Source organism: Azospirillum sp. A1-3, assembly GCF_023806445.1.
Lineage (GTDB): Bacteria > Pseudomonadota > Alphaproteobacteria > Azospirillales > Azospirillaceae > Azospirillum.
The window spans coordinates 228946-286616 of sequence record NZ_JAMSLU010000003.1 but is presented as its reverse complement, the minus strand read 5'-3'; the positions used below and the strand labels follow the sequence as shown (position 1 = coordinate 286616).

Below are 57671 nucleotides of genomic sequence, written 5' to 3'. Positions count from 1 at the left end.
GTTTTCGGGTTGGGGGTGATGACCTGGACGCCCGGCTTCACCAGATCGTTCCAGTCCTTGATCCCCTTCGGATTGCCCTTCTTCACCAGGAACACGATGGTCGAGGTATAGGGGGCGCTGTTGTTCGGCAGGCGACCCTGCCAGTCCTTCGCCAGGAGACCGGCGTCGGCGATGGCATCGATGTCGTAGCCGAGCGCCAGGGTCACGATGTCCGCGTCCAGCCCGTCGATGACCGAGCGGGCCTGCTTGCCCGATCCGCCATGCGACTGACGGACCGTCAGGTCACGTCCGGTCTCCGCATGCCATGCCTTGGCGAAGGCCTTGTTGAACTCGACATAGAATTCCCTGGTGGGATCGTAGGACACGTTCAGCAGCGTATCCTTGGAGTCCGCGACGGCTACACCAAACCAAGCCAGCGTCAGGCCGGCGGCGAGGAGAGTCAGGCGACGAAGCGACATGGCAAAGGCCTCCTTGGGTAGCTGCCGATTTTACCAATTCTCTTTCGTGGTATCCGCGGCGCTTTTTCTATTGGCTTCGTAGAGTTTGCATGCCGGCGGGATGCTTGGAAAGCAGTTTTTCGTGTCCGTCCGCGGGAAAACCGTGATTGGTCGTCAACCCGTTGGCATTACAGCGGAAAGTGCTCAAGCGGCTTCGTTCGGTATGGCACGGCCATCCCTCCACCGGACGGGGGATCATGATCGGAACCGGCAACTTTGCCGGTCTTGCCCTGTTGAGTACCGACAGATCGACATTGTCAGGAGCAAACACGATGGCTGGCCCTTTCCGGAAAGTGGGCACTGAACTCCCGAAGGCCGGCACCTCGCGGGGCATGGGTCGCCCCGCCATGTGGGGCATTCTGGGCATTCTTGCGGTTCTGGCCCTGCTGCTGCTGTTCTTCCCGACTTGGTAACGGTGGCCGGCGGCGATGCTGGTCTATGGCGATCAGGAGGTTTGCGAGGACCCGCGTCGCCGGATCGCGAGGCTGCGGTGCGGCCTTGCCGGCGGCGCCATGGCCGCTCCCGGTCCGGAGCGGCACGGCGCCCTGGTGACGCTATTCATCGAAGCCGCCGAACTGGCACAGGGCCTGGCCGATTGGGAATTCCACGCCGCAGGCATGGATGACCGCACGCCCGTGCAGGATGCGGCCATGGCCGTGGTGATGGAGCTTGCCGCCGGCGTCGCCGCATCCTGGCTGTTAGGCGGGCGGTCGGCCGATCCACCGGATACCGCCGATACTCTCGACGCGCTCGACCGGCTGTCCGCCCTGCCGCTGCCCGAGGCGGTCGGCATGCGCAGGGCCGAAGGCTATGCCTTCTACAGCCTCTACCCGGAAGCCTATCTGGAGGCGGCGGCGCGTCTGCCGCCGCGCTTTGCCGAATCGCCGGTGGTGATCGGACTGCGCAGCATCGGTACCGGGCTGGCGGCAATGGCGGCGGTTGCGCTGAAGGCGCCGCAGCCGGTGACGCTGCGACCGGTCGGCCATCCCTTCCGGCGGGAGCTGCGGCTGTCGGAGAGAGTGCGCGCCGCCTTGCTGGCGGATCCCGAGGCCGCCTATGTCATCGTGGACGAGGGGCCGGGGCTGTCGGGCAGTTCCTTTGGCGCCGTGGCCGACTGGCTGGAGGCGCAGGGGGTGGTGGCGAATCGGATCGCCTTCCTGCCCGGCCATGGCGGAGAACTTGGCCCGCAATCCTCCGACTGCCACCGGCGGCGATGGGCCGAAGCGGTGCGACCGGTGGTCGGCTTCGACGACCTGTTCCGGTCCATGGATAGGCCGTTCCCGCCGCTGGAGCGATGGTTCATGGACAGTCTCGGCCAGCCCGTCGCACCGCTGGAGGATCTGTCGGGAGGCGGGTGGCGGCGGCTGTACGGCAATTCCGACAGACTGCCGGCCAATCCGCAACAGGAGCGTCGCAAATTCCTGCTGCGCACCGCCACAGGATCATGGCTGCTGAAATTCGCCGGGCTGGGCAGTGCGGGGGAACAGGCGCTGGAGCGTGCCCGCGCCCTTCACGCCGTCGGCTTCACCGCGGAGCCGTCGACCCTGCGCCACGGCTTCCTTGCGGAACGCTGGCTGGAGAACGCATGCCCGCTGACGGAGGGGGCACCGGATGCCGTGGAGCGCCTCGCCGGCTATCTGGCCTTCCGCGCCGAACGATTCCCCGCTCCGTCCGGGCCGGGCGCCGCCCTGACGGAACTGCTGACCATGGCGCGCACCAACATCGGCGAAGCGTTGGGCGACGGCGCCGCAAAGGCGCTGGAATGCTGGACGGCCGACCGGCTGGCCGAACTGGAAGCGGGCCTGCGCCGGGTCGTCACCGACAATCGCCTGCACCGCTGGGAATGGCTGCGGCTGCCCGACGGACGCCTGATGAAAAGCGATGCGCTGGACCACTCAGCCGCCCATGACCTGATCGGCTGCCAGGACATCGCCTGGGACGTGGCCGGCGGCATCGTGGAGTTCGACCTGTCGGACCCGCAGGCCGAGGCGCTGAGCCGAGCCGTCGAAAGGGCGGTACCGCTCGATCGCAGGCTGCTGGCCTTCTGCATTCCCTGCTACATTGCCTTCCAGATCGGTTATTGGACCTTCGCCACCGGCAGCGACCCGTCCGCAGCCGACGAACGCCACCGGTACGAGGAGCGGTGGCTGCAAATCCGCTCGCCGTTCGAGGACGCGGGATGATGACGTTGACACCCGGGGGCGTCACTCCTATGGGTGGAAACGGATGCTGACCGAGTCCCGCCCGTCGAGGCGCCGCCGGCGGTCGTCGTGCCAACCGGGACCGTTCGAACGATGCATGCCTCCAACGTCCACGCCACCACGCTCACCGACCTGATCGCCCGGCTGCACGGTCCGGCCGGCACCGGGGAGGCCTTGAAGGCGATTTCGGAAAGCTGCGAAGCCGCGAGGGTGACAGGGCTGGGCGGCGATGCCGGGGCGATGGAGGCGCTGGACGCCGCGACCGCCAGCCTGGACCCGATCCTGCGGGAATCGGCCCTGGCTGCCGTGTCCGGCGACCTGCGGCGATACCTGCGCATCCTGGACATGCTGGACAATGTGCTGGATCTGGCGTCGCTGGAGGGGATCAACCAGATCTACTGGTCCATGCAGCGCCAGCTTTTCCTGATGCGCATGGACATGGCGTCCGTCCCCGATTTCGTCACGGAGCACCTGTTCGCCTTCTACGAGCGCTTCCTGCGGCAGATCGCGTTGCGTCTGCGGCTGAGCCCGGCGGCGAGGCAGGCGGGGATGCCCGATACCGGCCGGGTCGTCATCGTGACGAACCAGTTCCTGTCAGCCGAACACCAGCCGTCGCGCGACCTGCTGCTGCTGGCGGTGCGGTTGCAGCGCGACCTTGGCCGCACGGTTCTGGTGCTCAACACCAACATGATGCCGGACCGCTATTACAGCCCCTTCGTCCCGCCCTTCGCCGCCGCGCTGGAAGAGAGGCTGTCGGGGGAGCAGACGATCCGCTGCGGCGGCGAGCGGATCCGCATGCTGTCGTCCACCGCGCCCGGCCTCACCGCGGAAAAGCTGGGCGGTTTCCTGTCGGCGGTGGAGGCGTTCGATCCCGATCTGGCGATCGCCTTCGGCGGCTCGGTGATCGTCGCCGACCTGCTGGAATGCGCGCGTCCGCTGATGTGCATCCCGACGACCAGCGGGCGGATCGTTTCGCTTGCCGACATCGTGCTTGATTTCGGCGGCCATGCGCCGCCGGCCGGCCATGGGCGGCTCGCCCGGTCCTGGCGCCCGTCGCGCTTCGGCCTGTCGCTGCGCCGCACCGGGGATACCGCGACGCGCGCCGAATTCTCTCTGCCGGACTCGGCGTTCGTCTGTGTCGTGGTCGGCAACCGCCTGGATGCCGAGGCCGACGGCGCGTTCCTGGATCTGTTGGGGCGAATTCTGGACGCCGTGCCGCAGGCGCTGGTGCTGTTCGCCGGCGGGGTGGAGAGTTTGCCCGGACGGCTGGCCGTGGACGGGCATGCCGGGCAGCTGCGCAGCCTCGGCCATGTCGAGCGGATGGAGGCGCTGATGTCGGTCTGCGACCTGTTCGTCAATCCGCGCCGCACCGGCGGCGGAGCGGGGGCGGCGCAGGCGATGGCGGGCGGCGTGCCGGTGCTGTCCTTCGACGGCGGCGACGTCGCCAGCGTGGCCGGCCCCTCCTTCCTGGTCGCCGATGATGCGGCCTTCGTCGCCCGTGCCGCCGCCCTGGCCGGCGATCCGGCGCTGCTGGAAGAAGCGCGGCAGCAGGCCCGCGCCCGCATCGCCGCGGTGGAGCGGGAGGGCGCCGACAACGCACAGCTTTCCGCCTACATGGCCGAGGCGGCCGGCCTGTTCGCGGCGCGGAGATAGCGCATGCGCTTCCTGCTTTGCGGACAGGGCACGTCGGAAATCCTGTGGTCGATCCATGCGGCCCTGGTCGATCTGGGACACGAGTCCGTGCTGGCGCTGCCCGACATCTCGCAGGAGGTGATCGACCGCCGCATCGACGTCCTGTTCGTGCTGAACCTGTTCGAGATTCCCAGGCCGACGGTGGAGATGCTGCGCGCCTACATCGCGCAGTTCGGCGGCCAGCCGGGCAAGGGGCCAGCCGTCGTCCATATCTGCCTGAAGCACCCGCTGGAGGAGATCGGCGCCGGCACGGCGGAGGAGATCCGCGAGGCCGACCGCTGGATGGCCGACAACGACGTGTCCATGTGGTGCATGTGCCAGGGTTCGGCGGAGCAGGCCGTCCGCCTGGGGCTGAGCCGGGTCTTTTACCAGCCGCTGGGGGTTCATCGCTTGATCTGCACCGCTCCGGCAGCGGACGGGACGGTTGACCTGTACAAGCGCTGGATGGCGCAGGACACGCCCGGCCTGCGGCGTCACCCCTATGCCGCGATGAAGGGTCACTCAGATGCCGGGGCCGACACCGAAGCGAAGGTGAGCGACCGCTTCCTCTATCTGGGGCAGGGTTGGCCGGAGCATCTGGAGTCCGGACGCGACCCGGTTTCCCCGGCGATCCGGCGCGATGCCGAGGCGGTGGCCGTGGCGATGATGGAACGGCCGATGCTGCACCGGCTGCAGGCCATGGATAGCTGCGGGTTGACCGACCGGTCGGCGGATCCGGCCTGGACCCTGGAGTTCAACCGGACCTTCACCATCGCCTTCGCGGTGGAGAACCGGCGCCGCTTCGCCAGCGCCCTGCGCCGTGGATTCGGCGACGGATTCTCGCTGTGGGGCAATGGTTGGGAGCGGTTCGGCATCAAAGCCGATCCGGTGTCGGCGGCACCGCGCAACGCCTACCCCACCGCAGCGGCCTGCCTGGATTTCGGCAGTCTCGCCTACGACACGGCGATCTTTCCGAGGACGCTGGAGATCATCAAACGGAACGGGCTGCTGGTGAGCTGGCGCCACGCCGACACCGCCCTGCTGTTCGGTCCATATGAGGATGAGCTGACCTTCACCGGCGAGGACGACGCCGTGCGCCTCCTCTCCGCATTGGCCGGCGACGCCGACCGCCGCGCGAGGCTGCGGTCGGCGTATCTGGAGCATTGCTTCGACGCCCTGGCATTGACCGCCATCCTGCCGCGGGTGATTGGACGCACCTGCAACTGACCGGGCCTATCCCCGCTTTCGCCGCTGCGCCTTGCGGACGATCGCCTCGATGCAGTCGAGCACGCGGACCGCGTTGGCGAGGCGCCCATCGGCGTCCGGCGCCTCCAGCGCGGCGGACAGCCGGTCGTCCTGGGCGCGCAGGAAGCCCTTGGAGCGTTTCGCCAGCGTCGCCGCCTTGGCTGCGGCGCGCTCGCCCCGCAGAGTGACGGCGACGCCCGCCGGGCCGCAGCCGAGCGACGCGACGCCCAATGCCCGGCAACGGCAACGCAGGTCGGCGATGGCCAGCAGCCGCTCCACCGGGTCCGGCAGCGGGCCGAAGCGGTCCTCCATCTCCTCGCGCAGGGCGTCCAGTTCGCCCGCCTCGCGGGTGCGGGCGATGCGGCGGTGCAGGCCGATGCGCAGCTCCTCCTCCGGGATGTAGGCGGAGGGGATGCAATGCGGCATCGCGACCGTCACCTCCGGGTCCCAGCGATCGTCGGGCTGGCGGCGCAGCGTCCGCAGGGCGTCGGCCAGGATGCGCTGGTAGAGTTCGGTCCCCACCGCACGCAGGTGGCCGCTCTGATCCTCACCCAGCAGGTCGCCCGCCCCACGCTGGTCGAGGTCGAGCATGCTCAGGACGAAGCCGCCGCCCAGGCTTTCGATCACCTCCAGCGAGCCGAGCCGGCGGGCCGCCCGCTCCTCCAGCGGGTGGTCGGGATCGGTCAGCAGATAGGCATAGCCCTGAACCGCACCCCGCCCGACCCGGCCGCGCAGCTGGTGCAGCTGGCCCAGCCCGAACAGGTCGGGACGGAACAGCAGCAGCGTGTTGGCGCGCGGGATGTCGATGCCGGATTCGACGATCGGCGTCGCCAGCAGAATGTCGCTCTCGCCGTCGACGAAGCCCATCACCGCATCGTCCAGCGCCGCCGCACCCAGCCGGCCATGCGCCACCGCGATGCGGGCCGACGGCGCCAGTTCGCGGAGCCATGCCTCCAGCTCGCCGAGGTCGGCGATGCGCGGAGCGACGCAGAAGGCCTGCCCGCCGCGCCCCAGTTCACGCAGCAGGGCGGCGCGGGCGGTGGCCGGGTCGCGCGGTGTCACGGCGGTGCGCACCGGCCGCCGGCGGGCCGGCGGGGTGTCGATGATGCTGAGCCCGCGCAGGCCTGCCAAGGCGCCCTGCAGGGTGCGCGGGATCGGCGTGGCGCTGAGCGCCAGGCTGTGGACGCCCTTGGTCCGCTGCTTCAGCGTCTGCTTCTGGGCGGCACCGAAGCGCTGTTCCTCATCCACCACCATCAGGCCGAGCCGGCCGAACCGGACGTCCTTGGACAGCAGCGCATGGGTGCCGATGACGATGTCGACCGACCCGTCGGCCAGCCCGGCGCGCACCCGGTCGGCTTCGGCCTTCGTCATGGCGCCGGTCAACGGCTCCACCGTCACGCCGAAGCCGGCGAAGCGGCGGCGGAACACGTCCAGATGCTGGCGGGCGAGGACGGAGGTCGGGGCCATCACCGCCACCTGATGGCCGGCAAAGGCCACCGCCGCCGCCGCGCGCAACGCCACCTCAGTCTTGCCGTACCCGACATCGGCGCAGACCAGATGGTCCATCGGGTGACCCTGCCGCATGGCGTCGAGCACAGCCTGGACGGCGCGCCGCTGCCCCTCGGTGGGGTCGAAGCCGAAACGGGCGCCGAAGCGGCGCATGCGGTCGGCCGGCGGGTCGATGACCGGAGCCACTTCGCGGGCGCGGCGGCGGGCCTCGCGCAGGATGCCCTTGGCGGTCTCGGCGATCTCCGTTTCCAGCACGGCGCGGCGTTCCAGCCAGTGAGCGTTCTTCAGGCTGTCGAGCTTGGCGCCGGTGTCGGCGGAGCCATGGCGCCACAGCCGGTCGAAGTCGGCGGTCGGCACCAGCAGCCGGTCGTCATGGGCGTAATCCAGCACCAGGAAATCGGCGGCCGAGCCCTCGCCGTCGCCATCGGCGGAGGCGATGGTTTCCAGCCCGATCAGCCGGCCGATGCCATAGTCGAGATGCACGACGAAGTCGCCGGTCGCCAGTTCCGACGGGGCCAGCGGCGGCCGGGTCGCCGTCGCGCCACCGCGATCCTCGCCATGGCGCGGCGCCACCAGCACCGTCATGCCGTCGCAGACGAAGCCATCGGCCGTTCGCAACGGCAGCACGGCACACTCGCCCGCCGCCAAGGGCGGGTCGGGCCAGCGGTCCAGACGCGGAACCGGACGCCCCAACACCGAAGAGGCGCGCTCCGCCAATCTGTCGGCCTCGCCGGAACCCGTGCCGGATCGGGCGGCGAGCAGCACGGCCCTGCCCTCGCCGGCCAAGGCTGCAGCGCGCCGCAGCAGCGTGCGCTCGGTTCGCGCTGCTTCCACGGCATGGCCTGCCGTCATGTCCACCGGCAGCACGGAGCGGGCGGAAAGTTTTTCTTCCAGGGCATCGGCGTCAATCAGCCGGCGTTCGAGCGCCGGGATCGGCAGCAGACAGGGATCGTCACGGCGGATGCGCCGGTCCAGCCCGGCTTCTGCCAGATCGTCGGCCCTCGCCTCGATGCGGTCGCGCGCGCCGGCATCCAGCACGATCAGCGCATCCGGCAGCAGATCCAGCAGCAGCGGACAGTTGTCGAAAACGTTGGGAAGCTGGAGGTCGAAGCCGTAGGGTCGCCGGCCTTCCTCCAGTTGCCGCCGCAGTTCGCCCGGCAGAGCCGATCCCAGACCGGCGAGGCTGGCGGCCAGCCTGTCGAGCATCTCGGGCCCGACGATCAGGTCGGTGACCGGGCTCAGCGTAAGATCGTCGATCGATTCAACCGACCGCTGGGACACCGGGTCGTAGAGGCGCAGGTCACGCACGATGCCATCGGCGATGTCGCAGCGGATCGGGCGGTCGCAGTCGCCAGGGAAGACCTCCACCACCGCACCGCGGATCGCCACCTCGCCGGGCTCGTCCACCCGGTCGTCCAGCACATAGCCGGTGCGGGCGAACCAGCCGCGCCACGCCGTCTCGTCATAGGCCATGCCCCGCGTCAGGCAGAAGCGTCCGCCCGCCCAAGCCTGTGGCGGCGGCAAGCGTTGCAGTGCCAGATCGGCCGAAGCCACCACCAGTCGCCCGGACGCTGGAGCTTCCCCTTCCGCCAGTCGCATCAGGCCGGCGGCACGGCGGCCCAGCACGGCCCGCGATGGCGCGGCACGGTCACCGGCGGCGGTTTCGTCGATCGGGAGCAGGACGGTGTCAAGATCGGGGAACAGGTCACCCACCAACCGCGCCAGCCGGGTGGCGCGCGCGTCGCTGCGGGCGAGCAGCAGGACACCGCCGGGCCGGCGGGCGAGCGCGGCCAGCCGAATGGCCAGCTCGCCTTCGCTCTGCACGGATAATGTGGCGGGAGACGACGCCGGAACTGGGGGCGGCGTGTCGGGCGACGGGTCGGCGACGGGGACTCCGTCAAGCATGATGGGCGTACATGGTAGGCAGGCTCCGGTTTATGGCTCCGCGCACCCCTCGGGAGGAGGGACGGCGGGGCTGCGGAGGTTCAACACCGCCGGGTCCCCCGCGGTTGCCTACCCTTCAGTCTAGCGGAACTTTCCGGTTCAGTGCAGCACCAGCCAGCCGACCAGAACCGCCAGAAAGGCACCGGCCGTCGACCCCAGCACGGTCAGCAGCGGCGACCAGCCCGCTCCGCCCGTCATTTCCGCCGATGCGCTGTCCAGGCCGCGCAGGCTCTGGTCCATCCGCATCAGGAACACTTCCAGCCCGCTGACCCGCTCCGTCAGTTCGCGCAAGGACCCGGCCAGGGAATCGGTTCGCTCGCCCTGGGCCTTTTCCAGACGGGAGGCGTCGGCGCGCAGGGCCGTCACCCCCTCGCCCGCATCGCGCAGCAGGCGGCCGATGGCCTGCTGGGCGGCGGCAAGCTGGCGCTGGTCGCGGCGGACCGCGTCGATCCGCTCGCCGATGCGCTGCAGATGCGGCGCCAGCAGCCGGTCGAGCCGCTGGTCCTCCGGGTTCGGCTGGGCGAAGGTCGCGGTCTCGCCGGTGGAGGGCGAGCACACCACCGCTACCACCCGCGAGGGGTCCGCCCCCTCCGGCAAGGTCACCTCCGCCTCGAAGGCATGGGCACCGTCGCCGATGCCGCCGCCGGCCAGATCGGGCCGCGGCCGGTCGGCCGTCACCCGCGCCAGCGTTTCCGGCGGACCGCCGTCCCGCTCCAGCCGCAGTTCGACCTCCAGCCGGTCGGCCGGATGGTTGCCGTCCCAGGCCCAGCCGAACACCCGGCCACCCTGCAGGGCGTCGATGTGGCCGACGATGGCCGCCGCTTGAGGTGCGTCGATGGGATCGGCCACGGGGGTGGTCTCGCGAAGCTCGACGATCTTGGCGGTGGCGGACATGGGACCGGCTTCCGGTTGTTGGGCTGGAGAGTGCGTTTTCGCTTACGCCGCCTTGCGGTCGGTGGCGCGGCGCAGGGTGTGGCTGGGCATGCGGTGGGGGACGTAGTTCTCGTCCAAGAACTCCCGCATGTCGCGATAGCGCTGGTAGTAGGTGCGGTTGAACTTCTCGAACAGGCTCTGGTCCCAATATTCTTCGAGGACGAAGGGCTTGTCCGAATAGACGTTGTAGCAGGGGATCGCGAAGGTCTCCGCGAACTCCGCCGTTCGGCTGTCATAGCTGAAGTAGACCGACGGCGTGGCGTTCGACAGCGCCATCAGGTTGCCGTGCAGGCGATAGCCCAGCACGAGATCCTTCGACCTCACAAGGTTCTCATAGTCGGCGACGACGTCCGAATACCACAGGCGCTCGCGGTACAGCGCGTCCATCTCGTCATCGAAATACCATTGCTTCAGCCAGGCGCTGTCATGCAGGTGCGTCCAGGCCTCCGCCTTCTGCTCCTCGGTGCCCCACAGCAGCTTCTTCTCTTCCACCTCTCCCTGCATCATCAGGACGGTGTCAAAGCGGCTGGAAATGTCCTTTACGAAGTCGCGGTGGCGTTCCAGATACTTGCGGACGTCCGGTGAATAATGCTTGGAGACCTCGCGGCGCATGGTGATGCCGACCTTGCGCACGCTGTCGAGCGCCGGCAGGTCGATGCGCAGTTCCGGGTCGCGGTTGCGGAAGGCGGTCGGGCAGCCGACAATGCGGGTGTTCTTGATGCCCAGGTCCCACAGCACTTCGGCGGTGTAGGTGCCGCGCACGCCCAGCGTCGTCGATTTGTCGGCGATCATCCGCCAGATGCGCTTGCTTTCCTCGGTCAGCGTCAGCTTGCCGGTGGCCGGCGCCTGGGCGCCGACGCCAAAGGCGATGACGGGAATGCGCAGCTTCGCCAGCACCTGGATGGTCGCCGCCGGCCAGTCCATCGAATCATGGATGTAGTTGCTGCCGCGCAGGAAGACGTAGTCGTATTCCGCATTGATCCGGTCGACGACCTCCTGCCGGAACTCGCGGATCTCCAGAACATCCAGCTTGTCGTAGGTCAGCAGCTTCAACGAGGAGTCGAAGACGAACGCGTCACCGATGTTGTGATAGTGGTCGATGCTGCGCTGAATGTCCTGGTAGCTGTACCAACGCACGCAGTCGTGATCGTAGACTTCGCCCGACGGAATCATGACGAGGATGTTGGCCACGGCGGCTCTCCCTGGGTTGGGCGACAATAGGGGCGGATATTGCCCGGATTACCGCCGGGCTAAATCGAATCTTCACACTGGACCTATGCTAGAGGTCCTGTGATTTTCGATCCAACATTACCAATATGTTCGGCGACATGCGGAATGAAATCTTCCTGATATTCGAAAATATCACAGCGCATTCCAACATTCCCTTATCACGACCGCTGCGCCACCGCCCGCTCCGGCATCGAGGGCGCCGCGCCGCCGGCGGCCAGCAACGCGTCGAACACTTCAGAGTGCTGGCGCGCGCATTCGGCGCGGTCGATGGGGCGACGGATGCGCAGGCGCAAGCGGTCCCACAGGTCCGGCGAGGTCAGCGCCTCCGTCATCCGGTCCACCAGATCCTCGACGCTGCCGTTGCGGAAATGCAGGCCGTCGACGCCGTGGGTCACCTTCTCCGCCATGCCGCCGATGTTGCTGGCGATGATCGGGCGGCCGTGCAGGAAGGCCTCCTGGATGACGACGGGGGAGTTCTCCCACCAGATCGACGGGATGATCATCCAATCGACGTCCTTCATCAGGCCCGGCAGTTCGGCCGAGCGGTAGCTGCCGTAGAAGCGCACCCGGTCGCCGGCCTTCTCCACCGCGTCGTTGAAGCGCTTCTGATAGGCCTCCGGCTGGCGTTCCAGGTTGCCGCCGAAGATCATCAGCGCGCCGTCCTCGCCCCAGGCCTTGTCGGAGATGCGCGACACCGCCTCCACCAGCAGGTGGGCGCCCTTGAACTCGGTCAGCTGGCCGAAGAAGGCGAAGCGGTTGCGTTTGCCGGCGCGGGTGACCGGACGCGGCGGAGCGATGCCCTCGATGGTCAGGCCGTTCTCGATCATGCGGAACTTCTCGCGCGGCAGCCCCCAGTCGACATAGCGGTCGATCAGGAAGTTCGACGGGCTGATGTAGAAGTCCGCCTGTTCGAGGAAGGTCTTCAGGAACAGCTCGCGCTTGAAGAACTCCGCCTCGCCGATGTGGGGAAAGCAGCCGGCGCAGTCGGCCGGGCTGGCGCGATAGCACAGCGCGTTGCGGCTAGTCTTCACCATCTGGCCATGATGGTGGCAGATCGACAGGTACTCATGCAGCGTCACCACGATGGGCACGCGCGGCAGCGCCTGACGCACTGCCTGGATGGTCTCGATCCCCAGCCCGAGGAAATGGTGGAAGTTCACCACATCCGGCTGGAGGTCGCGGACATAGCGGACGAAGTCCTTCTCCAGCCCCGGCAGATTGCGGTTGGACAGGCGGAAATGGTCGTAGTCGTTGGCGTAGTAAAGCACCTCCCGCTCCTTCTGGCGCAGAGCCATCAGGGCGGAGCCGCGATGCTGGGCGATGGGCGGCGCCACGCGGGCGAGATAATGGCTTTCCCAGCCCGGCAGGTCGTGCAGGCCGTTGTGCAGGTTGTAGGAGGCGACCTCACCCCCGCCCAGCGAGAAGGAGGGGTGGCCATGGCTGATGATCAGCGCGCGCTTGGTCTTGCTCATCGGGTGACCGTCTGTCCTAAGCGGGGGTGGTGAGGTGGTTGTGTCGCTTGCCCCCACCCCGACCCTCCCCCGCTGGGCGGGGGGGGGTTTAGTGCAAGGGCGGCGGAGTTCCCTCCCCTGCGAAGCGGGGGAGGGTTAGGGTGGGGGCAATAACTCAGGCCGCGATCGACGCCTTCCAGCGCTCGGCAAAGCTCCATTCGTCGACCAGTACGCTCATGCGCTCCAGCCGGGGGTCGCGGGCGTGGCGGGGCTGTTCGTCTACCGCCACCAGTCGGACCTTCGGCAGCCACAGGCAAGAGCCGCCGGCCGCCCGAACCCGCAGGCACAGGTCCAGTCCCTTCGGCTCCGAGCCGAGATAGCGGCCGCCATCGGCCATCGCCCGCACCAGCAGTTCGCGCGGCAGCAGTGCGCAGTCGGCCGAGGCGGCATCGACCGCCGACGCCTCCTGCTCCTTCAACCAGTCGCGCGGGTAGCCGGCGAAGCGGCGCTCGTAGGTGACCACACCGCCCGGCCCGTCCACCGCGACGATGCCGGCGAAGCGGACCGAATGATCCTCGTACAGCAGGGTCGGGCTGGCCATCACCTGCGCCAGCGCGGCGGAGCCCACGGCGTTCGGCTTGCGGATCGCACGCTCCAGCGCCGACAGCCAGCCGCGCTCGGTCGGCAGAACCGACGGGGAGAGCAGCAGGACGCGGTCGGCGCGGACATGCGGCAGGGCCGCCGCGACCGCCTCGAACGGGTCGGCGGCGGTGGGAGCCGCAACGAAGCCGACCGAAAGTCGATAGAAGCCGGCAGCCTGCCGGACCATGCCGGCCAGACGTTCATGCGTGCCGGCACCGGCCACCACCAGAATCTCCGCCTCGGCGAAGTCCGAGTCATTCGCCATGCGTGCAAGGTTCAGGTCGACGTCCTCACGCCCGTCGCAGACCGGCAGAATCACCGAAACGCGCGGGCTCTTCAGCGCGCGGCCCATCGGGTGCAGGACGGAGGAGGGAGCCGGCTGGCCGGACGCCGCGGTGCGCAACATCGGCCCGAGATGGTTGGCGATGACGCGGTCGATGGACGGGCTGTCGGGATTGACCGCCCCCAGCATGCGGCGTAGCGCATCGCCGGTCGGTGACTGGCAGGGCAGCGGCAGAAAAGCGATACCGTCGGCCAGCGTCAGTTCCAAGTGGAACTCGGCGTCGGCGGCGATGCCGGCCGGCTCGCGGGCGAAGGCGGTGAAGCCGTGGGCGTCATCGCCCGGAATCAGGCGGCCGGCGAACAGCGCATCGTGGGCGAAGGCATCGGACACGTCCTTGCGGGACAGCCGCGACCAGTCGGTGTCCAGCCGCGCCCTCATGCCGGCGCCCCTCACCGTCACCGCGCGGACAGCCTGTGAAGGGTCGAGCAGCCAGCCGCAGACGAACAGCCCGGCGCCCGGAACGCGCACCGCCATGTCCAGCCCCATGCGCACTGGCGCCTGGATCTGCGACACCGTCTCCACCCCATTGTAACGGGCGGCGATGGCGGCGGCGACACCGCGGCGGGCGGCATCTCCCTGCAACTGGCCCAGCATGTCGCGGGCATGGGCGGAGGCGACGCCGTCGGCCAGCAACTGCCGGTGCTCGAAGATCGCGAGATGGCGCCAGCCGTCGGCGGCGCGGAAATGGATGCGGCGAATGGTGTCCGGCGCGGCGACCGGGCCTTCCAGAACGGTCAGCAGGCCGGAGGCATCGTCGGGCAGGTCGGGACGGTGGAAGGGTGCGGCGGCACTGGCATGGGAACGCAGATCGTCGGCCTCGACCAGCACAGGAGCGGCGCCGGCCGGAAAGCCGTGCGACCAGCCCTGCACCATCAGCGCACCGTCGCGGAAGCGTCCCAGCACCTCGGCGAAGCCGTCGGGACGGGAGGCCTCCTGCGCCAGACCGGACAGCAGGCGGGTGCGGCGGTCGCCGTCCCCCGCCTCGCCCTCGCCCATCTCCGGGCCGGAGAGCAGGGTCACGGCGACGTCCAGCGCCACGCCGAGCGACTGCGGCTGCACCTCGCGCAATGCCGCGACCAGATGGGCCGGATTGGTGCGGACGTTGGACAGGCGCGGCAGCAGCAGGTGCTTGCCTTGGGCGTCCTCGATCTCGATGCGGGACGGGCGCATGTGGGACAGTCCGGTGACACGGATGGCGCCCAGGAACCAGCGCTCCCCCGCCCCGTCGGTCCAGCAGCCGCCACGGAAACGCCCGTCGATCATGCCGTCCAGCATCACGACGCTGTCGGCCGGCAGGGGCTGGTCGATGGCGCCGAACAGCATCAGCGTGTCCTCGTCCAAGAGGACGGCGGCGGTGATGTCGGCCTTGGTGCTGCGGTCCTTCATCGGGTGCGATTCCCCTGGATAAGAGCGGCGGGTGCTGGTGACAGAAGTTCGCCGTAAAGCGCGAGGTGGAGCGACGCGGCCTCCTCCGTCTGGCGGACGGCCGGGATGTTGGCCGACAGCCGTTCCCACAGATCGGGTTCGGTCATCGCGCGGGTCATGACGCGGGCGAGATCGGCAGGGTCGTTGGGGCGGACATGCAGGCCGTCGACGCCGTCGCGCACAGCCTCCGCCATGCCGCCGATGCCGCTGACGATCACCGGGCGGCGGTGCTGGAAGGCCTCCTGGATCACAAGCGGCGCGTTCTCCCACCAGATCGACGGCATCACCACCCAGTCGGCGGCAGCCATCAGCGACGGCATCTCCTGCGGCCGGTAGGGACCGTGAGCGGTGGCGAGGCCGCGCGTTGCCTCGAAGCCGTCGGCCACGCGCTGGCGGAACTCCGGCGCCTGATACAGGCTGCCGCCATGGACGGCGAGCGACGGGGAAAGGCCCTGCCGCGCCATGCGGGCGACGGCGTCGAGCGCCACGGTGACACCCTTGAACGGGTTCAAATTGCCGAAATAGGCGAAGGCGTCGCGCGCCGCACCGGGGGCGAGGTCGCGGGCCGGAGTTGGCTCAACGGCCGGGCGGCTGTTCGCCATCACCTCGATCCGGGCGGGGTCGAGACCCCAAGCGACATAGCGGTCGCGCAGGAAACGGCTGGGCGCCAGGAAGCGGTCGACAAGCCCGAACATCGCCTTGATGTGCTTCTCGCGCAGCAGGAACTGGTCGGCCGGCCGGTCGGGGAAGCAGCGGTGACAGGCATCCGGCGATGCCTTGCTGCAAAGCGCCCTCGTTTCACCGCTATTGCCACCCTCACCGCGCGGCGGGGTGACCATCTGGCCGTCATTGGCGCAGATCGGATAATAGTCGTGCAGGGTATAGACGATCTTCGCGTCCGGGCAGACGCGGCGGATCAGGAACAGCATCTCCACGCCCAGCAGCAGCGTGTGGTGCACATGCACGATGTCCGGCCGGAAGGCGCGCAGCAGGTTGGACAGGTCGGGGACCAGCCCATGCAGGTCGATCTGGCTTTGATGGAAATGGTCGAAGTGACCGGCCCACAGCAGCACCTCGTCGGCGCTGCGCCCCAGCGTCTGGAAGCCGGTGCCGGGACGCGGCGCGCGGTGGGTGTCGTTGGTGCAGGCCAGGAACAGGCACTCGGCCCCCGCCGCCTTCAGGCCGCCGAACAGCTCGTGCGCGAAGATCTCGGTGCCGCCGGGATGCAGGCTCGGGTGATTGTGCGCAATCAGCAGCACCCGCGGCGGCCGGGCAGCCACCAGCGGACGCGCCGGATGGCGCGGGGCGGGACCGGCCGCCGTTTGGTTGGCCGGGACCAATGGAAGGCGGCGGCGGCTCATGGCGCGGTCCCCTTCTCCAGAACCAGCAGGTCCTGGAAATTCTCGGCCTCGCGCTGGCCGCTCCAATGGCCGCGCATCACGGCGCGGGCGGGGCGCAGGCCATGGGCGGCGAAGCGGCCGAGCAGGAACTCCTCGTCATAGGCGACGGCGGCGTTGGGATGCTCGGGATCAGCCAGCAGCTCAACGCCCGGCGCATCGCGGAAAGGCGGGCGCGCGGTGCCCTTGGCGATGCCGGCGCGCGCGGTGGCGTCCGCCAGGAACAGGCTGAGGAAGCAGCGCCCGCCCGGCTTCAGCATCCGCGCGATCTCCGCCGCATAGCGCTCAGCGTCGGCCGTGCGCAGGTGGGTGATAACGGAGGTCAGGATGACGAAGTCGTAGGACGCCGCCTTGAAGGGCAGCGTCGCCGTTTCCCCCTCGATCCGGCCGTCGGGATTGTAGAGGCCGTTGGCGACATCGAGATGGTGGAAACGGAACTCCGGATAGGCCGGCGTGATGGTCGAGGCGCACCAACGGATGCCGTCCAGCACGATGTCGATGCCATCGTAGGACGAGTCCAGATACTGGGTCAGCGGCAGCGCCATGCGGCCGACGCCGCAGCCGATCTCCAGAACCTTGTGGTCGGGACGCAGGCCGCCCAGCCGGACGAAGTGGCGCAGGAACTCCGCCCCGATGGCGCGAAAATCACCGTCGCCGATGAAATGCAGCTCCGGCGGCGGCACCGGCAGGAAGCGGTTGCGCGCGATCTGGGCGCAGAGCCATTCCAGCCGCGGATCGGTCTGGCGGCGCAGGACGGCAAGCTGCGGGGTCGGTACGATCGCGTTCATCGGGTCACCTGTGCTGTCTTGCGGGTGCGGCTGGTGTTCGATGGCCGCACCTCGTCGTCGGCGTACCAGTCGCGCGCCATCAGCTCGGCCATACGGTCGGCCCAGCGGCGGCCATGGAGCCAGCGGTTGTATTCGGAGGCGACTCCGCGGGTGTAGCCCTGGTGCCGGCCGATGGAGCGGCGTTCCAGATGGTACAGCTCCACCGACGGGGCATAGCGGATGTCGAGACCCTGGTCGCGGATGCGCAGGCACAGGTCCGAATCCTCGAAGTCGCCGATGATGTAGTCTTCGCAGAAGCCGCCGGCGGCGCTGTAGGCGGCACGCGTGGTCAGCAGACAGGCGCCGGTGACGCCAGGAACCGAGCGCGGACGGCAGGCGGCGGCGAAGTCGCGCGGCAGGCCCTTGAAATAATGATGGTTGTACCAAGCGCCTTGCAGGTCGCGGTCGAAATAGAGGCCGGCATGCTGAAGGCTGTCGTCGTCGAACAGCAGCTTCGGCCCCACCGCGCCGATTCCCGGACGTTCCTCCAGCGCCGCGACCAACTGCGGCAGCCAGCCGGCGCGGTCGGGAACCACGTCGGAATTCAGGAACAGCAGACGGTTGCCGCGGGCGACCGCAACGCCCGCATTGTTGGCGGCGGAGTATCCGTAATTGGCGCTCTGCACCAGCAGCAGCATCGGCAGGCCATAGAGGCCATGGAAGCCGCGCAGCAGATGCACCACCTCGTCGCGCTGCTCCGGGCTGTCGAGCACGAAGATCAGTTCGGCCTCGGCCATATCCTGGTCGGTGGCGAAGCTGGATATCTGAAAACGCAGGAACTCCAGCGTGCGGTAGAGCGGAATAATGACCGACACCGCGGGCTTCGCCTTGCGCTCGCCAAAGACGACCAGCTCCGGCTCGCCGCGGGTGGCGAGATGGGCGGCGTGCAGCGGGACGACGGCCGGGCCGATGACGGTCTCCAGCAGGTCGGGCGTGGCGAAGCGCGGCGGCAGGCTGCCCAGCACGGCGGCGCGGGCGTCGGCATGGGCGCGTGGACGAGGCGGCGGGACGAGGCGCAGCGTACCGCCCGACGCCAGCCGAAGCTCCGCCGTCACCTGAAGCGCCTCCGCCGGTTCGGGCGTACCCGGCAGATGCAGGATGAAGCCGCTGCGGTCGATGCCGGTGCCGCCATAAAGCTTGGCGACATCCTCGCGCGGGAAGCGGTGGGCGAAGCGCTCCACCCGGCGTTCGCAGCCGAAGGGGGTGCGCACCACCAGCTCCGCCGCCAGCCCATGCGGATCATGTAGCCAGCCAGCCAGGAACAGCCCGCCGTCCGAGGTGGGAATCGCGAGGTCGAGCGAGGCGCCGATCGGCCGCTTGGCGTCGGCGGCCTGCCGGCGCGGCAGCGGGGCCAGCGCCTGCAGTTCGCTGACCGCCGATGCGGCGGACGCATCGCTGCGACCGCGTTGGGCGAGGCTGGTCAACAGATAATGGCGCAATGCGGCCGGCGTGTCGGGACGGGCGTTCAGCCGGTCGGTCAGGGTGGGCAGGCCGACCGGCTCCTCGGGGAAGCGGCGGCAGGCGACGCCGTTGGCGCCCAGCACCACCAGCAGGTTGCCCGGCGCGCACAGCCCACGGTCGATCAGCAGGTCGAAGGCGATGCGCCCTTTCCCCGCCGGATCGGCACCGATGCAGGCATCGAAGGGCGCCCGCGCCACCCCGTTCGGCGACAGCACGACCAGACCGCTGATGGCGCCGAAGCGACCGGACAGCGCGCCGGCACACAGCAGAAGGCCACCGCCCGCCGTTGCGCGGACCGCCAGATCGGCCGGCTCAGCCGCACGGTCGAGCACCAGCCGGCGGCACAATGCTGCGAAGGCGGCATCGCGGCGGAGGGCCGGAGTGGAGCAGGCGAAGTCGAACAGGAAGCGCAACACCCGCAGCCGGGCCGCACCGTCCAGACTGCCGAGCAGCCCGGTGGGGTCCAGATCGGCGGCGCCGGTTTCGGTGCGAAGCTCGGCGATCACGCGATTGTTGGCGATGAAATGGATGGGCATCCGCGGGTCACGCGGTGCCGGCAGGATCGACAAAACACGCCGCCCGCCCCAGCCGGTCTCGACGGTCAGCGTGGTGAAGGGCGGACGCACCGGCTCGCCGTCGACGCTCGGCGTGATCGGGCCGACCGGATCGTTCGCGCCGTCCGCCTTCCCGTCCATCGTCCAGGAGACGAGGAGGAAGCGGCGACCCAGCGACAGACGTTGGGCGGGGGCGATCGACACCGAATTCGGCAGGACGGCGATGACGGTCATGATTGGGATTCCGGCAGCGTCGATGGAATTGAAAGTCGTAGAGGCGGACTTCGGGCAAAGGGGGACCGGCGGCGGCTTTGACACCACCGGTCCGTCCTTCTCAGGCGTCGCTTAAGAAGCGTCGTCCGATCAGTGCCCGGTTAGTGGATGACGAAGAAGTCGTTCGGGTGGTTGTGGATGTCCGCAGCCGAGACACCCTTCAGCGTGATGCTGTCGCCATGGCCGAGGTCGATCACGGCGTCGCCATGCTGGTCGGTGACGCGGGCGGCCAGATCGGCGGCGTCGGTCACCTTCAGACCATTGATGTTGCGGGAGATCTGCAGAACATCCTCGCCGGCCTTGAAGTCCAGGACCACGTCCTGGCCACCACCGCCCGAGAAGATGAAGACATCGTGGCCGGCGCCGCCGGACAGGATGTCGTTGCCCTTGCCGCCTTCGAGAATGTCGTTGCCGTCGTCGCCGAACAGCACGTCGTTGCCATCGCCGCCGGACAGCACGTCGTTGCCGGTGCCGCCATGCAGGATGTCGTTGCCCTTGCCGCCGTCGAGGATATCGTCGTGGCCGCCGCCGGACAGGATGTCGTCACCCTTGCCGCCGGTCAGAATGTCGTTGCCGTCCCCCCCGGACAGCACGTCATTGCCGTTGCCGCCATCCAGCACGTCACGACCGGCGCCGCCGATCAGAACGTCGTCACCACTCCCCCCCAGGATGATGTCGTCGCCCGAACCGCCGTCGATGATGTCGTTGCCGTTACCCCCCAGCAGCACGTCCGCGGCGGTGCCGCCATGGATCACGTCCGCCCCGTTCCCCCCGAACAGAGCGTCATGTCCATCGCCGCCGAGCAGAGTGTCGTTCCCGTTGCCCCCCAGCACCAGGTCGTTCCCCTGCCCGCCAACCAGCAGATCGTCATGATTCGTGCCGACATGCACGTCGTAGCTGCCCCCAGGAACCGTAGCCATCGTAGGTGTCTCCTTGCGATGTGATTGGGATTGTTGGGCCGTCTTTCGGCCTCGCTCAAAAGGCTGAGCTCGCCTTTCGGTGTAACCAAATCTATCGAGGGGATAGTGTGATAAAACTCGGGCACATGGAAGAGAAAGTTGAGTCAAGACAACGGATTCTTGCAGTAGAACGCATTGTCGATATTTTCAAAAAGACAGTTAGTCTGATTTACATCGAATTTCTAAGCAGTTTACGTTTTAAAAAATGATGGTCTATCCCTCATTCTGACTACAGAAGGGCCCCGGACCGGTGTCTACGCCAACCAAGATCCATTTTCGTTAAAGGATGGTTTTCAAATCTGGTTGGTCCAAACAAAGCCACAGAAGCCAAGGACGCATTGTCGCCTGATGCGTCGTCCCATTCGCGGATGTGCAAAAGGGCCGGCGTGGGGGACGCCGGCCCTTCCACGGGGCCGCTTGGCAGGGGATGGACACCCAAGCAAGGACCCCAGCCCACACCGGCCCGAACGGGGGAGGGCCGGGGGGATGGCGGTTCCGCTTACCGCTCGCGGAAGGCCCTCTGCAGGCCGTCGGTCAGCGGTGTCAGGAAATAATCGATGGCACGGCGGGCGTGGCCGTGGATCATCACTTCAGCCGGCATGCCGGGATGCAGCTCGACATTCGGCAGGGCCTTCAGCTCCGCCGCATCCATGCTGATCCGCGCCGCGAAGTAATAGGCGCCGGTGCGCTCGTCCTCCAACTGGTCGGCCGACAGCGAAACCACCTGCCCGGCGACCGGCGGCACGGCGCGCTGCCGATAGCCGGTCAGCTTCACCATGGCCTTGCTGCCGACCTCCACATTCTGAACGTCGTGCGGGGAGACGCGCGCCTCCACGATCATGGCGTCGTCCTGCGGCACGATATCGAGGATGCCGGCGCCGGTGGGGATCACGCCGCCTGGGGTGAAGAATTTCAGACCGGTCACGCGCCCGGCCTGCGGTGCGGTGACCGCCTGGCGCAGCAGCACGTCATCGGCGCTGCGCAACCGTTCCAACAGGTCGGAAACGCTGGCCTGGGCCGCCTGCAGATCGGTCGACACCTCCGACCGGCGGGTGTTGCCGATGTTGATCATGGTCAGCTCGGCGGCGGCGATGGCCTGTTCCGCCTTGGACTTGTTCGCCATCAGCTCACCCAGCCGGCCTTCGGAGTCGGCGACGTTCCGCTGAAGCTCCAGCATCCGTGGCCGGCGCTCGTATCCCTTCGCCAGCAGGCCCTGCACCACCCGCAACTCGTCCTGGGTGTAGCGCAGCCGGTCGGCGGTGGCGACGCGCTGGGACTCCAGAGCCACGATCTCGTCGCGCAGCTGTGAGATTTGTTTGCGCTGGATTCCCAGCTGGGCCTCGTAGCTGTCATGGCGGGACCGAAACAGCCGCTCCTCCACAGACATCGCCTCGGCCGCCACCGGATTGTCGCGGGCGGCCTTCACCAGTTCCTCGGCGAACAGAGGATTCGGCGCGTCCGACTGTTCGGCGCGCAGACGTCCCAACTTCGCCAGCGCGGTCCAATACTGTCCCTGCAACTGCGCGACCACGGCCTGGCTTTGCGTGGAGTCCATCCGCAGCAGCACCTGGCCGGCCTGCACGAGGTCGCCGTCCTTGACCAGCAGGTCGCGCAGGATGCCGCCCTCCAGATGGGAGACGGTCTTGCGGTGGCTTTCCACCATCACGGTGCCGGCGGCCAGTGCGGCGCTGTCCAGGCTGGCGGTGAAGCCCCAGGTCAGGAAGCCGCCGAATCCGACCAGCACGGCCAGGGCACCCGCCAGCGCGGTGCCGCGCAGCGACGGTTCGACCGGCGCCATGTCGATGGTGGCGGTCCAGACGGGCTGGGATGACAGAAGGGGTGTATCACCGGTCATCGCTGTTCTCCGCTGCGGACGAGGCGGGTCACGCCGGCGGGTACGCCGCCGGGCTGCACCAGTTTCAGGACGTCGCTGCGGGCGCCGAAATGCTCGACGGCGCCCTCCTTCATCACCACCAGCTTGTCGGCGATGGCGACGATGGAGGGGCGGTGGGCAATCATCACCACCGTCGTGCCGTCGGCCTTCACCTTGTGCACGGCGTTCAGCAGCGCCTGCTCGCCCTCATGGTCGAGGTTGGAGTTGGGCTCGTCCAACACCAGCAGGCGCGGACGGCCGAACAGGGCGCGGGCCAGCGCGATGCGCTGCCGCTGGCCGCCGGACAGGGAAAAGGCGCTGTCGCCCACCGGCGTGTCGTAGCCGAAGGGCAAGCGGCCGATCATCTCGTGCACCCCCGCCAGCCGGGCGGCGCGGACGATCTCCGCCGGATCGGCGCTGGCCATGCGGGCGATGTTCTCGCCAATGGTGCCGTCCAGCAGGGCCACCGACTGCGGCACGTAGCCGACATATTTGCCGAAGCTCTCGCGCTCCCACAGATAGGTGCTGGTGCCGTCCAGATAGATGCCGCCGGCCGTCGGCTGCCAGACGCCGACCAGCAGGCGGGCCAGCGTCGATTTGCCGGCCCCCGACGGGCCGATGACGCCAAGCACCTCCCCCGCCTCGATCGCGAAAGAGACGTTGCGCAGCACCGGGCGGCTCAGCCCGGCCGGCACATGGCTGACGCGGTCGACGGTCAGCGCGCCGGTGGGTTGCGGCAGCGGCATGGTGGAGCGGGCCGAAGCGCCGTTGTTCAGCAGGTCGCGGATGCGGCGGTGCGCCTCCAGCGCCTTTACCCATTGGCGCCAGCCGTCCACCAGCTGTTCGAAGGGATGCAGCAGCCGCCCGGTGATGAGGCCGGCGGCCATCATGCTGCCGGGGGTCACCAGATTGTCGATCACCAGCGTGGCGCCGGCGGCGATCACGCCGACCTGAAGGATCATCCGCAGCGAGCGGGAGGACGCGGCGAGCCCGCGCGACAGGGTGGCGCCGCGGTCGATCATCCCGGCCGATCCACTCTGCGCCGCCTGCCAGCGCCGGGCCAGGGCCGGCAACATGCCCATCGCCTCGATGGCTTCGGCATGGCGGACGGTGCCGGCGATGTCGGCGAAGACGCGGGCCGAGGCTTCGTTCGCCTGGGCCATCGGGCGGCGGGTCAGCATATCGGTCAGCACGCCCATCACCAGCAGCACCAGCGCCGAGATGATGGCGAGCACGCCATAGACCGGGTGCAGCAGGAACAGGATCGCCAGAAAGATCGGCGCCCAGGCCAGTTCCAGCGGGGCGGTCACCGCGCTGCTGGTCATGAAGCTGCGCAGGTCGTTCAGGTCGCGCATGGTCTGCGCCGCATTGCGCGGGCCGCCCGACAGCGCGTCGACGATGGAGGCCTCCAGCGCCGGGACGTTGAAGCGGTGCGCGATCACAGCGCTGGTCACCAGGAAGGCGCGGGCGCGGATGAAGTCCAGCACGCCGTACAGCGCCAACGCCCCCACCGCGATGATCGCCAGCATCGTCAGCGTTTCCAGGCTGCGGCTGCTCATCACCCGGTCGTAGACCTGCATGGTGAAAAGCGGCAGCACCAGCATCAGGACGTTCACGAACAGGCTGAGGACGCCGGCCAGCAACAGGCCTTGTCCGATCTTCCGGTAGGCTTGGGTCAGCAGGGGCCGATCCACGGAACTCATCTTCGATCCTTCCTGATGGAGGACTCGCCGGCTCGCGCGGCGCTTGAAATCGGGAAAACACAAAAAGCTGCCGGCGGCGACGACACGCGGGACAGGAAGCCGGCTGGGGGGATGCCGGATGCGAACGGTCCCGTGAACGGGCGGTCGCCTATGGATGGACAGATCCGGACGCGGGGGGAGGCGTCGGCGGACTTGGCACGCTTAAGCTTTACACCGGGGACATTTTAGAGACGTGTGACAAGTTTCGGCCGGCACTCCTTTCCAGCATCCGAAAAAGGGGTATCTCCGCCTCTGTAAGTCTCTGATAGAAAACGGGAAAACAGCGCTTCACCGAAGGTCTTAGGCCGTTGGTGGCGTATTTTGCAGCCATCTGGTCAGACGCATCCGACATCGTGCATGCTGCGACGCGATGAATTTGCGCAAGGCGCCGTGATCCCCCCATCCGGCCTGCCCTGCACCGCCCCCCGCTTTCCTTCCACCATGCCGGCCGCCCGTTTCAGGCTGCGGCCCAAAGACCGGTTCAAGGAAACCCACGCTCCATGACGACCTCGAAAACCATTCTCGTTACCGGCGGCGCCGGCTATGTCGGCAGCCACTGCGTGGCGGAACTTCTCGACCGCGGCCACCGGGTCGTGGTGTTCGACAATCTGCGCCAGGGCCATGCCGCCGCCGTTCCGGCCGAGGCGACCTTCATCCAGGCCGATCTGGCAGACGAGGCGGCGCTGGCCCGCGTGTTCGGGCAGTGGCGCTTCGATGCGGTGTTCCACTTCGCGGCGTTGTCCGTGGTTGGCGAATCGATGCGCGACCCGCACGCCTATCTGCACGGCAACACCGTCACCTCGCTGAACCTGATCCGCGCCGCGGTGAAGGCGGGGGTGATGAAGCTGGTTTTCTCCTCCACCGCCAACCTGTTCGGCTCGCCCAAGCGGATCCCGATCGACGAGGATGAGGCGATCGATCCCGGCAGCCCCTATGGCGAATCGAAGTTCATGATCGAGCGCGCCCTGCATTGGGCCGACCGCTGCCATGGGCTGCGCTCCGCCTGCCTGCGTTACTTCAACGCCGCCGGCGCCCATCCAAACGGGCAGCTCGGCGAGGATCACAGCCCGGAGACGCATCTGATCCCGCTGGTGATGGACGCCGCCACCGGCAAGCGCCCGCACATCGAGATCTTCGGCGACGATTACGACACGCGCGACGGCACCTGCATCCGCGACTATATCCATGTCTGCGATCTGGCCGACGCCCATCTGCGGGTGCTGGACGCGCTGGACGAGCGGTCGGTCCGCTACAACCTCGGCAACGGCACCGGCTACAGCGTGCGCGAGGTGATCGCGTCGGTGGAGCGCATCACCGGCCGCACCGTCCCGGTGAAGGTCGGCCCGCGCCGCCCCGGCGACCTGCCGGTGCTGATCGCCTCGTCGGAGCGCATCCGCCGCGACCTCGGCTGGCAACCGCGCTTCCCGGAGCTGGACAGCATCATCGGCAGCGCCTGGGCGTGGCGCAGCGCACATCCCAACGGCTTCCGCGGCCTTGCCGCCGCGGCGGAGTGAGGCAGCAGGAAGGACGACGGCAATGGTAGAGCCGGGATCATGGACGCGATGAGCAACCTGAACTGGGACGATGACGACGCGCCCGAACCGGGTCCGGACGACAGCTCCGCAGACCGGAGCGGCGGCAAGCCCGGCGAGGCTCTCGACCTCGCCGACTTCCACGGCATGGCGCGCCTGATCGAGCGGATGCACCGCCGCTATCTCGACGTCGTCCGTGTCGGGCTGTCCAAGCAGGGCATCGAGGACATCGGGCCAGTGCAGGCGCTGATGATCATGCTGATCGGCGAGGACGAGCTGTCGGTCCGCGACCTGATGGAGCGCGGCTATTACCTGGGCTCCAACGCGTCCTACAGCCTGAAGATCCTGGTCGACGCCGGATACATCAACCGGGCCGCCAATCAGCGCGACCGCCGCACCGCCCGCCTGCAGTTGACCGAAAAGGGGCGGGAGCTGTGGGAGGGGCTGCGGCGGATGGAACAGGCGCAGGCCGAGGCGCTGGTGCGCAACGAGACCGAGGTCCGCGACCTGAAGGCCAGCTATCGCACGCTCCGCCGGCTCGACCGGTTGTGGGGCGACATGGTCCGCTACTCCTGCCTCGATTTCGATTGAAGGTCTTCCTCCGATGCCGCAGCCGGGTGCCATGATGCCACACGCCGCCGCCCACCCCGACACCCCCCACCCCAACGGCCTGTCGTCCAAGGACGTGGAGCGGCTGCTCGTTTCGCCGAACGCGGAAACGCGGATCGAGACGATGAACAAGCTGTTCCACGACCTGGAGGCGGGCGCGCTGAGCCCGGCCGAACGGTCGCTGGCAATCGAGGTGGTGCATTGCTTCGCCGGCGACGCCCAGGTGGCGGTGCGCGAGGCGGTAGCCTGGCAGTTGCGCAACAGCCCGCTGCTGACCGAGGATCTGGCGGAGCGGCTGGTGCGCGATGTCGGCCGGGTGGCCTTCCCCATCCTGCGCGATGCCGCCGGCCTGACCGACGACCTGCTGCTGGACGTGCTGTCCGATCCCGATGCCGGCAAGCATGTGGCGGTCGCCAGCCGATCGAAGGTCTCGGCCCGCGTCTCCGGTGCGATCGCCGAGCGCGGCAACGTGATCGCGGTGACCGCGCTGCTGCGCAACGACGGCGCCGAGGTGCCGGACAGCGCGATGAGCCGCGCGCTCGACCGCTTCGGCCGAGTCCGCATGGTCAGCGAGGCGGCGGCGACCCGCCCCGGACTGTCGCTGGCGATGGTGGAGCGGGTGGTCGCCTTCGTGTCGGACAGCATGCGCACCACGCTGATGCAGGCCCACGGCCTGTCGCGCGAGCTGGTCGAACGGCTGGTGGAGCGCGGGCGGGAAGCCGCGACCATGCGCATGCTGCGCCCGGTGCTGCGCGGGGCGGAGGACATCGACGCGGTGATCCAGTGGCTGCACACCAATCGCCGCCTGACGCCGGTCCTGCTGTTCCGGGCGCTGTGCGCCGGCGACCTGGAGCTGTTCGTCGCCGGCATGGCGCTGCGCGCCGGCATCCCGCAGGAGAATGCCCGCCGGCTGGCCTGGGATGACGGCGAGCTGGGCATGGCGGCGCTGATGAAGAAGGCGACCGTCGCTCCCGGCCTGACCCACCCGTTCCAGGTCGCGGTTGGCGTCGCCAAGCGCATCGAGTATGAGGGCGAGGAGAGCCGGCGCGAGGATTTCCAGGCGGAGGTCATCAGCGAACTGTTCACCGCCTGCACGCCCACCAACGACTGGATGGTCGACGACCTGCTGCTGCAGCTGTTCGACCAGAAGTCCGACGAGGTGATCGACCGGGCGCTGGATCAGGCGGGGCTGCCCTTCTCGCCGGTGCGGACGGTGCAGTAGTCAGGTCATCCCCCTGCGGCCCCTCCCCCCGCCGCGACGCCGCGGAGGATGTCGGACATGCTGAGGATGGCCTCCGCCACCTCGATGATGCGCTTGTTCTGGTTCATCGCCGTCTTGCGGATCAGCTTGTAGGCCTCCTCCTCCGACAGGTTGCGGGTGGACATCAGCAGGCCCTTGGCGCGGTCGATCACCTTGCGTTCGTTGAGTGCCGCCTTGGCGGTCTCCAGCTCCAGGCTGACGTCGCGCAGGCGCTGGGACTGTGCCTGCACGACATCGAGGACGGAGCGCATCAGCTTCGGCCGCAGCCCGTCGGGGGCGTAGAGGCTGGAGGCGTCCTGCCCTGCCCCATTCAGTCCCGAGAAGCCGGGATCGGCATCGACCAGCACCATGGCGACCGGCACCACCGCGTCGGGGGCGCGCCCGCTCGCCTGTTCCAGATCGGCGCGGGCCTGAGCCAGCTTCGCCTCGCACAGGCGGCGGAGATCCTCGGTCAGCCGGTCCTCCACCGTCTTCAGCAGATCCATGCGGCGGGTGGAGCGTTCGAACCAGACCTCCGGCGTGATGCCCGACAGCTCGCCATGGCGGGCATCGTCGGAGAGCGCCACCGCGCGCATCCGCTCCACCTCCGCCACCGCCGGGTCGGCCAGGGCGGTGCGGAAGGCGGCGGCGTGGACGGGCTCGGCGAACTCCGCGAAGATGCGGAAGGCGCGGTTCTGCGCGTCAATCAACTGGGCGAGCCGCGCATGCTCGGCTCCGTCGAAGCGCCCGCGCGAGAAGCCGGCGCTGGCGGTCGCCCGCTCCTGCCCGGCGAACTCCTTGCCCTGGACGATGTTGAACAGGGCGACCAGGGCACGGGAGATCGCCGGGTCGGCGGCGATGTCGGCGGCCTCGAACACCACACTCAGCAGATGGCCGATGATGTCGGTGAAAGCCTTCACCGAATCCTGCGGCACCAGCGCCAGCGACGACACCTGACCGCGTAAGCCCGGCAGACCGTCCAGCGCGTGGAGCGCGATGGCGACGCGGCTGTAGAATTGCGCGCCGGAACTGAGGCGGTCGAGCTGTTCGTCCACCAGATCCAGCCGGTCACGCAGCACCGCCTCCAGCGCCTTGGCGTCGGCCTGCCAGCGGGCGCGGTCGTCGGCGAAGCGGCTGCCGCTGGAGCCCAGATAGATGGAGGAGGCGCCGCGTTCCTTCTGCAGAGCGTGGATGAGGGCGCTGAGATCCCGGACCAGGGCGCTGACCACCAGAAGCTGTTCGACGTCGCGGATGCGGCACAGCTTGGCGGCACGAAGAAATCGCGTCGCGGCGGCGCTGGTCCCGCTTTCGGCCCCGCTTTCCCGACTCTGCTGCTCCATATCCATGCGGCCCGTTCCCCCGACATCGCCCTGCCCCACGGGTCCATACGCAATGGATATGCCAGCTTGAACGCGCCCGCGGACCGGCCGGGAATGCGGCTTTTGCGCGAGATCCCGGAGGCGTTGCCGGAAAAATGGGCGGACGGTTGGCGCGAAGATGTGCAGCGCAACATCGAAGGGTTCGGCGCTGTTGGTAGGAGAGGATCCCCGTTTCTGAGTCGCCCCCCACGATGACCAAGAACCCGTTCATGAGCGCTTGGCTCTCCTGGGCCAACCGCGCCACCGGCATGTGGACCGCCGCGGCGATGTCGGCGGCCAGGCGCAACCAGGCGACGGCCCAATCGGCGATGATCAAGGCCATGATGACGCCGCCCAAGTCCGGGCACGCCAAGCCGAAGCGGAAAGCCAAGCCGGCGCGTTGAACCGGAACGCGTGAACCGGAACGCGTGAACCGGGCAAGGGGCAGCGTTGCCGCAGCCATGGCTTGACGGTGCGCGGAGGGAATGGCCAAATCCACCCCCTTCCGTTTCACGCGCAACCGTTCGAGACACGCCCCATGACCTCCGTTCGCATGCCTTCGTCGCGGCCGCCGTCGCGCTGGGCGAACCTGTTCACCGACCGGCCCGTCACCTGCATCGAGGATCTGCGGCAGCTGGCGGAATGGCGCGTGCCGCGGATGTTCTACGATTACGCGGATTCCGGCTCCTACACCGAATCGACCTACCGCGCCAACGAGTCCGACTTCGGCCGGATCAAGCTGCGCCAGCGCGTGGCGGTGGACATGACCAACCGGACGCTGGCCAGCAGCATGGTCGGCCTGCCGGTGGCGATGCCGGTGGCGCTGGCCCCGACCGGCCTGACCGGCATGCAGCATGCCGACGGCGAGATCCTGGCCGCCCGCGCCGCAGCCAAGGCCGGCGTGCCCTTCACCCTGTCCACCATGAGCATCTGTTCCATCGAGGACGTGGCGGAGAACACCGACAAGCCCTTCTGGTTTCAGCTCTACGTCATGCGCGACCGTGCCTTCATCGACAAGCTGATCGACCGGGCCAAGGCGGCGGGCTGCTCGGCGCTGGTGCTGACGCTGGATCTGCAGATCCTCGGCCAGCGCCACAAGGACATCAAGAACGGGCTGTCGACCCCGCCGAAGCTGACCATCGGCAACATCCTGGACATGGCGACCAAGCCGCGCTGGTCGATCAACATGCTGCGCACCCATCGCCGCACCTTCCGCAACATCGTTGGCCACGCGACGGGGGTGAGCAACCTGTCGTCGCTGTCGTCCTGGACGGCGGAACAGTTCGACCCGACGCTGAACTGGGACGACGTGCGCCGCATCCGCGACCGCTGGGGCGGCAAGCTGATCCTGAAGGGCATCCTCGATCCGGAAGACGCGGTGATGGCGGCCGACACCGGTGCCGACGCGCTGATCGTCTCCAACCATGGCGGGCGGCAACTGGACGGCGCGATTTCCTCGATCGCGGCGCTGCCGGCCATCGTCGAGGCGGTCGGCGACCGCATCGAGGTGCTGATGGACGGCGGCATCCGCTCCGGCCAGGACGTGGTCAAGGCTCTGGCGCTGGGCGCCAAGGGCACCTTCATCGGCCGCGCCTTCCTCTATGGACTGGGCGCCGGCGGCGAGGCCGGCGTGGCCCAATGCCTGGAGATCATCCGCAAGGAGATGGACGTGACCATGGCCATGTGCGGCCTGCGCGACATCAAGGACGTGACCTCCAACATCCTGGCCGGAAAGCCGAACTTCGGGGTTTGACCGGGGCGGCTGGTGGTTGCGGTGGGGTGGAACGGCGTGGAACGTTTTTCCGGTGCTGTTCCATCCCGCCGGGCTCAGGGCCGCCGGGCTCAGGGCCGCCGGAGTCAGGAGCGGCGGGTGAAAGGCCCCGACCCGCCGCGCAGCCGCGGAAAGGGCGGGAGGTTGGGATAGGGATCGTCGGGGTTGACGGTCCAGGGATAGACGCCCTTCGGGCCTTCGGATTCCGGGCGGGCGAGGATCGCGGCGACGGCCCGCGGATCGGGCGGCGTGCGTTCGCGCAACGCACCGGGGACATCGTCATCGAGTTCGGGGACGGTGACGGCGGGCGGGTCTTCGGGCCTGGGCGGTTGCGGGCCGGGCGATTGCGACTTGGCGTCGGGAAGATCCCTGGGAGTATCGAGGCCGGCGAAGAGACCGAGGCGTTCGGCCAGCCAGCGGACGGTGGAGGGATCACCGGCGGAGACCAGCCGTTCGATCTGCTCCGCCACCAGGGCGCGGAGAGAGGACAGGCGCAGTTCGGCCTCGCGGTTCAGGGCTTCACGCTCCCACCAGACGCGGATACGGAAATCCTTGGAGCCGTAATAGGCGCGCCAGAGAGTCGTCCGGCTGCAGCCCATGGCGCGGGCGACGTTGAGGAAGCTGCTGCCGCGCGCCAGCATGCCGGCGGCCATCACCCATTGCTCCTCGTGGAACTGCGAGCCGGGGACCAGAGAGCCGTCGGCAGGAACCGGCGGTTCTTCGGCCCAGCACGGGAAATGGTCGTCTTTCAGCGTACGGGGATCGACAGGCATGGGAAGCACGGGAATCGCTTGAAGACATTCATGTCTTTCCATGAATGAGAGCGCCGAGGTAATCGGTTGACCAAGCAGCCATTTTCCGACGCACCTTGAGGGAATTTCGATCCTGGGGGGCTTTGAGGAGGTTGATGGCCATCCGTTTGACCAGGGCCATATTCCTAGGGCCAAAGCGGCTGCGGACGCGGGCGTGATCGTCGCCGAACACCACGTCGAGCACCCAGTGCAGAGCGTTCTCGATGCCCCAGTGCCCGCGCACCACGGCACCGAATGCGGCGGCGTCGAGCGGGCGCGAACTGAGGTAATAGCGCCGCGACTGGCTGAGGGCGCCGTTGCACTCGACGCTGGCTTCAATCAGCGCCACCGCCGCCAACTGCGGCCAATCATGCCGGCCCTTCAGCCATGCCACATCGTGCAGCACGTAATGACGGCGCACTTCGATGCGCCCGTGGTCGCCGTCGGTGGTCTGCGCCACCACCAGTCCGAAGTCGCCGTGTAGCCGGCGCTCCTCGAAAGCACGCCGCACGCTGGCGTGCAGGCCACGCTGGTTGGCCTTGAGCGCCAGCACATAGTCTGCACCTTGTCCGACGATCTGCTCGGCCAACTCGCGCTGACAGCCGATGGCGTCGATGGTCACCAGACAGCCAGGCAGAGCCACCCGTTCGAGCAGGCGCGGCAACGCGGTGATCTCGTTCGATTTGTCGGCCACCGCTTCCTGCGCCAGAACCAGACGCTGCCGACTGGCCCAAGCCGAGACCACATGCAGCGGGCGCGCTCCGGTGCGCCGGCTGCCCGAGCGCCGCATGGTCTTGCCATCCAGCGCGACGATCTCCGGGGCGCCGCCACACACCTCATCCACCCAAGCGGCGAAACACTCTTCGAACAGATCGGCGTCGAGCGCGTTGATCACGTCGTTGAGCGTGTCATGGCTGGGAACCCCGCGGGTGAACGGTGCGAAGCCGCGCAGAAAGCCGAGATGCTGACGTCCCCAGGCAGCCATCTCGACGAAATCGTCACAGCCGCTCAACGTGCCGCACAGCACCACCAGCAATACCTCGCGCAACGGATACACCACTTTGCACGCTTGGCGAGGGTCCTCCAGACCGCCCAGATGCCACAGAACTCCACGAACCGCTTCTTCTCCCTCCATCCAAACCTCCCTCCATGCGGAGGTTCCTATGAATCACAACCGCGTCACCACGGGAATCCTACAAGCGATTTCTTCAAGCGATTGCCCTGGCATGGGAAGGCTCCGCGGAATGAGGGATTCCGTCGAAGATTATAGGTATATGGTCTGTTTTATAGGATTATTTACAAATCCGCTCTTCCATGCCGCCGCGCCCATGCAAGTCGACCGCTTCGTCCAGATAGCGGTACAGCGCCGCCGCGGCCTCGGCCGGATCGCTACGCCCGGCACTGCGGGACCGCGCTTCGGCCGCCGCCTCGGCGAAGGCGGCCGGATCGTCGGCCAGCAGGGCGATCCGGTCCACGGCGGCGGCGTAATCGGGCACGACAAACCGGGGGCCGATGACGGCCGACACGTCGCCGACCGGCAGCGACACCGGGACCACGCCGGCGGCCAGCGCCTCAGCGGCGCTCGCTCCGCCGCCGGTGCGCCGCGGATTCACATAGGCGTCCGCCGTTTGCATCAAACCCGCCATGTCGGTCACATAGCCCAGGTGGAACAGGCGTCCGGCATGTCGCGACCCTTGCAGGCGCTCAGGAATTGCTGCCGCTTCACCGGCGAACGCCACCGCCACCCGAGGCACACGGTCGATGAGGGATTCCAGCATCGCGAGGAAGGCGCCGTCGGCCTCCTCGTCCAGCCGGTTGCCGATCACCAGACAGAGGAAGGCATTATCCGGCAGGCCGTAGCGGGCCCTGGTTGTCGCCTTGGTCGTGGCGGCCCCGGCGGTCGCCGGCCCGTCCGGTTCCGGCGCACCGATCAGTGAATGCAGAAAGCGGAAGGGCCGCCATGACGTGGCGAGCGGACCGCTTGCCGGTCGGCCGCCACCGCCGAAATCCAGCACGATGTCGGCCAGCGAGGGGATGGCTCCGCTGGTGGTGGGGATGCACAGGGTCGGTCGCGCCGCCGCCAGCAGGTCGGCGATGATGACCGATCCGCCCAGCGACACCACCACGTCCGGGTCGTGCCATTCGACCGCGCGCAGGAACCAGTCGATCTTTTCCCGGCTCAGCCCACGGGCGGTCGAGGACAGCATTCGGAAGTTGCGACCGTCCGCCTCGATCACCTGCTTGCCGTCGAAGGCCGGCTCCACGGAGGACGCGAAGGACGGCACGAACAGGCTGTGGATGTCGGCGGGCATGATGTTGGTGTTGAGGATCACCACCTCCCGGCCGCAGCGTTCCTCCAGAACCGTGGCATAGGACAGCAGGTCGCGCGACGGCTGGTGACGCAGGGAAAGAAATTGGTTGGTCACCAGCACGACCCGTCGGGTGGCCGGGTTGCCCGCCAAGCGGGGCTGCGGCGCGGCGCCGAACCGGTCACGGATCGCCGCGATGAGGCGGGTGTAGTATGGAAACAGCCTGTCCTCGAAGAAGCCGGGCCGGCTCGCCCCGTCCATGCGCATCAGGAAAAGTTGGCGGCCCATGCAGCAATAGATGTGCAGCAACCGGTCGAGATCCGGGCTCCCGAACTCCGCGTCTATCAGGTCGAGCAGTTCGTCATAGTGGCGCAGGTCGCCGGTGATCGCGGCCATCGCCGACAGACGCAGGACCGGATCGGCATCGCGGGTGACGTGGCCCACCTGCAAGGCGCAAGCGGCGCGCTCGTCCGGCGGGGCAAGGCGGAGACGCTCCAGCGCTGCCTCGATCTCCCGCAATGCGGACGCGCTTTCCACCGGCCGCAGCATGGCGCGGCAGAGCGCGGCGACGGTATCCGCGGAATTTCCTGCCGACAGCTCCATGGCTCAACCCCCGGTAAGGCCACCCGGCCGCACCAGATCAAATTACCCGGCGCGCGGCAAGGAAAGTCTGACATGCGGCCGGGCGCCGCGGGGGAGCCGCAAACGCCTTTCCCGCAACACTCCCCGCCCTGCCCTGTTGTACCGGGGCAACGTGCCGCGCCGGCGCGTAAAGCCGGTGCAATGGGGGAGTGGTCCATGAGCGAACTCCGTGAGGGCAGCGCCACCGTCACCGCGGAGGCCGAGGCCTTCTATACCGAAAGCCTGAAGCTGCTGACCCAATCGGGCATCCCGTTCCTGCTGGGCGGGACATACGCGGTCAGCGCCTATACCGGGATCAACCGGCCGACCAAGGACATCGACGTCTTCTGCTGCGGCGGCGATTTCCCGCGCATCCTCTCCCATTTCCAGGACCATGGTTTTGAGACGGAGATCGAGGATGAACGCTGGATCGGCAAGGTCAAGCATGGCGATCTGTTCTTCGACGTCATCTTCAATTCCGCCGTCGCCATCAACCCGGTCAACGACCGCTGGTTCAAGGAGGAACACCGCGCGGTGATCTGCGGCGCCGACGTGCGGCTGGTGGCGCCGACGGAGATGATCTTCTCCAAATCCTTCGTCCAGATGCGCCACAAGTACGACGGGCCGGACGTAGCCCACATGATTTTGAAACAGCATGACAAGATCGACTGGAAACGGCTGCTCGCGCATATGGAGCAGTATTGGGAAGTGCTGCTGATCCACCTGCTGAACTTCCGGTTCATCTATCCGACCGAGCGCGACCGCATCCCCGACTGGCTGGTGGCGGAGCTGCTGGAACGGATGCAGGAGCGCGCCAAGCTGCCGGTCGCCCAGACCCGCATCTGCCGGGGCCGGCTGTTCTCGCGCGAGGACTACCTGATCGACGTCACCCAGTGGGGCTTCGCCGACGTGGTCGGGGAGGAGGGCACCAAGGAGAGCCTGAAGGAGAGTGGGAATGGATGAGCGCAGGCTGACCGTCGCCGCCATCGGCGACATCCATGTCGGCGAGACCACGCAATATCCCTATCGCGAGCTGTTCCAGGAGATCGCCGGCAAGGCCGACGTGCTGGCGCTGTGCGGCGACCTGACCAACCACGGCAAGCCGCGCGAGGCGGAAATCCTGGCCGACGCCCTGCGCTCCATCGGCATCCCGGTGGTCGCGGTGTTCGGCAACCATGATTACGAGTGCGGCCATCTGGAGGAGATCGAGCATATCCTGGCCCAGGCCGGGGTGCGGTTCCTGGACGGCGCGCCGCAGGAGATCGGCGGAGTGGGCTTCGCCGGGGTGAAGGGCTTCGGCGGCGGCTTCGGCAACCGGATGCTCGACAGCTTCGGCGAGCCGGCGATCAAGCAGTTCGTCCACGAGGCGGTGAACGAGGCGATGCGGCTGGAAAGCGCGCTGCGGCAGCTGGACACCGAACGGGTGTTCGTCGTGCTGCACTATGCCCCCATCGCCGCGACGGTGGAGGGGGAGCCGACGGAGATCTTCCCGTTCCTGGGGTCGTCGCGGCTGGCGGAGACCATCGACCGCTTCGATAATGTCCGGGCGGTGGCGCATGGGCATGCGCATCACGGGAGCTATAGCGGGAAAACGCTGCGGGGGACGCCGGTTTACAATGTGGCGCAGACGATCCCCAAGGAGACGGGGCGGCCTTATGCGTTGATCGAGGTTTGAGTGCTTTGGGCGGTGCCCCCTCCCCATCCCTCCCCCGCTGACGCGGGAGAGGGGGCAGGAGCTTTGCGGGAGTTCAGCGGCAGTCCCCTCTCCCGCGAAACGCGGGGGAGGGTTAGGGAGGGGGCATCACGCCGACGAACGTACCCCCCTCAAAACACCCAAAGCTGCTCCGGCGGCAGGTGCAGCCAGTGCGTCCCGGCGGCCAGGGGGCGCCCGAACGCGCGCAGCGTCTGGTCGCCGCAGCGGAAGACATGCTCCCAGTGGCTGCCGAGATAGACGGAGGTCTCCAGCTCGGCCGGGATGCGGTTCTCGCCTTCCCCGTCCACCACTTCGACCTGTTCCAGGCGGATGACGCCGGTCGCCTCGTCCGACACGGACTTGCCGGCGCGGTCCTTCCCCCACAGGGGAATGCCGGACAGGTCGATGCGGGCGTAGCCGCCGCGCTTGTCCTGCACGCGGCTGCGGATCTGGTTGTTGACGCCCATGAACTCCGACGCGAACAGGCTGACCGGCTCGGTGTAGAGCTGTTCGGGCGTGCCGGCCTGGACGATGCGGCCGCCGTCGAGCAGGACGATGCGGTCGGCAATCGCCATCGCCTCGATCTGGTCGTGGGTGACGAAGACGGCGGTCAGGTTCATCCGCTTGATCAGGCTGCGGATCCAGATGCGCGCCTCCTCCCGCAGCTTGGCGTCGAGGTTCGACAGCGGCTCGTCGAGCAGGATGACCGGCGGGTTGTAGACCAGGGCACGGGCCAAGGCGACGCGTTGCTGCTGGCCGCCCGACATCTGGTGCGGGTAGCGCTCGCCGAGATGGCCGAGGCCGACGCCGTCCAGCACGGATGCGACGCGCTGCTGGAGGTCGGCCTTCGGCACGTTGCGCAGGCGCAGGCCGTAGGCGACATTCTCGAACACCGTCTTGTGCGGCCACAGCGCGTAGGACTGGAAGACCAGACCGAGGCCGCGCTTTTCCGACGGAACGTTGAGGCCGGCCGCGGCGTCGAACACCGGTTGGTCGCCGATCGAGATGACGCCCCTCTTCGGCTCCTCCAGACCGGCGATGGAGCGCAGCAGCGTGGTCTTGCCGCTGCCCGACCGGCCGAGCAGGGCGACGATCTCGCCCTGGGCGAAGGTGGCGGTGATGCCCTTCAGGATCTCGGTGTTGCCGTAGGACAGGTGCAGGTCGTCGATGATGAGCTTAGCCATGGGAGCGTTTCCCGAAGAGCGACATCAGCAGCAGGCCGCCGCCGATCATCGCGATGTTGATGGTGGACAGCGCGGTCACGAGATCGACGGCGCCGGTGCCCCACAGCGAGACCAGCAGCGAGCCGATCACTTCGGTGCCGGGGGCCAGCAGATAGACGCCGGTCGAATATTCGCGCATGAAGGTGACGAAGATCAGCAGCCAGCTGGAGAACAGGCCGACCTTGATCAGCGGGATCGTCAGGTCGCGCGACACCCGGCCGGGGCTGGCGCCGACGATGCGGCCGGCTTCCTCAAGCTCGGGACCGATCTGCAGCAGGGCGCCGCTGACCAGACGCATGCCGTAGGCGAGCCAGACCAGCGTGTAGGCGACCCAGATGGCGATCATGGTCTGGCGCAGCGGGGCCAGGAAGGGCGTGAACAGGAAGACCCAGAAGATCGCCAGACCGGCGACGAGGCCCGGCATGGCGCGCGGCAGCAGCACCAGATAGTCCATCAGCTTCGTCCAGCCCGACGGCCAGCGGTGGGCGGCGAGGTTGAGGACGGTGTAGACGCCGACCGACAGGGCTCCGCCGACGGACGCGATCAGCAGCGTGTTGACGATGCCGCGGGTCAGGTTGGGGAACTCCATCAGCTCGCGGAAATGGTCCAGCGTCAGCACGTCCAGCAGATTGACGCCCTCGCCCCAGCTCGACACGAAGGCGCGGAGCACGAGGCCGCTCAGCGGCACGACGACGGTGAACAGCAGCCAGGCGGTGATCATCGCCACAGCCGGCCAGCGCCAGACGCCGATCGACACCGGCTTCTGCGCCGCGGCCTTGCCCTTCACCGAGACGTAGCGGTTGGCGGCGCGCAGCAGGAAGCGCTGCAGGGCGACCAGAGGCAGGGCGATGCAGATGATCGCCACCACGACCACCGCCATCAGCTGGTAGGACGGGGTGCCGAGCTTGTTGGTCAGCTTGTAGAGGTAGGTGGCGAGAACCAGGATGCCTTCGGGGTCGCCCAGCACCAGCGGCAGGCCGAACAGCTCGAAGCCCAGGAAGAAGACCAGCACCGCCGAATAGAGGATGTTCGGCATCACCATCGGCAGGCTGACGGTCATCGCCGTGCGCAGTGGCCCGGCGCCGGTCATCCGTGCCGCTTCCTCCACGTCGGAGCCGAGGCTGCGCAGCGCCGAGGAGGTGTAGAGGAAGATGTGCGGGACGTGCGTCAGGCCGGCGATGACGATCAGCATCCACTTGGAATAGAGATACCAGGGGACATAGCCGAAGGTGCTCTTGAACCACAGCGTGACGAAGCCGGCTGGGCCGAGGCTGACGACGAAGCCGAAGGCCAGCACCACCGACGACACGAACATCGGCACCAGGATCACCGGCTCGATCCAGCGGCGGCCCGGCAGGTCGGTGCGGGTCATCAGGAAGGCGAGCAACGCGCCGACCGGCACCGCGATGGCGGTCATGCCGAAGGCGATGATGCACGAGTTGTAGAGGGCGTCGAAGAAATCCTCGTCGTCCAGAACGAACTCGTAGGCGCTCAGCGTGAAGGAGATCTTGGGCTGGAAGAACGGCCCGTCGAGGAAGCTCTGGTAGACGACCAGGCCGATCGGGGCCAGCACGGCAATCGCCATGGCGACGATCACCGCAATGCGCGTCGCGCGGTTCATGGGGGGATTTCCTTGAATTCGGCGGCTTCGGCGCCCTCCCCAGTGGGGGGATTCACCCTCTCCCCCCCGGGGAGAGGGTCGGGGTGAGGGGGAGGCGTTGGGTGGATTTTTGGGAGATGCGGGGCGCTTTCCGGCGAACTAAGCCACGCCATGCGTCCCCCTCACCCTAACCCTCTCCCCAGGGGGGAGAGGGGACTAAGCGCAGGGATGGAGAGGGGCTTACTTCCCCTGCAGGGCCTTCTGCCAATCCTTCAGGAACTTCAGGCGCTTGACCTGATCGAGGTAGGTCAGCAGTTCCGGACCGACATGGATCGGGCGCAGCGTGCTTTCCGGAACGCCGGCGGTCGGGTTCGACGCGGCCAGATCGGGGCGGATCGAGCCCATGTAGCGGGCCTGCATCGCCTGCTGGCCGTCCTTCGACAGCAGATAGTCGAGAAACAGCTTGGCGGCGTTCGGGTGCTTGGCGCCCTTCGGGATGAAGGCGATGCGCGACATCACGATGGTGTAGTCGGACGGCAGCACGACGCCCAGCGACTCCGGATCCTTCTTCTGACGCTCGAAGACGTAGGAGCCGATCATGTTGTAGCCGATGGTGTGCTCGCCCGAGGTCAGGCGCTCGATCATCGCGCCCGACGAGGTGTAGAGCTTCACCCCGGTCTGGCCCATCGCCTTCACCAGATCCCAGGTGCCCTTGCTGGCCTGCACGTCCTGGGTGATGTAGAGGAAGCCGACGCCGCTGCGCTCCGGATCGTAGGAGGTGACCTTGCCCTTGTAGGCGTCCGGCTTCTCGCTCAGCAGCTTGGCGAGGTCGGCGTGGGTCTTCGGTACGTCGGCGGCGGGGACGACGCGCTTGTTGTAGGCGAAGACGATCGGCTCGGCGGTGGTGCCGAAGGCCTCGTTCTTCCAGTTGGCCCAGTCGGGGATGTTCTTGGTTTCCGGCGAGCTGTAGGACTGGGCGTAGCCGTCATTGACCAGCTTCATCTGCAGGTCCATCGCCGACGACCACATCAGGTCGGTGGTGCCGGTGTTGGCCGCCGCCTCGCTGATGAAGCGGTTGTACATCTCGGTGGAGTTCTGGTCGGCGTATTCCAGCTTGATCTTGGGATAGAGCGCCTCGAACCCCTTCAGGAGTTCCGACACGGCCGCCGCGTCGGTGGCGGAATAGATGCTGAGCGCGCCTTCCTGGTTCGCCGCCTCGATGATCTTGGCATAGGACGGGTCGTAGCCGGCGGGGACGGACTGCGCCTGGGCGGTGCCGGCGGTGAAGGCCGGCATGGCTACGGTCAGGGCGGTCGCGACCAGAAGGGCCAGTTTGGTGCGCATCTTTTCCTCTCCTGTGGTTGGTTTCCACGGCGCCGTTGCGGGCCGGGTTGGTTGGGCTTACAAGCGACTTTGTCGTGACTATAGGCGGCCAACCTGTCGTCAATCTGTCGCGGGTTGAAATTGTTGGCGGAACGGAACGGGGGCGTTCGGATGATGGCCCGGTCGGACGGAGGGTGCCGCCCTTGCGCATCCTGATCGTGGAGGATGATGCGGCCCTGGCGCGCGGGCTGACCGCGTCGCTGAAGCTGGCCGGCTATGCCGTCGACCATGTCGCGTCGGGGGAGGAGGCGGCGCGGCTGGAGCGGGCGGAGCCCTATGGGCTGGTGGTGCTGGATCTGGGGCTGCCCGACTTGTCGGGGTTCGAGGTGCTGACGCGAATCCGCCGCCGCGGCTCCACCGTGCCGGTGATGATCCTGACCGCGCGGGAGGCGGTGGCCGACCGGGTAAAGGGGCTGGATCTCGGCGCCGACGACTATCTGCTGAAACCCTTCGACCCGGCGGAGTTCGAGGCGCGGGTGCGCGCGCTGATGCGGCGCGGCCAGGGAACGCCGGTGCCGGAGCTGGTGTGCGGGGCTTTGCGCTACGACCGCTCCACCGCGACGGTGACGCTGAACGGCCGGGTGCTGGATTTGCGCAAGCGCGAGCTGGCGGTGCTGGAGGGGCTGATCACGCGGGCCGGCAAGGTGGTGCCGAAGGACCGGCTGGCCGGCGAGGTGTTCGGCTTCGACGAGCCGGTGGCGCCCAACGCCATCGAGCTGTATGTCGCCCGGCTGCGCAAGAAGCTGGAGCCCGACGGGCCGCAGATCCGCACCATCCGCGGGCTGGGTTACCTGATGGAAGTCACATGATGGATTGCGGCTGATGGCGGTGTCACCGGCGGAACGGCGGGAGCGCGTGCCGTCGCTGCGGCGCCGGCTGCTGACCCGGCTGCTGGTGCCGCTGGGGGCGCTGGCGGTCGGGCTGGGCGTCGGCGGGTCGGCGCTGATCCACGGCTTCGTCCAGTCCACCCATGACCGGCTGCTGGCCGGCTCGACGCTCGCCATCGCCGAGAGGCTGGCGGTGGATGACGACAATGGCGAGGTGACGGTCGACCTACCCGCCGTCGCCTTCGGCATGCTGGAGAGTCAGGCGCGCGACAGCATCTATTACAACGTCGCCCATAAGGGCGAGGTCATCACCGGCTATCTCGATCTGCCGCTGCCGGACATCTCGAAGATGCCGACCAACGTCACGGTGTTCCGCGACGCGACCTATCGCGGCCATGCGGTGCGGGTGGCGGCGCAGATCCGGCGGCTCTACGGCGTGCCGCAGCCGGTGCTGGTCCAGGTGGCGGAAACCACGTCCGGGCGGCGCGCGGTGGAGGTCGATCTGCTGCTGTGGCTGACCCTGCTGGAGGTGGCGCTGGTCGGCGGCAGCGGCCTGCTGGTGTGGGGAGCGGTGGGGCGGGGGCTGGCGCCGCTGGGACGGCTGCGGCGGGTGATCGACAGCCGGTCGGCGCGCGGCGGAATGGCGCTGGTGCCGCTGCCGCTGGCCGTCGTGCCGGTGGAGGTGCTGCCGCTGGTGATCGCCATCAACGGGCTGCTGGCGCGGCTGGACCAGTCCATCGGCACCATGCGCCGCTTCACCGCCGACGCCTCGCACCAGCTGCGCACGCCGCTGGCGGTGCTGCGCACCCATCTGGCTCTGCTGCGCCGCTTCGGCACCGACAGCGCGGAGGGGGGCGCGGCACTGGACGATGTCGAGGGGGCGGTGAAGCGGCTGGAACGGCTGCTGGTCCAGCTGCTGGCGCTGGCCCGCGCCGACGAGGACGCGCCGGCGGTGCCGGCCGCGCCGGAGGTGACGGACCTGCGGCAGGTGGCGATGGAGGTCGCTGCGGAACAGGTGCCAGCAGCACTCGCCCAGGACATCGAGGTGCGGTTCGAGGGACCGGAAGACGGGGACGCCGGCCTGCGGGCCGTGGGCAACCCGGTGCTGGTGGGCGAATTGCTGGGCAATTTGCTGGACAACGCCATCCGCTACAACCGGCCGGGCGGCACGGTGACGGTGCGGGTTGGGGCTGGGCCTGTCCTGGAGGTCGAGGACGATGGCCCCGGCATCCCGGAGGCCGAGCGCGAGCGGGTGTTCGAGCGCTTCTATCGCCTGGACCGTCCGGGCGAGCCGCCGCGCACCGGCAGCGGGCTGGGGCTCGCCATCGTCCGCGCGCTCGCCGACCGGTTGGGGGCGGCCTTGCGGCTGGATGCCGGACCGGACGGCCGGGGACTGAAGGTGACGGTGATCCTGCGGCCGGCGGAGGGGGGCTGATTGGGTCGGGGTCCGGGGATGCATGTATTTTGCCCGAAATCTCCCTCTCCCCCCCCGGAGAGAGGGTCGGGGTGAGGGGGATGCACTATGTGGATGGGCAAGGATACGAGATGCTGCTCAGCCGACTAAGGCACGCTACGCAACCCCCTCACCCTAACCCTCTCCCCGGGGGGGAGAGGGGACGCCCTTCCCCACCCCAACCTCTGCCATGACAATTTTGTTAACCTGAGCTGCGCGGATATTTCGCTGCCTTCGGTTGCCAGTTCGCAGCTGCGGGACTATCTGACCGCTCCGCGCAGACTGTGCCGGCAAGGTGTTGGAAGTAAAGACTGTCCGGATAACGGACGATTATTTTCCCTCACCCCGGCTCGGTTCACGGAAGAAAGGAGCGGCTCTTGGCGTCTATTGCGCAGGAGACCGCGGAAAAAGGTCTGGTCGTCCCAAGGTGGACGGCCGAAAGAGGTCAGGGAAAGGGTCAGTCGCTATGCTTTGCAACATCGTCACCGTCGCCTCGCTGGGCGTCCTTCTGCTGTCGGGCATCGGCTTCAGCATCACCAAGACGCCGAAGCAGGACCGTCAGCATCAAACCGACATGCCGCGCCGCATGGCGGACGAGAACATCATGGGGTGATGCGTACCGCTGCCGCCGCTTGGCGGGAGCGCTTGTTTGATGCCCTCTCCTGAACCGGGGAGAGGGCGGTGGAACCGACCGGCGGATGTGCCTACACTCCAGGCGACCGTTTTCATTCGCCGGATGGACACAGCCGATGCCCACCCTCATTCCGCAACCGGCCGACGCGCTGGTCCTGATCGACATCCAGAATGATTTCTGCCCCGGCGGCGCTCTGGCGGTGGCGGATGGGGATGCGGTGGTGCCGGTGGCGAACCGGCTGGCGCGGCGGTTCGGCACGGTGGTCCTGACGCAGGACTGGCACCCGGCCGGCCACCGCTCCTTCGCCAGCGCCCATCCCGGCGGCATGGCGTTTTCTTCCGTCGAATTTCCCTATGGGCCGCAGGTTCTGTGGCCGGACCATTGCGTGCAGGGGACGGCGGGGGCGGAGTTCCATCCGGAGTTGGACACCACGCGGGCCGAACTGGTGCTGCGCAAGGGGTTCCGGGTGGGGATCGACAGCTATTCGGCCTTCTACGAGAACGACCGCAGCACGGCGACTGGGCTGGCGGGCTATCTGCGGGAACGCGGGTTTACGCGCGTGGTGCTGGCCGGGCTGGCGACGGATTACTGCGTCGCCTATTCGGCGGAGGACGCCGTGCGCTGCGGGTTCCAGGCGGTGGTGGTGGAGGATGGCTGCCGCGCCATCGATCTGGACGGGTCGCTGGAGAAAGCGCGGCGGCGGTTGGCGGAGTGCGGGGTGGTGTTTTGCCGGGAGGAGGAGATTCGCGAGGGGTGCTAAATCCCCTCTCCCCCCCGGGAGAGGGTCAGGGTGAGGGGGATCCGCTTCATGGATCTCTTCGGCTACGCCGAACCCCCTCATCCCAACCTTCTCCCCGGGGGGAGAAGGAGTTTTAAGAATCGCTCTCTAAAATCTTATCCACGGTGATCGGCAGGTCGCAGAGGCGTTTGCCGGTCGCGTGGTGGATGGCGTTGGCGATGGCGGCGGGGACGCCGACGATGCCGATCTCGCCGACACCCTTGGCGCCCAGCGGGTTGACGATGTCGTCATGCTCCTCGACGAAGATGACGTCGATGTCGTGGACGTCGGCGTTCACCGGGATGTGGTACTCGGCGAAGTCGTGGTTCATGAAGCGGCCGAGGCGCTGGTCGGTCATCGTCTCCTCCTCCAGCGCCATGCCGATGCCCCACACCACTGCGCCCAGAACCTGACTGCGCGCCGTCTTGGGGTTGATGATGCGGCCGGCGGCCACCGCGCTGACCACGCGGGTCACCTGTACGGTGCCGAGATCCTCATCCACCCGCACCTCCGCGAAGATGGCGGAGTGGGTGCCGAGCGCATGCTGCATCTGCGACTTGTAATTGGGGATTGAGCGCGCCTCGTCCTCCAGCACCAGAAGGTCGTTGGCGCGCATCACCTCGGTGATCGACATGCGCCAGGACGGGTCGGATTTGGCGATCAGGCAGCCGTCGGCGAAGGTCAGGTCGTCGGCCTTCAACCCCTTCAGCGGCCCGTCGTTCAGCCCGACCGCGAGGCCGGCCAACTTGTCGCGCAGACGGTCGCACACCGCCTTCACCGCCGAGCCGACCGACGACACCGTCCAGGAGCCGCCCTGCAGCGGCGCCATCGGCAGGTTGGTGTCGCCGAGCTGGAAGGACACCCGGTCGATGGGCAATCCCAGGATATCGGCGGCGATCTGGGTCATCGCCGTGTAGGTGCCGGGGCCGATGTCGGCAGTGGCGCTGCCGACCACCAGCGTACCGTCGATGCCGAGCCGGGCCGACGCCACCGCCTGCCCCTGCATGGCGTCCCACACGCCGGTCGCCATGCCCCAGCCGATCAGTTGGCGCCCCTCGCGCATCGACCGTGGGGCATGGCTGCGCTTGTGCCAGCCGAAGCGCTCGGCGCCCTGATGGAAGCAGGCGCGCAGCTCCTTGCTGGAGAAGGGCTTCCCGGTGTTGGGGTCGACCTCGGTGTAGTTCTTCAGCCGCAGCTCCAGCGGGTCCATGCCCAGCTTGACAGCCAGCTCGTCCATGGCGATCTCCAGCGCCGGGACCCCGGTGGCGGCGCCGGGCGCGCGCTGGTCGAGCGGGGTGTGGGTGTCCATGCGCGCCAGCTTGTAGTCGAGCCGGACGTTGTCGCACTTGTATTGCTGGCCCGACCAGTTGACGACGACCTCGACGTAATTCTCGGTCTGCGAGGATTCCTGCACCGCTTCATGAATGATGGCAGTGAGGGTGCCGTCCTTCTTCGCGCCCAGCGCCACGCGCTGGAGGGTTTCCGGGCGGTGGCCGAAGCTGAACATCTGCGGGCGCGTCAGTTCCACCCGAACCGAGCGCTTCAGCGTGGTCGCCGCCAGCACCGCCATGAACAGCTGGTGCTGCGGACGCAGGCCCGAGCCGAAGGCGCCGCCGACGAAGGGCGAGATCACCCGCACCGCGTCCTTCGACAGGTCGAAGACGTTGCAGACATAGGTTTGGGTGTTGATCGGCCCCTGCGTCTTGTCGTGGACGGTCAGGGTGCCGTCATTGTGGTAGATGACGGTGGAGGCGTGCATCTCCATCGGGTTGTGATGCTCGACCGCCTGGGTAAAGTCGAGGTCGACGCTGACATCCGCCTCGGCAAGCGCCTTGTCGGCGTCGCCGCGCGGCTTGGGCGGGGGCTGGAAGCCGCCCTTGTCCTTGCCGGGGGTGAAGGCGTTGGCACTGGCCGCATGCAGGTCGGTCTGGTGCTCGTCGGCCTCATAGGTGACGTGGATCAGGCGGGCGGCGTAGCGCGCCAACTCGAAGCTCTCAGCCACCACCAGCGCGACGGGCTGGAGCGCGTGGTGGATCGTCGCATCATAGAGCGGGCGGAAGGGCGAGCCCTTGGGCGCGTCGTCGTCCTTCCACTTGCGGTCGAACCAGGGCAGGCTCGGCCGGTTCTGGTGGGTGAAGACCTGGAACACGCCGGGAAGGGCCAGCGCCTTCGACGTGTCGATGTCCAGGATGCGGCCGCGGGCGATTGCGCTGGAAACGATGTAGCCGTGGGCGAGGCCGGGGGTGTTGAACTCCGCCGCGTATTTGGCGCCGCCGGTCACCTTCAGCCGGCCGTCGACGCGGCTGACGGGCTTGCCGATCTGGCGGCCGGGGCGGTCCAACTGATCGGGGATGGTCGGTTTGGCGATCATGGGTGCTCCACTCCGGCGGCTTCGGCCAGCGCCCGGACGATGGCGCGCTCGGCAAGTCCGATCTTGAAGGCGTTGTGGGACTGGCCCTTGGCACCGCGCAGCAGGACGCGCGCGGCCTCGCGGAAATTCTCCAGCGAGGCGGGCTTGCCGGCCAGTTCGGCCTCGGCCGCCGGGTCGCGCCAGGGCTTGTGGGCGACGCCGCCCAGCGCGAGGCGGGCGGTGCGGATGGTTTGGCCATCCAGGTCCAGGGCGGCGGCCACCGACACCAGCGCGAAGGCGTAGGAGGCGCGGTCGCGGACCTTCAGGTAGGTGGAATGCTTGGCGAAGCCCTCGGCAGGCAGGTCGATGGCGGTGATGAGTTCGTCGGCGGCGAGCGTGCTGTCGATGTGCGGGGTGTCGCCGGGCAGGCGGTGGAAGTCGGCGAAGGGGATTGTGCGCTCACCTTTGGGGCCGCTGACGCGGACGACCGCTTCCAGCGCGGCGAGGGCGACGCACATGTCCGACGGGTGGACGGCGATGCATTTGTCGCTGGCGCCGAGGATGGCGTGGATGCGGTTGACCCCGGTCAGGGCGCCGCAGCCGGTCCCCGGCTCCCGTTTGTTGCAGGGGGTGCCGGTGTCGTAGAAGTAATAACAGCGCGTGCGTTGCAGCAGGTTGCCGCCGTTGGTCGCCATGTTGCGCAGCTGCGGCGAGGCGCCGGACAGGATCGCCTTCGACAGCATCGGATAGCGCGCCTGCACCCGCGCGTCATAGGCGGTGTCGGCATTGTGGGCGAGCGCGCCGAGACGCAGGCCGCCGCCGTCGGTGTCCTCGATCTTGTCGAGGGCGAGGCGGGAGATGTCGACCAGCCGCTCCGGCCGCATTACGTCGGCCTTCATCAGGTCGAGCAGGTTGGTGCCGCCGGCGACGAACTTCACCGCCGCCTCGGTCGTCGTGCCGGGCTGGCCCGAGACGCCGCGGAGCGCCGCATCGACGCTGTCGGGACGGTGGTAGGAGAAGGCCCTCATGGCTTGCCTCCGTCCTTCCGCGCGCCCATCACCTGACGGATGGCGGCGACGATGTTGGGATAGGCGCCGCAGCGGCAGAGGTTGCCGCTCATCAGTTCGCGGATGTCGTCGTCGGTCTTGGCGTGGCCCTCCTCCAGCATGCCGACGGCCGAGCAGATCTGGCCGGGCGTGCAGTAGCCGCACTGGAAGGCGTCGTGTTCGACGAACGCCTCCTGCAGGGGGTGGAGCGAGTCGCCGCTGGCAAGGCCCTCAATCGTCGTGACGGTCCGCCCCTCCGCCATCACCGCCAGGGTCAGGCAGGAGTTGATGCGGCGGCCGTCCACCAGAACGGTGCAGGCGCCGCATTGGCCATGGTCGCAGCCCTTCTTGGTCCCGGTCATGTCGAGATGCAGGCGCAGCGCGTCGAGCAGGCTGGTCCAGGGGGCGACGCGCAGGGTCTTGCGGCTGCCGTTGATGGTCAGGGTGACGTCCATCGCCTCGGGCATCGTATCGGGAGGAGGCGCCGGCTGCTTGTGGATGTGGCCCTGGTACGCTGGACCTGTTGGCTGGGACATAACCGCTCCGACTGCTGGCAGGTGGGTTCCGCGAATGACTGCCGGGGGTAACAGCCGCCCTTCCGCTGCGTTCCGTCGATGGGAGCGCTGTCAGCTCCCTCTCCCGCCCCGGGAGAGGGAAGGGGCCCATGCGGAGCATGGGAAGGGTGAGGGGTGATCCAAGGAACCATGCGGTACAGGATTCTTGCCTTCCCCCTCACCCTCCCCACCTTCGGTGGGTCCCCTCCCTCTCCCGGGGCGGGAGAGGGCATTTTTTTGAAGGAGACCGCTGCCATGAAGCTTTCCGGTTCCTGCCGCTGCGGCGCTGTCCGCTTCACGCTGAACTCGCCGACGCCGGTGCCTTACATGCGCTGCTACTGCACCATCTGCCGCAAGAGCGCCGGCGGCGGCGGATACGCCATCAATCTGGGCGGCGACGCCGACACGCTGGTGGTCGAGGGGCGCGACGCGGTGGCGATGTGGAGGGCACCGATCGAGGACGCCGACCATCCGGGGCAGACCCACCCCGGCCCGTCGCACCGGCATTTCTGCAAGCATTGCGGCACGGCGCTGTGGGCGGAGGACCCGGCCTGGCCGGAGCTGGTCCATCCCTTCGCCTCGGCCATCGACACGCCGCTGCCGACACCGCCGGAGCGGGTGCACATCATGCTGGACTTCAAGGCGCCGTGGGTGGAGGTGCCGAGCGGGCCGAACGACGTGCATTTCGCCCGCTATCCGGAGGAATCGCTGGAGGAGTGGCACCGGCGGCACGGGCTGCTCGACCGCTGACGGCACCTGCCGTTGAGGACCACCCGGTTCGGGATATGACCAGCGGCTGCGACATCGGCTCTACGAAAGAAAGGGTTACCACATGCCGGTTTCCTCGCCATTTTCATAAGTAAAAATGGGAGGAACGCCATGCTGACCCTGCTCTATCGCAGCGATGCGGTCTCTCTGCTGCCGTTCTCGGCCTTGGCGGACATTTGTGTGCGAAGTTCCGCCAAGAATCGACGTCTGGGCATCACCGGCTTCCTTATCGAACATGAGGGGACGTTTCTTCAGGTGCTGGAGGGTGAGGCGGAGGCGGTGAACGAACTCTTCCATCGCATCTCGCATGACGAGCGGCACTGCAACATGGCGGTGCTGGGTCGCTGGGAACGGAAGGGACGGTCCTTCGGCTTCTGGGCGATGAATTTCGGCCCGCTGGACGATCCGTCCTTCTGGCAGGGGGAGTTCGCCGATCTGCGCGACGGCGACGCCTTCCGGCGCAAGAGCAGCGATGCCGACACCGCGCTGGCGGTGCTGTGCCGGGCCTATGCCTTCGCCGGCATGGTCGCGGGGGCCGATCCGGTGATCGGCGGCTTCGTGATGGGATACCCGCGGGCGCTGCCGGGTCCGGCGACCGTCTGAACCGTCAAGCATCTGATTCAATTGAGCCCTTGACGGGACGGCGCTTGCTCGTGCCATCGTCGCACCTCGCCCGGCCGCGGATGGCCGGCCGCCGAGGAGAAGCCCGTCGATGAACGCCTTGCGGCGTCTGTCCGCCCCTGCCCTGGTCCTGGCCCTTCTGGCTGCGCTGGTCGCCGCCAAGCCCTGGCTGCACGGCCATCTGGAACTCTTCGTCGGGCTGCCGCTGAGCGGCGGGTTCGACATCGCCGTCGCGTCGGCCGCGTGGCTTGCCGCCGCCTGGGGCGGGGCGCGGGTGATCGACATGCTGGCGACGGGCAACGGCGGCCGGCCGCCGCGCATCCCCCGGCTGCTGGCCGACCTGCTGCGCTTCTTCGTCTATGGCGTCGCGGTGCTGGCGATCCTGGCCTTCGTGCTGGAACAGCCGGTGACGGGGCTGCTGGCGACGTCGGGCGTCGCCATCGCCGTGCTGGGCTTCGCGCTGCGCAACATGATCGCCGACATCTTCGCCGGCATCGCCCTGAACATCGAACACCCTTACCGGCTGGGAGACTGGCTGGAGCTTTCGCCCGGCGTCGCCGGGCGGGTGGACGAGATCAACTGGCGCGCTACCAGGCTGATCGCCAGCGACGGTACCGCCATCGTCGTGCCGAACGGCATCGTCGCCGGCAGCCGCTTCGTCAATTACAGCCGCCCCAACCCGGCCTTCCGCGCCTCCGTCCCGATCCTGCTGGACCAGGAGGTGCCGGTGGAGCGCGGCAAGCGCATCCTGCTGTCGGCGATGCTCTGCGCCGACGGTGTGCTGCCCACGCCGCGGCCGGACGTGATCGTCGAGGCGGTGACGCCCAACGGCGTCTCCTATCTGGCGCGCTTCTGGACCGACGACGGCGGCCGGGTGTCGCTGGTGCGCGATGCCGTGCTGACGGCGGTGCTGTCCAACCTCGCCCACGCCGGAATCGAGCCGGCCCGCCCCAAGCAGGAGGTCCGCCGGCGCCAGACGGGGGCGCACGACACCGGCCTGCTGCGGCGCGGGCTGCTGCGCCAGTTGGAGCTGTTCGACGCCTTCGACGACAAGGAGGTCGACGCGCTGGCCCAGGCGATGCGGCAGTTCCACATCCCCGCCGGAAGCGCCGCCGTTCGCCAGGGCGACGCCGGCGAATCGCTGTTCGTCATCGCCGAGGGCGTGTTCGACGTCCAGATCGCCGCTCCCGCGTCCCTCGACACGGAGGATGGGCAGCGCCCCGGCGTGGTCCATCTGACGCGGCTGCGGCCGGGTGACCTGTTCGGCGAGATGTCGCTGCTGACCGGGCAGCCGCGCAGCGCTTCGGTCGTCGCCTGCACCGACGCCGTGGTGTTCGAACTGTCGCGCGGCCATCTGGACCCGGTGCTGCGGCGCCGTCCGGAACTGGCGGAACGGCTGGCCGAACTGATGGCCGAACGCCAGACCCGCAACGTCAGCCAATCCAAGCGCCAGCAGGGCGCCACCCCGCCGCCGCCGGCGGAATCACAGGCGCTGCTGGCGCGGTTGCGGGGCTTTTTCGGGCTGTAGGGGCGCAATTGCGCTGCCCCCTGCCGGTGGCAAAATTGGAACTCCATCCCTATCTAAGCAGTCCCGGCCCATAAGCGGCCGGCTGCGAGCGGCATGCCCCAGGTCCTTCAATATGGAAACTCGGGCAATATGGAACCTCGGGCGGTGCGGGCCGTTATGGCGCGCGGGTGCCGGCAACGATTTTACGATCGGAGCATCGTCTATCGCTCGCAACGGGTGGCGGCCGCATTCCGCAGCCGGCGCCCCCGGTGTTTGGCCCTTCTTGCGGGTCGAGCGCCCCTTCGTCCTGAACCAACGAGGAGGCTCGACAGCCGATGTGCGGACTGAGTGGTGAAATTCGTTTCAAGGCCGGCGAGGCGGCCAGCACGGTGGCGGTCCAGGCCATGTGCGACAAGCTGGCGCCGCGCGGGCCGGACGGCCACGGCCTGTTCGCCCATGGGCGCGTCGCCTTCGGACATCGCCGGCTGAAGATCATCGATCTCAGCGAGGCATCGCAGCAGCCGATGGTGGATGCGGCCCTGGGGCTCGCCATCGTCTTCAACGGCTGCATCTACAATCACCGGGAACTGCGCGAGGAGCTGGTCGGGCTCGGCTACCGCTTCTTCTCGGAGGGCGACACCGAGGTCCTGATCAAGGCCTATCACGCCTGGGGGCCTGATTTCGTCAAGCGCCTGAACGGCATGTTCGCCTTCGCCATCTTTGAGCGCGACAGCGGCCGGGTGGTGCTGGGCCGCGACCGGCTGGGCATCAAGCCGCTGTATCTGGCAGAGATCACCGGCGGCCTGCGCTTCGCCTCCTCGCTGCCGGCGCTGGTGGCGTCAGGTGGGATCGACACCGATGTCGATCCGGTGGCGCTGCACCATTACATGAGCTTCCACGCCGTCGTCCCGGCGCCCTACACCATCCTGAAGGGCGTGCGGAAGCTGCCCCCCGCCACGGTCCTGATCGTGGAGCCGGACGGCACCCGGCGCGAAAACACCTACTGGTCGCTGACCTTCGGGCCGCAGTCCGGCGACGAGGGGCGCGATTTCGCCGACTGGCGCGAACTGGTGCTGGAGACGCTGACCCGCGCGGTGCGCCGCCGGCTGGTCGCCGACGTGCCGGTGGGCGTGCTGCTGTCGGGCGGACTGGACAGCTCGCTGATCACCGCGCTGCTGGCCGAGAACGGGCAGAGCGGGCTGAAGACCTTCTCCATCGGTTTCGAGACGGTGGGCGACGAGCGCGGCGACGAGTTCCAGTATTCCGACATCGTCGCCAAGCATTTCGGCACCGACCACCACCGCATCTTCGTCGACAGCGCCCGCGCCCTGCCGGAGTTGACCGACTGCGTCCGCGCCATGTCGGAGCCGATGGTCAGCCACGACAACATCGGCTTCTTCCTGCTGTCGCAGGAGGTGGCGAAGCAGGTGAAGGTGGTGCAGTCGGGCCAGGGCGCCGACGAGGTGTTCGGAGGCTATCACTGGTATCCGCCGCTGCTGGAGAGCAGAGACGCCGTCGGCGACTACGCCCGCGTCTTCTTCGACCGCGACCATGCCGAGATGGCGCAGGCGCTGGACCCGCGGCTGGTCGGCGAGGACCATTCCCGCCGCTGGCTGGAGCAGCGCTTCGCCATGCCCGGCGCCGAGCGGCCGGTGGACAAGGCGCTGCGGCTCGACACCACCGTCATGCTGGTGGACGACCCGGTGAAGCGCGTCGACAACATGACCATGGCCGCCGGGCAGGAAGCGCGCGTGCCCTTCCTCGACCATGAACTGGTGGAGCTGGCGGCCCGCATCCCGGCGGAGATGAAGCTGCCGGACGGCGGCAAATATGTCCTCAAGGAAGCGGCGCGGCGCGTGGTGCCGGCGGCGGTGATCGACCGCCCCAAGGGCTATTTCCCGGTGCCGGCGCTGAAATACCTGCGCGGCCCCTTCCTGGAGCGGGTGCGGGACGTGCTGAACGCACCGGCGGCGCGGGAACGCAGCCTGTTCCGCCGCGAGTATCTCGACCGGCTGCTGGCCGATCCGGAAAGCCACATCACCCCGCTGCGCGGGTCGAAGCTGTGGCAGGTGGCGCTGCTGGAATTCTGGTTCCAGGAACAGGGTCTGTAAGCGGTCGTCTTTACGGCCATTCCAAACGAAGAACGCTCCGCCGGCACATCCGGGCGCGGGACCGATCCGCGTCCCCGGATGTTGCCAACGCGAGGAGCCGCATCCGACGATCAGGGGGAACCCATGAGCTACGCCCGCGTGAAACCGCACCGGCTGGAACGCGCCGCCAGCGCCACCCTGCGCCACACCCGCCGCTACACCGGCCGGCCACCGGCGGGAGAGACTGAGGCCGACGCGCCGCGCGCCGACGTGGTGGTGGATTGCGGCTGGGGCCGGCTGATCTTCGCCCACACCTTCGACGATCTCGACCGCATGATCGAGACGTTGCGGCAGGAGGCGCCGGGCACCCGCGACATCGTGTTCTATCTGCAGGACCCGCATGTCGCCCTGTCGCGCGCGCCGCAGGAGCTGTTCCTCGACCCCTCCCACACCTTCCGCCTGTGGCTGACCGATTATCGGCCGTCGCGGCGTCGGCCGAAGGGCTACAGCGTCCGCCGGCTGCGCACGCGCGAGGATGCCGAGGGGGTGCAGCGCATCTATGCCCGGCGGCGGATGGTGCCGGTCTCCTCCTCCTTCCTGGTGGCGTCGCGCAACAGCCGGGTGCTGACCCATTTCGTCGCCTGCGACGATTCCACCGGCGAGGTGATCGGGTCGGTGACGGCGGTGGATCACGCCCATGCCTATGGCGATCCGGAGAACGGCAGTTCGCTGTGGTGCCTGGCGGTCGATCCGCAGGCGTCGTTTCCGGGGATCGGCGAGACGCTGGTCCGCACGGTGGCGGAGCATGTGCAGGCGCGCGGACGGGCCTTCCTCGACCTGTCGGTGCTGCATGACAACGAGAACGCCATCGCGCTGTACGAGAAGCTGAATTTCCGCCGGATTCCGGCCTTCGCGCTGAAGACCAAGAACCCGATCAACGAGCGGCTGTTCACCGGCCCGCAGCCGGGCGAGCGGCTGAACCCCTATGCCACCATCATCGTCAACGAGGCGCGGCGGCGCGGCATCGGCGTCGATGTGGTGGATGCCGAGGCCGGCTATTTCTGCCTGACCTGGGGCGGGCGCAGCGTGGTCTGCCGCGAATCCCTCAGCGAGCTGACCAGCGCAGTCGCCATGAGCCGTTGCGACGACAAGGCGGTGACCCGCCGCGTGCTGGAACGCGCCATGCTGAACGTCCCGGCCCAGGCGGTGGCGGGAGAGGCGGAGGAGAACGCCGCCTTCCTGGCGACGCACGGCCGCGTCGTGGTGAAGCCGGCGCGCGGCGAGCAGGGGCGCGGCATCACCGTCGACGTGCGCGACGCCGAGACGATGGAGCGCGCCGTCGCGGCGGCCCGCCAGCATTGCGACACGGTGCTGCTGGAGCAGTTCTGCGAGGGGCAGGATCTGCGGATCATCGTCATCGACAAGAAGGTGGTGGCCGCCGCGGTGCGCCGCCCGGCCGAGGTCACCGGCGACGGCACCCACAGCGTGCGCGAACTGATCGAGGCGCAGAGCCGCCGCCGCGCCGCCGCCACCGGCGGGGAAAGCCACATCCCGATGGACGCGGAGACCGACCGCTGCCTCGCCGCCGCCGGCAAGAGCCTGGACGACGTGCTGCCGGCCGGCGAGGTGCTGCCGGTGCGCAAGACGGCGAACCTGCACACCGGGGGAACGATCCACGATGTGACCGACTGCCTGCACCCGGAACTGGTGGAGGTGGCGACGGTGGCGGCCCGCGCGCTGGACATTCCGGTGGTGGGATTCGACCTGCTGGTGGAGTCGCCCGACCGGCCGGGATACGTGTTCATCGAGGCGAACGAGCGGCCGGGCCTCGCCAACCACGAACCGCAGCCGACGGCGGAACGTTTCGTCGACCTGCTGTTTCCCCAGACGCGGGGGGTGCTGTAGCAAATTCGCCCTCTCTCCCCCGGGGAGAGGGAGGGGCCCCACGAAGTGGGGAGGGTGAGGGGGGTGCACTGCGTGGCTTCACGAGAATCCTCGCCACGCGTCCCCCTCACCCTAACCCTCTCCCCGGGGGGAGAGGGGATCTTCAGCAAGGCGGAAGAGGGTTCAGCAGGAGGAAAAACCGACCATGGCCGTACCGCTGCCCGTCGATATGGGCTATGTCACCGACGTCCTCTACCGGCTGCTGACCACGCCCAGCCCGACCGGATACACCACCGACGTGGTGCGGCTGTGCTGTGCCGAGTTGGAGCGGCTGGGCATCCCCTATGAGCTGACGCGGCGCGGCGCCATCCGCGCCGACCTGAAGGGGGTGCGGGCCAGCCCCGACCGGGCGCTGGTCGCCCATGTCGACACGCTGGGCGCCCAGGTGAAGATGCTGAAGGACAATGGCCGGATGGAACTGGTGCCGATCGGCCACTGGTCATCCCGCTTCGCCGAGGGCGCGCGTTGCACCGTGCTGACCGACCGCGGTCCGTGGCGCGGCACCATCCTGCCGCTGAAGGCGTCTGGCCACACCTTCAACAAGGAGGTCGACACCCAGCCGGTCACCTGGCAGCAGGTGGAACTGCGCGTCGACGCCCCGGTCGCCAGCCGGCAGGATCTGGAGGAGCGCGGCTTCAACATCGGCGACATCGTCGCCATCGACCCGCAGCCGGAATTCCTGGAAAACGGCTACATCGTCTCCCGCCACCTCGACGACAAGGCGGGGGTGGCGGTGATGCTGGGCGCGGCGAAGGCGGTGGTCGATGCCGGGGCCGCCCTGCCGGTCGATTGCCACCTGCTGTTCACGATCTCCGAAGAGGTCGGGTCCGGCGCCTCCTCGATCCTGCATCAGGACGTGGCGGAGATGGTGACCATCGACAACGGCACCACCGCCCCCGGCCAGAACAGCAGCGAATTCGGCGTCACCATCGCCATGGCCGACAGCACCGGCCCGTTCGACATGGCGCTGACCCACTCGCTGATCGCGCTGTGCCAGGCGCAGAACATCCCGCACCAGCGCGACGTCTTCCGCTATTACCGCTGCGACAGCGCATCGGCGATCGAGGCCGGCAACGACATCCGCACCGCACTGGTCTGCTTCGGCATCGACGCCTCGCACGGCTACGAGCGCATCCATGCCGACGCGCTGGAAAGCCTGGTGCGGCTGCTGGTGCTCTACCTGCAGAGCCCGCCCCGGGATTGATGGGCGGGATTGAGCGGCCCCTCAGCAGCCCGCCGTCCCGTCCCGACGCACTTCTTCCAGCACGCGGCGGAGGTCGCCGGGGTGGAGTGGTTTGTGCAGGAAGGCGCAGCCGCGGCGCTGGCCTTCCAGCAGGGATTCGGGCGCGGTCTCGCCGGTCAGGACGACCGCCGGGATGTCGGCCTTGAACAGCTTGCGCACACGGTCGATCACGTCGAAGCCGGACACCTTTCCCGGTAGGCGCAGGTCGGTCAGGATGGCGTCGGGCGGGCCTTCCAGCCCGTCGACCGCGGCGAACACCTCGCGCATGTTCGACGCGGAGACGAAGGCGCAGCCCCAGCTTTCCAGGGTCAGCAGCAGGCCGGACAGCACCATGCTGTCGTCATCCACCACCAGGATACGCATGCCGTCCAACGGGACTGCCGACGCCGCCTGATCGGCCGACGCCGTAGCGGACGAGGTGTCGGCGAGCGCCTCCTCCCCCTCCAGGCGGTCGACGGTGACGGCGAAGACTGAGCCGCGGCCGGAGCGCGACCGCACGTCGATGGGCGCGCTCAGCAGAACCGACAGGCGCCGCACGATGGCGAGGCCGAGGCCAAGGCCGCGCGTCGGATCGCGGGCCGGGTTGGTCAGCTGGTGGAACTCGTCGAAGATGACGTCCAGCTTGTCCTGCGGAATGCCGAAACCGGTGTCCCACACCTCGATCCGCCAGTGCCCGTCGCGCTTGCGCAACCCCAGCAGGATGCCGCCGCGCTGGGTGTAGCGGATGGCGTTGGCCAGGAGGTTGCGGATGATGCGGCCGAGCAGGATCGGGTCGCTGCGGGTGAATGCCCGGCAGGGCAGATGAACACGCAGGCGCAGCCCCTTCTCCTCCGCCTGGGGACGGAATTCATCGGCCAGCGATTGCAGAAGCGCATCCACCGACACCGGCTGCAGGTCGGCCTCCACCGTGCCGGCGTCCAGCGTCGAGATGTCGAGCAGGGCGTTCAGCAGCTGCTCGCCCGCCGTCATCGCGTTTGCCAGCATGCCGGCGGTGCGGGTGGCCCGCGCGTTGCCCTCCACCTGGGTGGTGAGCGCGTCGAGGAACAGGCGCATCGCCTGGAAGGGCTGGCGCAGGTCGTGGCTGGCGGATGCCAGGAAGCGGGAGCGCGCCGCCGTGGTGCGCGCCACCTCCGCCCGCATCGCCTCCTCCAGCTTGGCGATGGCGCCGTCCAGCGTCGCCGTCGCCAACACTCCGACCACGCGGCCGTCGACCAGCAGCGGCGTGGCGCGCAGGCTCAGCGGCGGTTCGGTCGGCAACTGCAGCGGGGCGCCGTCGGGCGGCGTGGCCGGGCCGTCGGCGCCTCCTACCCCGTAGAGCGGGCGCAGCGCGTCGGCCACCGCCGGCCAGCCGCCGGGCAGCAGGGTCGGCCCGCTCTCGTCGCGGGTGGCGGCCCGCGGATGGTTGAGCAGGGAGGCCAGCGCCTCGTTGCAGCGGACGGCGGCCATCTCCGGTCCGCCGATCACCAGCATGGTCGGCACCGTCCCGGCCGCGCAGACTCGCCGTGCGTTGTCGAGACACTCGCGATAGCGCAGATCGGTCGGGGACATT

General features: G+C 68.4%; 44 protein-coding genes (1 of these 44 running past the window's edge). 21 read left to right on the top strand and 23 right to left on the bottom strand.

The genetic code is table 11. The annotated features are described in order from the left end of the window. A protein-coding gene (locus tag M5E06_RS19185; RefSeq protein WP_252139574.1) for a sulfate ABC transporter substrate-binding protein crosses the window boundary here: on the bottom strand, positions 1 to 458 show its 5' end (the start). Its footprint begins 550 nt before the window's first position; only the first 458 of its 1008 coding nucleotides appear in the window; it begins with the start codon at positions 456 to 458; the stop codon falls past the left edge of the window. Between the two features lie 146 nt (positions 459 to 604). Here M5E06_RS19185 and M5E06_RS19180 point away from each other — a divergent pair, with 146 nt between their 5' ends. The 4 genes from M5E06_RS19180 (at position 605) to M5E06_RS19165 (ending at position 5596) form a co-directional block, all read left to right on the top strand. Next, positions 605 to 910 carry a hypothetical protein gene (locus M5E06_RS19180; RefSeq protein WP_252139573.1) on the top strand — a complete coding sequence of 102 codons (306 nt, stop codon included), beginning with the start codon at positions 605 to 607 and terminating at the stop codon, positions 908 to 910. Between the two features lie 15 nt (positions 911 to 925). Next, the gene (locus M5E06_RS19175) at positions 926 to 2680 is read left to right on the top strand and encodes a hypothetical protein (RefSeq protein WP_252139572.1); all 1755 of its coding nucleotides are present in this window, start codon (positions 926 to 928) and stop codon (positions 2678 to 2680) included. A 111-nt stretch (positions 2681 to 2791) separates the two neighbouring features. Further along, the gene (locus M5E06_RS19170) at positions 2792 to 4351 is read left to right on the top strand and encodes a glycosyltransferase (RefSeq protein WP_252139571.1); all 1560 of its coding nucleotides are present in this window, start codon (positions 2792 to 2794) and stop codon (positions 4349 to 4351) included. A 3-nt stretch (positions 4352 to 4354) separates the two neighbouring features. Continuing rightward, positions 4355 to 5596 (top strand): glycosyltransferase family protein, encoded by a 1242-nt coding sequence (locus tag M5E06_RS19165; RefSeq protein WP_252139570.1) that lies wholly within the window; start codon positions 4355 to 4357, stop codon positions 5594 to 5596. Positions 5597 to 5602: 6 nt separating this feature from the next. Here M5E06_RS19165 and M5E06_RS19160 read toward each other — a convergent pair whose 3' ends face one another. From M5E06_RS19160 to M5E06_RS19110, 11 genes are all read right to left on the bottom strand, one after another. After that, the gene (locus tag M5E06_RS19160) at positions 5603 to 9028 is read right to left on the bottom strand and encodes a DEAD/DEAH box helicase (protein ID WP_252139569.1); all 3426 of its coding nucleotides are present in this window, start codon (positions 9026 to 9028) and stop codon (positions 5603 to 5605) included. Positions 9029 to 9166: 138 nt separating this feature from the next. After that, entirely contained in the window at positions 9167 to 9961 is a 795-nt protein-coding gene (locus M5E06_RS19155; RefSeq protein WP_252139568.1) for a hypothetical protein, read from the bottom strand. Between the two features lie 42 nt (positions 9962 to 10003). Then, positions 10004 to 11191 carry a polysaccharide pyruvyl transferase family protein gene (locus M5E06_RS19150; RefSeq protein ID WP_252139567.1) on the bottom strand — a complete coding sequence of 396 codons (1188 nt, stop codon included), beginning with the start codon at positions 11189 to 11191 and terminating at the stop codon, positions 10004 to 10006. A gap of 197 nt (positions 11192 to 11388) precedes the next feature. Then, on the bottom strand, positions 11389 to 12702 hold the full coding sequence (locus M5E06_RS19145) for a glycosyltransferase family 4 protein (RefSeq protein ID WP_109155312.1): 1314 nt from the start codon (positions 12700 to 12702) through the stop codon (positions 11389 to 11391). Positions 12703 to 12856: 154 nt separating this feature from the next. Further along, on the bottom strand, positions 12857 to 15052 hold the full coding sequence (locus tag M5E06_RS19140) for a hypothetical protein (protein ID WP_252139566.1): 2196 nt from the start codon (positions 15050 to 15052) through the stop codon (positions 12857 to 12859). Continuing rightward, positions 15049 to 16452 carry a glycosyltransferase family 4 protein gene (locus M5E06_RS19135; protein WP_252139565.1) on the bottom strand — a complete coding sequence of 468 codons (1404 nt, stop codon included), beginning with the start codon at positions 16450 to 16452 and terminating at the stop codon, positions 15049 to 15051. The genes M5E06_RS19140 and M5E06_RS19135 overlap by 4 nt, the downstream gene beginning before the upstream one ends. After that, the gene (locus M5E06_RS19130; protein WP_252139564.1) at positions 16449 to 17276 is read right to left on the bottom strand and encodes a class I SAM-dependent methyltransferase; all 828 of its coding nucleotides are present in this window, start codon (positions 17274 to 17276) and stop codon (positions 16449 to 16451) included. Before M5E06_RS19130 ends, M5E06_RS19135 begins: the two co-directional genes overlap by 4 nt. Further along, on the bottom strand, positions 17273 to 19564 hold the full coding sequence (locus tag M5E06_RS19125; RefSeq protein WP_252139563.1) for a glycosyltransferase: 2292 nt from the start codon (positions 19562 to 19564) through the stop codon (positions 17273 to 17275). Before M5E06_RS19125 ends, M5E06_RS19130 begins: the two co-directional genes overlap by 4 nt. 140 nt (positions 19565 to 19704) lie before the next feature. After that, positions 19705 to 20523 (bottom strand): calcium-binding protein, encoded by an 819-nt coding sequence (locus M5E06_RS19120; protein WP_252139562.1) that lies wholly within the window; start codon positions 20521 to 20523, stop codon positions 19705 to 19707. 538 nt (positions 20524 to 21061) lie between these two features. Next, entirely contained in the window at positions 21062 to 22417 is a 1356-nt protein-coding gene (locus tag M5E06_RS19115; protein WP_252139561.1) for an HlyD family type I secretion periplasmic adaptor subunit, read from the bottom strand. Further along, positions 22414 to 24138, bottom strand: coding sequence for a type I secretion system permease/ATPase (locus M5E06_RS19110; protein ID WP_252139560.1), 1725 nt, complete (start codon positions 24136 to 24138; stop codon positions 22414 to 22416). Before M5E06_RS19110 ends, M5E06_RS19115 begins: the two co-directional genes overlap by 4 nt. A gap of 539 nt (positions 24139 to 24677) precedes the next feature. Between M5E06_RS19110 and galE the strand changes: the two genes are divergently transcribed. Genes galE through M5E06_RS19095 form a run of 3 tightly spaced genes read left to right on the top strand, consistent with a single transcriptional unit; the run spans position 24678 to position 27540 of the window. Then, positions 24678 to 25691: a UDP-glucose 4-epimerase GalE gene (galE, locus tag M5E06_RS19105; protein WP_252139559.1), complete on the top strand. Its 1014-nt coding sequence runs from the start codon at positions 24678 to 24680 to the stop codon at positions 25689 to 25691. Positions 25692 to 25730: 39 nt separating this feature from the next. Then, entirely contained in the window at positions 25731 to 26300 is a 570-nt protein-coding gene (locus tag M5E06_RS19100) for a MarR family transcriptional regulator (RefSeq protein WP_252139558.1), read from the top strand. Between the two features lie 31 nt (positions 26301 to 26331). Then, complete coding sequence (locus tag M5E06_RS19095) at positions 26332 to 27540, top strand: DUF2336 domain-containing protein (RefSeq protein ID WP_252139557.1); 1209 nt, start codon at positions 26332 to 26334, stop codon at positions 27538 to 27540. A 5-nt stretch (positions 27541 to 27545) separates the two neighbouring features. On the opposite strand, the gene M5E06_RS19090 is transcribed toward M5E06_RS19095, so the two are convergent. After that, the gene (locus tag M5E06_RS19090; RefSeq protein WP_252139556.1) at positions 27546 to 28904 is read right to left on the bottom strand and encodes a nitrate regulatory protein; all 1359 of its coding nucleotides are present in this window, start codon (positions 28902 to 28904) and stop codon (positions 27546 to 27548) included. Between the two features lie 242 nt (positions 28905 to 29146). On the opposite strand from M5E06_RS19090, the gene M5E06_RS19085 reads away from it, so the two are divergent. Both M5E06_RS19085 and M5E06_RS19080 read left to right on the top strand, forming a co-directional pair. Then, entirely contained in the window at positions 29147 to 29320 is a 174-nt protein-coding gene (locus tag M5E06_RS19085; protein WP_252139555.1) for a hypothetical protein, read from the top strand. 134 nt (positions 29321 to 29454) lie between these two features. Next, the gene (locus M5E06_RS19080; protein ID WP_286208870.1) at positions 29455 to 30669 is read left to right on the top strand and encodes an alpha-hydroxy acid oxidase; all 1215 of its coding nucleotides are present in this window, start codon (positions 29455 to 29457) and stop codon (positions 30667 to 30669) included. Positions 30670 to 30773: 104 nt separating this feature from the next. On the opposite strand, the gene M5E06_RS19075 is transcribed toward M5E06_RS19080, so the two are convergent. The 3 genes from M5E06_RS19075 to M5E06_RS19065 all read right to left on the bottom strand — a co-directional run bounded on the left by M5E06_RS19075 (position 30774) and on the right by M5E06_RS19065 (position 34390). After that, the gene (locus M5E06_RS19075) at positions 30774 to 31460 is read right to left on the bottom strand and encodes a hypothetical protein (RefSeq protein ID WP_252139554.1); all 687 of its coding nucleotides are present in this window, start codon (positions 31458 to 31460) and stop codon (positions 30774 to 30776) included. A gap of 28 nt (positions 31461 to 31488) precedes the next feature. Continuing rightward, on the bottom strand, positions 31489 to 32613 hold the full coding sequence (locus tag M5E06_RS19070; protein ID WP_252139553.1) for an ISAs1 family transposase: 1125 nt from the start codon (positions 32611 to 32613) through the stop codon (positions 31489 to 31491). 157 nt (positions 32614 to 32770) lie between these two features. Continuing rightward, a complete protein-coding gene (locus M5E06_RS19065; RefSeq protein WP_252139552.1) occupies positions 32771 to 34390 on the bottom strand; it encodes a glycosyltransferase in 1620 nt (539 codons plus the stop codon). 195 nt (positions 34391 to 34585) lie between these two features. Here M5E06_RS19065 and M5E06_RS19060 point away from each other — a divergent pair, with 195 nt between their 5' ends. Further along, entirely contained in the window at positions 34586 to 35371 is a 786-nt protein-coding gene (locus M5E06_RS19060; RefSeq protein WP_252139551.1) for a nucleotidyltransferase family protein, read from the top strand. After that, positions 35364 to 36083, top strand: coding sequence for a metallophosphoesterase family protein (locus M5E06_RS19055; RefSeq protein WP_252139550.1), 720 nt, complete (start codon positions 35364 to 35366; stop codon positions 36081 to 36083). The genes M5E06_RS19060 and M5E06_RS19055 overlap by 8 nt, the downstream gene beginning before the upstream one ends. Positions 36084 to 36232: 149 nt before the next feature. On the opposite strand, the gene M5E06_RS19050 is transcribed toward M5E06_RS19055, so the two are convergent. The 3 genes from M5E06_RS19050 to M5E06_RS19040 all read right to left on the bottom strand — a co-directional run bounded on the left by M5E06_RS19050 (position 36233) and on the right by M5E06_RS19040 (position 40268). After that, positions 36233 to 37285: an ABC transporter ATP-binding protein gene (locus M5E06_RS19050; RefSeq protein WP_252139549.1), complete on the bottom strand. Its 1053-nt coding sequence runs from the start codon at positions 37283 to 37285 to the stop codon at positions 36233 to 36235. Continuing rightward, complete coding sequence (locus M5E06_RS19045) at positions 37278 to 38945, bottom strand: ABC transporter permease (protein WP_252139548.1); 1668 nt, start codon at positions 38943 to 38945, stop codon at positions 37278 to 37280. Before M5E06_RS19045 ends, M5E06_RS19050 begins: the two co-directional genes overlap by 8 nt. Before the next feature lie 219 nt (positions 38946 to 39164). Next, positions 39165 to 40268, bottom strand: a complete 1104-nt coding sequence (locus M5E06_RS19040) for an ABC transporter substrate-binding protein (protein WP_252139547.1) — start codon at positions 40266 to 40268, stop codon at positions 39165 to 39167. Between the two features lie 182 nt (positions 40269 to 40450). Between M5E06_RS19040 and M5E06_RS19035 the strand changes: the two genes are divergently transcribed. The 4 genes from M5E06_RS19035 (at position 40451) to pncA (ending at position 43981) form a co-directional block, all read left to right on the top strand. After that, positions 40451 to 41116: a response regulator gene (locus tag M5E06_RS19035; RefSeq protein WP_252139546.1), complete on the top strand. Its 666-nt coding sequence runs from the start codon at positions 40451 to 40453 to the stop codon at positions 41114 to 41116. A gap of 13 nt (positions 41117 to 41129) precedes the next feature. Then, on the top strand, positions 41130 to 42569 hold the full coding sequence (locus tag M5E06_RS19030; protein ID WP_252139545.1) for a sensor histidine kinase: 1440 nt from the start codon (positions 41130 to 41132) through the stop codon (positions 42567 to 42569). Positions 42570 to 43053: 484 nt separating this feature from the next. Continuing rightward, the gene (locus tag M5E06_RS19025; RefSeq protein WP_199230930.1) at positions 43054 to 43200 is read left to right on the top strand and encodes a hypothetical protein; all 147 of its coding nucleotides are present in this window, start codon (positions 43054 to 43056) and stop codon (positions 43198 to 43200) included. 136 nt (positions 43201 to 43336) lie between these two features. Continuing rightward, positions 43337 to 43981, top strand: coding sequence for a bifunctional nicotinamidase/pyrazinamidase (pncA, locus tag M5E06_RS19020; RefSeq protein ID WP_252139544.1), 645 nt, complete (start codon positions 43337 to 43339; stop codon positions 43979 to 43981). A 112-nt stretch (positions 43982 to 44093) separates the two neighbouring features. On the opposite strand, the gene M5E06_RS19015 is transcribed toward pncA, so the two are convergent. From M5E06_RS19015 to M5E06_RS19005, 3 genes are read right to left on the bottom strand one after another with little or no spacing between them, the layout of a single operon-like run. Beyond that, positions 44094 to 46370, bottom strand: coding sequence for a xanthine dehydrogenase family protein molybdopterin-binding subunit (locus tag M5E06_RS19015; protein ID WP_252139543.1), 2277 nt, complete (start codon positions 46368 to 46370; stop codon positions 44094 to 44096). Then, entirely contained in the window at positions 46367 to 47377 is a 1011-nt protein-coding gene (locus M5E06_RS19010) for an FAD binding domain-containing protein (protein WP_252139542.1), read from the bottom strand. The genes M5E06_RS19015 and M5E06_RS19010 overlap by 4 nt, the downstream gene beginning before the upstream one ends. Further along, entirely contained in the window at positions 47374 to 47931 is a 558-nt protein-coding gene (locus tag M5E06_RS19005) for a (2Fe-2S)-binding protein (protein ID WP_502801996.1), read from the bottom strand. Before M5E06_RS19005 ends, M5E06_RS19010 begins: the two co-directional genes overlap by 4 nt. A 273-nt stretch (positions 47932 to 48204) precedes the next feature. Here M5E06_RS19005 and M5E06_RS19000 point away from each other — a divergent pair, with 273 nt between their 5' ends. The 6 genes from M5E06_RS19000 to M5E06_RS18975 all read left to right on the top strand — a co-directional run bounded on the left by M5E06_RS19000 (position 48205) and on the right by M5E06_RS18975 (position 56083). Continuing rightward, a complete protein-coding gene (locus tag M5E06_RS19000; RefSeq protein ID WP_252139541.1) occupies positions 48205 to 48699 on the top strand; it encodes a GFA family protein in 495 nt (164 codons plus the stop codon). A 129-nt stretch (positions 48700 to 48828) separates the two neighbouring features. Further along, positions 48829 to 49320, top strand: coding sequence for a BLUF domain-containing protein (locus tag M5E06_RS18995; protein ID WP_252139540.1), 492 nt, complete (start codon positions 48829 to 48831; stop codon positions 49318 to 49320). A 109-nt stretch (positions 49321 to 49429) separates the two neighbouring features. Continuing rightward, positions 49430 to 50866 (top strand): mechanosensitive ion channel family protein, encoded by a 1437-nt coding sequence (locus tag M5E06_RS18990; RefSeq protein WP_252139539.1) that lies wholly within the window; start codon positions 49430 to 49432, stop codon positions 50864 to 50866. Between the two features lie 314 nt (positions 50867 to 51180). Then, on the top strand, positions 51181 to 52956 hold the full coding sequence (locus M5E06_RS18985) for an N-acetylglutaminylglutamine amidotransferase (RefSeq protein ID WP_252139538.1): 1776 nt from the start codon (positions 51181 to 51183) through the stop codon (positions 52954 to 52956). Positions 52957 to 53079: 123 nt separating this feature from the next. Further along, complete coding sequence (ngg, locus tag M5E06_RS18980) at positions 53080 to 54840, top strand: N-acetylglutaminylglutamine synthetase (protein ID WP_252139537.1); 1761 nt, start codon at positions 53080 to 53082, stop codon at positions 54838 to 54840. 184 nt (positions 54841 to 55024) lie between these two features. Then, on the top strand, positions 55025 to 56083 hold the full coding sequence (locus M5E06_RS18975) for an osmoprotectant NAGGN system M42 family peptidase (protein ID WP_252139536.1): 1059 nt from the start codon (positions 55025 to 55027) through the stop codon (positions 56081 to 56083). 21 nt (positions 56084 to 56104) lie between these two features. Here the strand turns inward: M5E06_RS18975 and M5E06_RS18970 are convergent, their stop codons facing one another. Continuing rightward, a complete protein-coding gene (locus tag M5E06_RS18970; protein ID WP_252139535.1) occupies positions 56105 to 57670 on the bottom strand; it encodes an ATP-binding response regulator in 1566 nt (521 codons plus the stop codon). Between the last annotated feature and the right edge of the window lies 1 nt (position 57671).

Coding starts and splice junctions, on each gene's coding strand:
- M5E06_RS19030 (WP_252139545.1), top strand. CDS start 41,130: ATGGCGGTGTCACCGGCGGAACGGCGGGAGCGCGTGCCGTCGCTGCGG.
- M5E06_RS18970 (WP_252139535.1), bottom strand. CDS start 57,670: ATGTCCCCGACCGATCTGCGCTATCGCGAGTGTCTCGACAACGCACGG.
- M5E06_RS19085 (WP_252139555.1), top strand. CDS start 29,147: ATGAGCGCTTGGCTCTCCTGGGCCAACCGCGCCACCGGCATGTGGACC.
- M5E06_RS19165 (WP_252139570.1), top strand. CDS start 4,355: ATGCGCTTCCTGCTTTGCGGACAGGGCACGTCGGAAATCCTGTGGTCG.
- M5E06_RS19070 (WP_252139553.1), bottom strand. CDS start 32,613: ATGGAGGGAGAAGAAGCGGTTCGTGGAGTTCTGTGGCATCTGGGCGGT.
- M5E06_RS19155 (WP_252139568.1), bottom strand. CDS start 9,961: ATGTCCGCCACCGCCAAGATCGTCGAGCTTCGCGAGACCACCCCCGTG.
- M5E06_RS19075 (WP_252139554.1), bottom strand. CDS start 31,460: ATGCCTGTCGATCCCCGTACGCTGAAAGACGACCATTTCCCGTGCTGG.
- M5E06_RS19170 (WP_252139571.1), top strand. CDS start 2,792: ATGCATGCCTCCAACGTCCACGCCACCACGCTCACCGACCTGATCGCC.
- M5E06_RS19160 (WP_252139569.1), bottom strand. CDS start 9,028: ATGCTTGACGGAGTCCCCGTCGCCGACCCGTCGCCCGACACGCCGCCC.
- pncA (WP_252139544.1), top strand. CDS start 43,337: ATGCCCACCCTCATTCCGCAACCGGCCGACGCGCTGGTCCTGATCGAC.
- M5E06_RS18990 (WP_252139539.1), top strand. CDS start 49,430: ATGAACGCCTTGCGGCGTCTGTCCGCCCCTGCCCTGGTCCTGGCCCTT.
- M5E06_RS19140 (WP_252139566.1), bottom strand. CDS start 15,052: ATGAAGGACCGCAGCACCAAGGCCGACATCACCGCCGCCGTCCTCTTG.
- M5E06_RS19050 (WP_252139549.1), bottom strand. CDS start 37,285: ATGGCTAAGCTCATCATCGACGACCTGCACCTGTCCTACGGCAACACC.
- M5E06_RS19015 (WP_252139543.1), bottom strand. CDS start 46,370: ATGATCGCCAAACCGACCATCCCCGATCAGTTGGACCGCCCCGGCCGC.
- ngg (WP_252139537.1), top strand. CDS start 53,080: ATGAGCTACGCCCGCGTGAAACCGCACCGGCTGGAACGCGCCGCCAGC.
- M5E06_RS19135 (WP_252139565.1), bottom strand. CDS start 16,452: ATGAGCCGCCGCCGCCTTCCATTGGTCCCGGCCAACCAAACGGCGGCC.
- M5E06_RS19010 (WP_252139542.1), bottom strand. CDS start 47,377: ATGAGGGCCTTCTCCTACCACCGTCCCGACAGCGTCGATGCGGCGCTC.
- M5E06_RS19060 (WP_252139551.1), top strand. CDS start 34,586: ATGAGCGAACTCCGTGAGGGCAGCGCCACCGTCACCGCGGAGGCCGAG.
- galE (WP_252139559.1), top strand. CDS start 24,678: ATGACGACCTCGAAAACCATTCTCGTTACCGGCGGCGCCGGCTATGTC.
- M5E06_RS19045 (WP_252139548.1), bottom strand. CDS start 38,945: ATGAACCGCGCGACGCGCATTGCGGTGATCGTCGCCATGGCGATTGCC.
- M5E06_RS18975 (WP_252139536.1), top strand. CDS start 55,025: ATGGCCGTACCGCTGCCCGTCGATATGGGCTATGTCACCGACGTCCTC.
- M5E06_RS19000 (WP_252139541.1), top strand. CDS start 48,205: ATGAAGCTTTCCGGTTCCTGCCGCTGCGGCGCTGTCCGCTTCACGCTG.
- M5E06_RS19055 (WP_252139550.1), top strand. CDS start 35,364: ATGGATGAGCGCAGGCTGACCGTCGCCGCCATCGGCGACATCCATGTC.
- M5E06_RS19175 (WP_252139572.1), top strand. CDS start 926: ATGCTGGTCTATGGCGATCAGGAGGTTTGCGAGGACCCGCGTCGCCGG.
- M5E06_RS19040 (WP_252139547.1), bottom strand. CDS start 40,268: ATGCGCACCAAACTGGCCCTTCTGGTCGCGACCGCCCTGACCGTAGCC.
- M5E06_RS19100 (WP_252139558.1), top strand. CDS start 25,731: ATGGACGCGATGAGCAACCTGAACTGGGACGATGACGACGCGCCCGAA.
- M5E06_RS19120 (WP_252139562.1), bottom strand. CDS start 20,523: ATGGCTACGGTTCCTGGGGGCAGCTACGACGTGCATGTCGGCACGAAT.
- M5E06_RS19110 (WP_252139560.1), bottom strand. CDS start 24,138: ATGAGTTCCGTGGATCGGCCCCTGCTGACCCAAGCCTACCGGAAGATC.
- M5E06_RS19145 (WP_109155312.1), bottom strand. CDS start 12,702: ATGAGCAAGACCAAGCGCGCGCTGATCATCAGCCATGGCCACCCCTCC.
- M5E06_RS18995 (WP_252139540.1), top strand. CDS start 48,829: ATGCTGACCCTGCTCTATCGCAGCGATGCGGTCTCTCTGCTGCCGTTC.
- M5E06_RS18985 (WP_252139538.1), top strand. CDS start 51,181: ATGTGCGGACTGAGTGGTGAAATTCGTTTCAAGGCCGGCGAGGCGGCC.
- M5E06_RS19095 (WP_252139557.1), top strand. CDS start 26,332: ATGATGCCACACGCCGCCGCCCACCCCGACACCCCCCACCCCAACGGC.
- M5E06_RS19005 (WP_502801996.1), bottom strand. CDS start 47,931: ATGTCCCAGCCAACAGGTCCAGCGTACCAGGGCCACATCCACAAGCAG.
- M5E06_RS19090 (WP_252139556.1), bottom strand. CDS start 28,904: ATGGATATGGAGCAGCAGAGTCGGGAAAGCGGGGCCGAAAGCGGGACC.
- M5E06_RS19080 (WP_286208870.1), top strand. CDS start 29,455: ATGACCTCCGTTCGCATGCCTTCGTCGCGGCCGCCGTCGCGCTGGGCG.
- M5E06_RS19065 (WP_252139552.1), bottom strand. CDS start 34,390: ATGGAGCTGTCGGCAGGAAATTCCGCGGATACCGTCGCCGCGCTCTGC.
- M5E06_RS19130 (WP_252139564.1), bottom strand. CDS start 17,276: ATGAACGCGATCGTACCGACCCCGCAGCTTGCCGTCCTGCGCCGCCAG.
- M5E06_RS19115 (WP_252139561.1), bottom strand. CDS start 22,417: ATGACCGGTGATACACCCCTTCTGTCATCCCAGCCCGTCTGGACCGCC.
- M5E06_RS19125 (WP_252139563.1), bottom strand. CDS start 19,564: ATGACCGTCATCGCCGTCCTGCCGAATTCGGTGTCGATCGCCCCCGCC.
- M5E06_RS19025 (WP_199230930.1), top strand. CDS start 43,054: ATGCTTTGCAACATCGTCACCGTCGCCTCGCTGGGCGTCCTTCTGCTG.